This is a genomic window from Treponema sp. UBA7567 (assembly GCF_002476655.1).
In the GTDB taxonomy this organism is placed as follows: domain Bacteria; phylum Spirochaetota; class Spirochaetia; order Treponematales; family Treponemataceae; genus Treponema_D.
The window spans coordinates 1,062-46,235 of the sequence record NZ_DLLH01000013.1; the positions used below are offsets into that span (position 1 = coordinate 1,062).

Annotated in this window: 29 protein-coding genes; 8 read left to right on the plus strand and 21 right to left on the minus strand. The window is 39.6% G+C overall.

Translation table 11 applies throughout. The annotated features are described in order from the left end of the window. Window positions 1–205 precede the first annotated feature (205 nt). Window positions 206–979, minus strand: coding sequence for a transporter substrate-binding domain-containing protein (locus tag B3Y13_RS00905; protein WP_296669162.1), 774 nt, complete (start codon window positions 977–979; stop codon window positions 206–208). Between the two features lie 200 nt (window positions 980–1,179). Between B3Y13_RS00905 and B3Y13_RS00910 the strand changes: the two genes are divergently transcribed. After that, window positions 1,180–2,007 (plus strand): pyridoxamine kinase, encoded by an 828-nt coding sequence (locus B3Y13_RS00910; RefSeq protein ID WP_296692088.1) that lies wholly within the window; start codon window positions 1,180–1,182, stop codon window positions 2,005–2,007. Between the two features lie 226 nt (window positions 2,008–2,233). Here the strand turns inward: B3Y13_RS00910 and B3Y13_RS00915 are convergent, their stop codons facing one another. From B3Y13_RS00915 to B3Y13_RS00945, 7 genes are all read right to left on the minus strand, one after another. Continuing rightward, window positions 2,234–13,120, minus strand: a complete 10,887-nt coding sequence (locus B3Y13_RS00915) for a hypothetical protein (protein WP_296692092.1) — start codon at window positions 13,118–13,120, stop codon at window positions 2,234–2,236. A gap of 193 nt (window positions 13,121–13,313) precedes the next feature. Then, the gene (locus B3Y13_RS00920; RefSeq protein WP_296692097.1) at window positions 13,314–14,702 is read right to left on the minus strand and encodes a glycoside hydrolase family 28 protein; all 1,389 of its coding nucleotides are present in this window, start codon (window positions 14,700–14,702) and stop codon (window positions 13,314–13,316) included. A 153-nt stretch (window positions 14,703–14,855) separates the two neighbouring features. Further along, window positions 14,856–15,845 carry a pectinesterase family protein gene (locus B3Y13_RS00925; RefSeq protein WP_296017379.1) on the minus strand — a complete coding sequence of 330 codons (990 nt, stop codon included), beginning with the start codon at window positions 15,843–15,845 and terminating at the stop codon, window positions 14,856–14,858. A 148-nt stretch (window positions 15,846–15,993) separates the two neighbouring features. Then, complete coding sequence (locus tag B3Y13_RS00930) at window positions 15,994–16,989, minus strand: alpha/beta hydrolase (protein ID WP_296666515.1); 996 nt, start codon at window positions 16,987–16,989, stop codon at window positions 15,994–15,996. 198 nt (window positions 16,990–17,187) lie between these two features. Continuing rightward, a complete protein-coding gene (locus B3Y13_RS00935) occupies window positions 17,188–18,492 on the minus strand; it encodes a pectate lyase family protein (RefSeq protein ID WP_296692100.1) in 1,305 nt (434 codons plus the stop codon). Window positions 18,493–18,828: 336 nt separating this feature from the next. Beyond that, a complete protein-coding gene (locus tag B3Y13_RS00940; RefSeq protein ID WP_296692103.1) occupies window positions 18,829–21,003 on the minus strand; it encodes a heavy metal translocating P-type ATPase in 2,175 nt (724 codons plus the stop codon). Window positions 21,004–21,153: 150 nt separating this feature from the next. Beyond that, window positions 21,154–21,456: an ArsR/SmtB family transcription factor gene (locus tag B3Y13_RS00945; protein ID WP_296017356.1), complete on the minus strand. Its 303-nt coding sequence runs from the start codon at window positions 21,454–21,456 to the stop codon at window positions 21,154–21,156. A gap of 163 nt (window positions 21,457–21,619) precedes the next feature. On the opposite strand from B3Y13_RS00945, the gene B3Y13_RS00950 reads away from it, so the two are divergent. Then, window positions 21,620–23,650 (plus strand): ABC-F family ATP-binding cassette domain-containing protein, encoded by a 2,031-nt coding sequence (locus tag B3Y13_RS00950; RefSeq protein ID WP_296692106.1) that lies wholly within the window; start codon window positions 21,620–21,622, stop codon window positions 23,648–23,650. Window positions 23,651–23,706: 56 nt separating this feature from the next. Then, complete coding sequence (locus B3Y13_RS00955) at window positions 23,707–24,111, plus strand: acyl-CoA thioesterase (protein ID WP_296017345.1); 405 nt, start codon at window positions 23,707–23,709, stop codon at window positions 24,109–24,111. A 137-nt stretch (window positions 24,112–24,248) separates the two neighbouring features. On the opposite strand, the gene rpsU is transcribed toward B3Y13_RS00955, so the two are convergent. From rpsU to B3Y13_RS00980, 5 genes are all read right to left on the minus strand, one after another. After that, complete coding sequence (gene rpsU / locus B3Y13_RS00960) at window positions 24,249–24,455, minus strand: 30S ribosomal protein S21 (protein ID WP_078930978.1); 207 nt, start codon at window positions 24,453–24,455, stop codon at window positions 24,249–24,251. A 100-nt stretch (window positions 24,456–24,555) separates the two neighbouring features. Beyond that, on the minus strand, window positions 24,556–24,948 hold the full coding sequence (locus B3Y13_RS00965) for a flavodoxin domain-containing protein (RefSeq protein ID WP_296017330.1): 393 nt from the start codon (window positions 24,946–24,948) through the stop codon (window positions 24,556–24,558). Continuing rightward, window positions 24,945–25,523: a DUF3793 family protein gene (locus tag B3Y13_RS00970; RefSeq protein ID WP_296666524.1), complete on the minus strand. Its 579-nt coding sequence runs from the start codon at window positions 25,521–25,523 to the stop codon at window positions 24,945–24,947. Before B3Y13_RS00970 ends, B3Y13_RS00965 begins: the two co-directional genes overlap by 4 nt. Window positions 25,524–25,838: 315 nt before the next feature. Then, window positions 25,839–27,560, minus strand: coding sequence for a B12-binding domain-containing radical SAM protein (locus tag B3Y13_RS00975; RefSeq protein WP_296017321.1), 1,722 nt, complete (start codon window positions 27,558–27,560; stop codon window positions 25,839–25,841). Continuing rightward, window positions 27,560–28,288 carry an IMP cyclohydrolase gene (locus tag B3Y13_RS00980; protein ID WP_296666526.1) on the minus strand — a complete coding sequence of 243 codons (729 nt, stop codon included), beginning with the start codon at window positions 28,286–28,288 and terminating at the stop codon, window positions 27,560–27,562. The genes B3Y13_RS00975 and B3Y13_RS00980 overlap by 1 nt, the downstream gene beginning before the upstream one ends. A 539-nt stretch (window positions 28,289–28,827) precedes the next feature. On the opposite strand from B3Y13_RS00980, the gene B3Y13_RS00985 reads away from it, so the two are divergent. The 4 genes from B3Y13_RS00985 (at window position 28,828) to B3Y13_RS01000 (ending at window position 33,606) form a co-directional block, all read left to right on the plus strand. Further along, window positions 28,828–31,113 carry a methyl-accepting chemotaxis protein gene (locus B3Y13_RS00985; protein WP_296666529.1) on the plus strand — a complete coding sequence of 762 codons (2,286 nt, stop codon included), beginning with the start codon at window positions 28,828–28,830 and terminating at the stop codon, window positions 31,111–31,113. Window positions 31,114–31,169: 56 nt separating this feature from the next. Next, window positions 31,170–32,789: an NAD(P)/FAD-dependent oxidoreductase gene (locus tag B3Y13_RS00990; RefSeq protein WP_296666532.1), complete on the plus strand. Its 1,620-nt coding sequence runs from the start codon at window positions 31,170–31,172 to the stop codon at window positions 32,787–32,789. Between the two features lie 17 nt (window positions 32,790–32,806). After that, a complete protein-coding gene (locus tag B3Y13_RS00995) occupies window positions 32,807–33,133 on the plus strand; it encodes a Dabb family protein (protein ID WP_296017288.1) in 327 nt (108 codons plus the stop codon). Window positions 33,134–33,210: 77 nt separating this feature from the next. Beyond that, on the plus strand, window positions 33,211–33,606 hold the full coding sequence (locus B3Y13_RS01000) for a hypothetical protein (protein ID WP_296692109.1): 396 nt from the start codon (window positions 33,211–33,213) through the stop codon (window positions 33,604–33,606). Window positions 33,607–33,721: 115 nt separating this feature from the next. On the opposite strand, the gene B3Y13_RS01005 is transcribed toward B3Y13_RS01000, so the two are convergent. The 7 genes from B3Y13_RS01005 to glgX form a co-directional block, all read right to left on the minus strand. Then, on the minus strand, window positions 33,722–34,774 hold the full coding sequence (locus B3Y13_RS01005) for a S66 family peptidase (RefSeq protein ID WP_296692111.1): 1,053 nt from the start codon (window positions 34,772–34,774) through the stop codon (window positions 33,722–33,724). A gap of 16 nt (window positions 34,775–34,790) precedes the next feature. Beyond that, window positions 34,791–35,375 (minus strand): AAA family ATPase, encoded by a 585-nt coding sequence (locus B3Y13_RS01010; RefSeq protein WP_273066681.1) that lies wholly within the window; start codon window positions 35,373–35,375, stop codon window positions 34,791–34,793. An 87-nt stretch (window positions 35,376–35,462) separates the two neighbouring features. Beyond that, window positions 35,463–36,203: an amino acid ABC transporter ATP-binding protein gene (locus B3Y13_RS01015; protein ID WP_296017252.1), complete on the minus strand. Its 741-nt coding sequence runs from the start codon at window positions 36,201–36,203 to the stop codon at window positions 35,463–35,465. Continuing rightward, window positions 36,190–36,864 (minus strand): amino acid ABC transporter permease, encoded by a 675-nt coding sequence (locus tag B3Y13_RS01020; protein ID WP_296017223.1) that lies wholly within the window; start codon window positions 36,862–36,864, stop codon window positions 36,190–36,192. Before B3Y13_RS01020 ends, B3Y13_RS01015 begins: the two co-directional genes overlap by 14 nt. Window positions 36,865–37,209: 345 nt before the next feature. Further along, window positions 37,210–37,974: a transporter substrate-binding domain-containing protein gene (locus B3Y13_RS01025; RefSeq protein WP_296017200.1), complete on the minus strand. Its 765-nt coding sequence runs from the start codon at window positions 37,972–37,974 to the stop codon at window positions 37,210–37,212. Between the two features lie 91 nt (window positions 37,975–38,065). Continuing rightward, the gene (locus tag B3Y13_RS01030; protein ID WP_296017190.1) at window positions 38,066–40,528 is read right to left on the minus strand and encodes a glycogen/starch/alpha-glucan phosphorylase; all 2,463 of its coding nucleotides are present in this window, start codon (window positions 40,526–40,528) and stop codon (window positions 38,066–38,068) included. A gap of 117 nt (window positions 40,529–40,645) precedes the next feature. Continuing rightward, window positions 40,646–42,751 carry a glycogen debranching protein GlgX gene (gene glgX / locus B3Y13_RS01035; RefSeq protein WP_296692116.1) on the minus strand — a complete coding sequence of 702 codons (2,106 nt, stop codon included), beginning with the start codon at window positions 42,749–42,751 and terminating at the stop codon, window positions 40,646–40,648. 242 nt (window positions 42,752–42,993) lie between these two features. Between glgX and era the strand changes: the two genes are divergently transcribed. Then, on the plus strand, window positions 42,994–43,923 hold the full coding sequence (gene era / locus B3Y13_RS01040) for a GTPase Era (protein WP_296017174.1): 930 nt from the start codon (window positions 42,994–42,996) through the stop codon (window positions 43,921–43,923). Window positions 43,924–43,970: 47 nt separating this feature from the next. Here era and B3Y13_RS01045 read toward each other — a convergent pair. Next, a partial coding sequence (locus B3Y13_RS01045) for a type I 3-dehydroquinate dehydratase (protein WP_296692119.1) occupies window positions 43,971–45,174 on the minus strand: 1,204 nt, incomplete at its 5' end.

Here is a 45,174-nt window from a genome sequence, read left to right on the forward strand (position 1 = left end):
TAATTTTTATCATGCCTCCTAATAAAGTTTAACGGCAGGATTGCCATTTAAGAGCATGTTTTTACAAAATTGTTATAACAAAACAGGTGGCTGAACTTTTAACTGTCCAAACCACCGTATAAAACAGCATGGTCATTTCGACAAAAATCGCAACGACCACACATAAAATTCAATTAAAAGTAAAAATTCAAACTTTTGAAAATTTTTATTTTCTTACGATTACAACCTGTTTAGATTCGTAATATGGTTCAGAAAAATCAACATTCTGTCTTCTTTCTTCTGTTGCTGTCATTCCGGCAGCAATAAAGTCAATCGAACCAGACTGAAGAGCGGCAATCAAACCATCAAAAGCCATATCGCTGATTTCGAGAGTTTTGCCATAATCATTTGCAATGTACTGAGCCATAGCAGCGTCAAAACCAACAATCTTAGAACCTTCAACATATTCAAATGGAGGGAAAGCTGCATTTGTGCCCATTATAATTTTTCCATTGCCAGATTTTGCTTCGATAGCAGGAATTTTAATTTTTCCGTCAGCAGGCATAAAATCAGCAACGAGAGATTCGTATCTTCCGTCAGTTTTCATATCAGCGATTGTCTTGTTGATAGAATTAAGAAGCTTTGTGTTTCCTTTCTGAACAGCAATTGCGTAAACGTCAGTAACAAGGTCTAAATCAAGAATAGTAAGATCAGAATTGTTTTTGCAAACTTCTTTAGCAGGCAGTTCATCGATAATTATTGCATCGATTGCACCGTTTTTAAGAGAAAGCGAAGCGTCTATTACATTTTTGAAAGAATTGCATTTTGCGTTTGGCAAATCTTCCTGAATATAAATTTCGCCAGTTGTACCAGCCTGACATCCAATCGAAAGATTTTCCAGATCAGCCTTAGAATTGATTACAACATTTTTCTTTTCTTTACAGCCAGCCAAAGCAAAAACAGCCGAAGCCGCTAAAACCGCAAATAAAACTTTTTTCATAAAAAGTCCTCCATAATTTTTGCCATTATAACATATTACACATTTTGATAAAACATATAAAAACAGCCCGTCAAAATAAATTTTCTTCAATTTAACAGTTTCTTAACTTAAATTTTACAAGATTTTTTTAGAATACAGACAGACGGATAAATTTTGATTTTATGTAAATTAAATTAACATTATAAAAACGGAGAATTCCAATGGATCAGAGACTTCTTACAATTCAAGATATTTCGTGCGTGGGACAGTGTTCTTTAACGGTTGCGCTTCCTGTTATTTCGGCATGTGGAATTGAAACAGCGGTTCTTCCAAGTTCAGTTCTTTCAAATCATACAGCATTCAAATTCTGGACTTTTAACGATTTGACCTTTGATATGGAAAATATTTTAAGCCAGTGGAAAAAAGAAAATATAACTTTTAGCGCATTTTATACAGGTTATGTTTCAGAAGCGCAAATTCCAATTATCAAAAAAATCATAAAAGAAACTTCCAGAAAAAATGCGCTTGTTGTCGTAGACCCGGTTATGGCGGACAACGGAAAAATGTATCCAGGATTTTCGGCAGATTTTCCCAAAAAAATGGCAGAACTTTGCAACGGCGCCGATGTAATTCTTCCAAATATCACAGAAGCTTCGTTTCTTTTGGGAATTGAATACCGTTCCGAAAACTACGAAAAAGAGTATATAGAAAAAATTTGCAGAGATCTTATAAAACTCGGAGCGAAAAATGTGGTTCTTACAGGCGTAAGTTTTGAAAAAGACAAGCTTGGAGTTGCAGTTTACGACGGAAATTCTATTGAATATTATTTTACAGAAAAATTGCCGGTTCAAATGCACGGCACAGGCGACGTTTTTGCCTCGTCTTTTGCAGGTTCACTTTGCAACGGAAAAACACTGCTAGAATCAGCAAAAATTGCCGCAAATTACGTTGTTGAATCAATAAAAGCGACAATCGATGACAAAGACCACTGGTACGGCGTAAAATTCGAAAAAGCAATTCCATATCTAGTAAAAGCGCTTGGAAAATAAAGTTTTAATAAATTCCCGCATATAAAAAACTTCAGAAGCAAAATGGGCGTTGCCCCGGCCGGAAACCAAAGTTCCGTCCGGAGCCGCGCTTTCCAGTGTTCCGTGGCATACGCACCACTCCATTCAAAAGCGGGNNCGGGATTTCGCAAGCTCAACCGCCGCTTTTGAACGGCTGCGCCGCACTTCCAATCGCTAACGCAAAAAATGTCTCTCCCAAAATCCGCATTTATTCCTCGCCGCGCAAAAAGTCCACGGCGAACATATCGGAGTTGAATCCGACGGCAACAGGAGATTTTGCCGTATCTTTACCTTCGTAAACATCAGCCATAACCGAAGTTCGCTGATTGCCGACAGCCCATTCAGAAGGAGCTGTCATGACATCAAATTTAACATCATCTTTCGCTCCGTCTGATATATATGCCGCTTTCATTCCTGATTTTGTTCCTACATAGCTGGAATTTATGTATGAAACAACAGGACGGATTTCCGCAAGATTCGTTCCGCTCGGATTCGTAAGCTCAATATCAGTCCAAAGGCCGGAACCGCTGGAAGAATCAAGAAGAACACTCTTTGCAACCGAATACTCTTCTTCACTCTTTTTGAGATAGAGATAGTACAATGTTGAATTTGTCGCATTCTGAGCCGCAACATGAAGATTTCCAGAAGAATCAATCGCACAGCTTACGTACCGTCCGAAGTCCGCCTTTGAATTACCCGGTCGGATTTCTTCAGTTTTTGTCCAAGCATCCGCGCCAGAAAGCTCCGTTACCGAATCAGCCTTATAATTCTTTGACTTAGGGAATTTGCTCTTTCCACGCGCAACTTCAAGAGATTTCTTACTCTCATTGTAATAAACAATTACAGGAATCGGAGAGCCGCCTGTGGCATCAACAACAATATCGCTCCACTCGCCAGCCTTTTCTGTAAACTTAGTCGGATTGTTCTGAGTAGTGTCGTAACCTGCAACAACAGTCGCCCCGGTCTTCATGTTGCCGTCAGCAGAACGAATTTCCGCTACAAGCTCATTGTCTCCAGCATTTCCTCCGCCCCACTGATTCTCCACAGTAGTGTTTATCGTTGATATATTGCCACCGTCAACATCTCTTCCTGAACGGAATGCCGCAAATTTAAGACATTTTGCATAACTGTCATAATAGCTCACATAAACATAATCAAGCTGCTTTCTCTTATTGTTGCTGTCATAATTTGTTCTGTCAGTTTCCAGCGGAGAATCCGTATGCCAGCCTGCAATTCGTGGATTCTTGAACTGATAGAGAATACTGTCGTAACCGTCGGAAGAATTGCGTCCGGTCGCAGAGTTATTGCTTCCCTGCCGTTCTATAATCCACTTTAACGAGGATTCGCCCAATCCAGTCGTTCCCTCGTATGTACCTTTTTCGTAAGCAAATCCCTCACGGGCAATCATGAGTCCAGGTCCCCAGCAGTTTGCATTCACGTTTCCAACATAGTTTGTCTGCAAAACATAATATGGAAGTCCGCCAAGCACAACCATGTCAACCGCATCCACAGGAGCCGTGAAAAGAGAAACATCCGATGTCGGAGACATAGCTACATTCTGTGTCGTACCTTCGTACACATAAACACGCATATCATCAGATGATATGAAGCCTAAATAACCGTCGGTCATGTCAGCGGTAGGCAGAATCTGACTTCCTTTCTTTTTCAGACCAACCCTTCCGCTAGAATTTATGCTGTCCTCTTTCCGGATTTTCTTTACAAGTCCGCTGTGCGGATTAATGCTTCCGTCAAACGTCGTTCCTACTTTCCAGACGCTGATGTATCTGTCGTCGGTCCAGAAATTTGTTCCGGCTTTATTGGCTTTTGACAGACCGTTATCTATTTTCTTTGCTTCGTTCTCTGCGCCTGCGACATAGCCTTCTTCGATGTTGCAGCCGCTGTTCTCGTTCGTGTTGTTTCTTGTCGCAACTCCGCCAACTACGACTTCAACCCAACGTGAATATTCAGGTGCCTTTACGGTGATTTGTCCGACTGTTAAAATTGTTCCACTCTGACTTTCAGAAGAAATAATATTTCCGGCAACACTTTTTCCGTCCGCGTCTGTCTTTGACTTGTAGAAGTTGACCGTGAAGCTTGCGCCTTTCGCAAAGTTCATTCCCTCAATAACCATGTCTTCGCCTGCGCGTACAGGGAATTTTCCAAGTCTTGAGCGGTTAGCGCTTCCGGAAACTGCCGGATAAATGCTCTTTATGTACGGAACAAAGTCCATATTATAAACGCAAGTTGGTTTTTCTCCGGTCGTTTGCTGGCTTTCAGAAGAAATATCCTGACTATTTGCCTGAGCATCAACTACATAAGTTTTTACGCTTTTGTCAGTTGCAATTCCATAAGGCGTCATATCAATCTTGTAACGCCAAGTAATCGTGTGTCCGTCTTGACTTGGTTCTTCTTCGCTCAAAATCTCAGCGCCATCAGAAACTTTCCATTCACCGTCTTCATTCCAGATGATTTTTACATCACCATCTCCACCGGCAGTTCCATTAGGCTTTACAATATGAATCTCGCCGATTCTTGTGTCGTCAAAACTTGTTCCGTTTATGAATATTTCGCCAGAAACGCCAGGTTTTGTTTCGCCAGCTCCCGGCAAATCAATATGTCCGAGCGGCTGTCCGTCGTCATCATAGACAAAACTTGAATCTTCCTTGCTGTTCCACCAGAACGGCTTAATTGTTCCATTTGGTTCTTCTGTATCCTTAACATCGATTATTGCAGGAATATTTATCATTGCCCACAAACTGTCAGTTCCAGGATTTGTTTCGTCCGTTTTGTCCCAAAACGTAAATGCAAGATATTTTACACTACCGTCATCAAGACCAGCGACTTTTGAATCTGAACTGTCCATTTTCAAGAAAACACCGCCGTATTTTTGAGCATCATCTGTCTGAACCAAACTTTCCGCACTCTGTTTTGTTCCTTTTTTGTCTGCAAGATTCAGTTTTTCAGAAGTTCTAGCAAGTTCAATTACATCTCCGTTGACAGGCAAAGCAACTTCTTTTGAATTTTCAAGGCTGTAAGTATAGCCAAGCTCACCGTTTCCTCCGACAAATTCTGGCAAAACAAGCAGATCTTTCTTTACTTTGAAAATTCTTCCATTTAAAACAACGTTCGCCTGAGCATCGCCTTTGTTGCTTGAAGAGCCACTGTTCACCTTTAATGTTGAATAAAATACAAATTCGCCAAACTGAGTTCCGCTCGTAACGGTTTTGTCATCTGACAAATCATTGAGAATCGAAGTTTTTTCGTTATAAAAGTCAAATTTTCCGTTTCCATTCAGGTCGGTTGCAAGCATTACACGCGAAATTCTCGGACGATTGTTCTGAATGCTCGTCTTTACATAGCCGTAATTTGAATTTCCTGCCTGATCAAATGCAACAACGTGAATTTCTGCCGGACCGTCGGGAATATTGTCCGAATAAACACTTGCAGTCCATTTATATTTTGAACCGCTGCGTTTTACCATTTCGACAAGCCCATCACCATCATCGTTTGAAACTCCAGTTTCGGAAGTAGAATCAAAACCTTCCATCACTTCGTGATCAATCAAAAGCGCGTAGATGAATTCAGCCTCTGTTTCTCCAGCCGAAAGTTCGTCTTCAATAATTGCATAATCGCCTTCGATTTCTGAAATTCTGTGATAAGTTCCATTTATCTTAACAAGTCCAAATTTTGAAATTTCGGGATTCCAGTTTTTGCCGTTAATGTTAAAGTCGCTTCCAAGTCCAGCAAAAGTGATTTTTGACTTTCCGTCATTTGGTTCCAAGTTTTCAACAGTCGCTTTTTTATAAAGCGCAGGAAGATTTTCTGAGTTGATGTAAACTTTTCCGTCTGATTTTACATCAGCAACTTCGGTTTTATTATTCTGAGTTTCTGTCGTTGCAAAAAGCGGATTGAAAATTCTTTCCGTTGTGTCGAATTCTGCATTTGCCGGCTTTTTAAAATAAACCGCGACAAAATCAAGCGAGCTTCCACTTTCTTCAAGCTCGTCGCCAAAAGTATACGAGCCGTCAGAATTTTCAATTACGTTTACAAGGCCGATATTTTCACCACGGCTTGTAAGCCGCAAGTTTTCAGGATTTTCGGCAGCAAGTTTTTTATTGTCCGTGGCGTAAAGGGCAGGCGCGGTGTTGTCAATCTTAAATGCATAATTCGTCTCAACTCCAGAATGTTGTCCGTCGTTCAACGAAAGTGTTGCATAAACATTTCCTTCTTCTTTTACATCGATTGGAATCAAAACCGTATATTCTGCCGTTTTTGCACCAAAAGTAATTGTCCCGTTTGAGCGTGCAGCTTCGCTTTCAGAACTGTCAAATTCTTTCATTGCTGAAATATAACCATTTCCGCTTTGCATGCTCAAACCAACATCAATTACGCTCGAGTCATCGGTTACAACAGTTTTTAAATACCAGAATTTTGCCTTTTTGCCGCTAAAGCACATTCCGGCAGAATATGATTTTTCCCAGACAGGAACTTCATCAGCGCCCTCTGGCTTCGAATCAAATCCCACAATATACGCTTTTCCAACTTCTGGAACTCCAGAATCAACATAAATTCTAATTTGACAAATTTCTGCAGAATCTGCGTCCGGATAAGCAAATGAACTTGAAGTGCCGTTTTCGTCATAAGATTCGACAGTAAAGCGAAGAGCCTTAATTACGGCATTTTCAATTTTTATTTTTGAAACGTCAATTCCTGCTTTCCAGTTTCTTGTGCCTTCTGCAATAATTTGAGCTGGATTTTCCGAAATATTGCCTTTTACGACAATTCCAGTTCCAGACAAATCATCAATCGGCTGCCAATCCGTAGAATCCGTAATTTCGCCGTCAACCGCGTATTCAACTTTTGTAATTTTTACAGAAGAAATTTTTTCGTCATCATCGGCGCTTCCCTGCAAAATCACACTGCTTCCAGTTTTTGCAAAATCTTCGTGCGATGTAACTTCCACCGTCGGAATTCCGCCACGAACATTTACAGGAACTTTTTCTTTTACGACTTCAGCATTTCCGGTTGCATCTTCAACATAAAAATAAACCGGAACATTTACTTTGTTTTTGTCACCAGAAATTTCTTCAGCGTAGTTTAGACTTCCGTCAGCATTTTTAGCAGTCGCATAATAAATTAAACTTTCCAAATTTTCTGTTTTTTCAAACGAAGATGAATTGAATTCAATTTTCCACTGAGGTTCTTTTAACGGCTCTGAATAGTCATTGATTGTTTCGCCAGTGCTCGTTTTTAAAGGAATCCAGCCTTCAGAATTTTTGGTTACTCCAGTCTTTACCTGTTCTTTTGTCGGAATCAAGTAATTGAATATCGAAATTCCGCTCGGATCGCTGCCATTGCCGGTAATTGCGCATTTTCCAGTTATATTTTCAATTGAATTTTCATCTATTGAAACAGTTGGCGCAGCATTATCTATCGTGGCATTAAAATCTTTTGAACTTGTTCTTCCGGACTTATCAGTTGCCGTAACCGTAACTGTAGTTTTGCCTTCAACATTAAAATTTCTTGAATCAAGCGCGCTTACTGTGTAAGACAATTTTCCGTCAGAAGATAAATCTCCGGTCCGTTCAAGTTTTCCTGCCAAATCCAAAACTTTATTGCCAAGGCTCAATTTTACGTCGTCAAAAGCAGAATCGTTCATCGAGACGTTTTCTTCAATTTCAAATTGAACAAAAAGATAAGGACTGTTATTTCCAAGATTTATGCCAAAATTGTACGGGTCTTTCCAAACAGATTCTTCCGTAGGAAGTTCAGTTCCAGACGAAACCGCACATTTTATGTTCTTTAAAGACGGAGCGGTTTTATCGAGAGAAATTCTTACAGGATTTTGGTTATCCGATTTTTCACTCGAATCAAACTGAATGAACGGTCTTTCCAATTTGTTGTCATTTTTTGTATAAAATACACCGCCCTCAAGATCCTTTGCGTAGAAATAAATATCGTAATTTCCTTCGTCCGAAAGCTCAAAACTCCAGGTTTTATCCGAAGAAAGTTCAAGCTTTTTCCAACCGCTGCTTTGTTCAGGAGTTTTTTCTAAATCCGCAGAATCTGTTGAATAATACAAGCAGTCAATTCCATCATCATCGCCTACACTTCCAGATATTTTGCTGTTGCTTACAATCTGGCCAGAAGCTTCCAAAGAAATAATTTTGACTGCAGGACGGTCACTATTTTGGTCAATTTCAAGCTCGATAGGTTCTGAATAGCCAACGTTTCCGACTTTATCGACAGCCTCCGCCTTAAAGAAATATTTTCCGTCAGAAAGTCGTGCCGTATTGAATTCTGCGCTCCAGTTAGAAGCTCCATTTATTTCAAGTTTTAAATCATTCCAGTTTTCAATTGCAGAATTTTTTTCAGTTGAATAGAAAATTTTGGTCACTTTATCAAATCTGCCGTCGCCAAAATCATCTTTGTCGTCTGCGCTTCCTTTTAACGCAATCGTTTTGTTTACTTGAATTCCTTCAGCCTCTGAATCAGCATCTTTTGGAGAAATAAATGTTACCGTCGGAGATTTTTTGTCGATTACCAGGTCAAAAAGTTTTATTTCTGGTGAATTTCCTGCATTATCGAAAATTTTTGCATAAACTGTTTTATTTCCGGCAGATAATTCTGCGCTCAAAACCGTAAATTCAAATTTTTTTCCGTTAATTTCTTCAGACTCGCTCAAAACTGCATCTTTTTCAAATTTTCCATTGTCAAGAGAAACCTGAACTTTTGAAATTCCGCTCAACTCGTCAAAAACTGAACCTTTTATTACAACGTCGTTTTTGCCGTTGCTAAGTTTTTTGTCCGCATCTTCAATTATGCCGTCTACAGACAAAGAATTTTCCTTTAATTCTGGATTTTTTGAGTCCACTTTTACAATCCATTCTGCTGTCTGCTCATTTCCGGCTTTGTCACTTGCATAAAGTTTTAAGTGATTTTCTGTGCTGTTTTCAAAATCAGATACAGTTATATTGAAGAATTTGTAATTTTCTTTTTCTGAACCGTTAAGGCTCGTTCCCTGAGAGAGAATCGTTCCGTCTTTGTTTTTAAGTTCGTAACGAATACTTTTTATTCCGCTGGTTGATTCTTCAAAGCAACCGTCAAGCATTAACGAAGTAGAATTGAACCAAATTTCTGAAAAATCGTGCGCATTCATTTTTACCTGGGCGCCGCTTTTTCCAAACAGAGAGTATTTTTGATTTCCGTCAATCTCGTATTCAGCCTTGAATTCCGGTTTTGTAACATCGAAAATGTATTTTACTTCTGCCTCAGAACTAAGTCCGTAAACATTTGTCGCCGTAAAAATTCTTGTCGTTTCTCCAGAATCATTTGCCGGAGCAGGAATTGTAATTTTTAAGTCCTGCTTTTCATTATTTTTTTCAATTGCAACATTTCCGGAAATTGTCTCTCCTTCTCTCCAATCAAGAGAAGCAATCTGGTTTTCGTCTTTTACGGTCGCAGTTACAATTATATCCTTATTTGAATAAAGAAATTTATTTTTCTGTTCATTTGAGTCCGCATCCGTAACAAGAGAAATGCTTGGGGCAAAATTCTTTATTTCTATGTCGTCTGACGATTTTGTATTTCCCGCTTTATCCGTTACTTCGATTCTAAAGCGGCTTGTTCCTTCCGGAACGTCTTCTTTTTCGAGAATAAACGTATAAACTTCAAATTCTTTTTTTGCGCCTTCAGCTTCTGTGACTGTTTCTGTCGTTTTTTCCTGTGTTTTTTGAACCGTTGTTCCGTTACGCAAAAATTTTACATCTTTAATTCCGCTTCCAGAATCTCTTGCTTTTAAAACAAGCTTTGTCGGTTCTAGTTTTTCAAAAGCCTTAATTTCCGGAGCTTCCGAGTCCAAGGTGATTATTATTTTTGCGCTCGGATTTTTCTCCGCAACGGACACGTTTCCGGCATTGTCGATTGCAGCAAGATAAACCGTATAAGGAACATTTTCCTCATACGAACTTAAATCAATCGGTGCCGACCACTCAAAACCATCATTCGTTGGAGAAATTGCGCACTTTTTCCAGGCTGAAGCAACGTTTTTGTAAAAACCTTTTTGGTCTTTTTCAGGCTCATTTTCAGAAAGAATATAGAAGAAACTTTCGCCCAAACCAGAACAGTCGGTTTTGTCATCTTTTTCGGAAGGATCTGTTACAGTTCCGCGCAGAGTAAAATAATTTTTATTATTGCCGTATTTTCTTACAAATCCAGACTTATCTTTTTCTGCCTCATTAAAAGATTCGCCGTTTACGCTTTCAATTGTAAATGTCGGAGGCAAAGTATCGACAATATATGAGAATTTTTGTTTTGAACTTTGACCAAAGCAATCTTCTGCCTTAAACCAAAGAGTTTTTCCTTCGCTTCCAGTTTTTTCTTCAAAATTCCAAGAAAATCTTCCGTCTGTTCCTGCATTTTTCGATATTTTAATCGAAGCTCCTTCGCCAGAACAATTTGCGTCAGAATAGCATCGGATTTCCGCAGAAGAATCGTCTATCGAACCTGTAACCGTAAACTGAGAATTTGCAGCCTGAAAAGCGCCGCTCACGGTTGAAACCGCAAGTTGAGGTGCTCCATTGTCCACTGCAACAAGAAACGGTCCAGAACTTCCAGAACTGTAAGATGTCTGAGAAAGCTTATCTTCTGCCAAAACTTTTACAAGGTAAGCGCCTTCGTCCTTTGGAAGTTCGTCAAATTTTAAGGTAAAACTTGTTGAACCAGCGGCATCTTTTTTGATAACAATTGCTGAACTTTCATTCCACTCAATTTCCTTGCCAGATACAACCTGTTCAACATCAATTTTCTGATAGAAAATTTTGATTGTTTTTATGCCATCATCGTCTTCAACGGAACCAATTAAAGTGTGATTATTGTCTGTTCCAAGAATATTTTTCTGTCCGTTTTTTATTTCTGCGACAGTTTTTACTTTATCATCAATATTAGAGAATTTAATTTTTGGACTGTCGCTGCTTTGATTTATTTTTACAGTTTTTAATTTTATTCCTTCGTTGCCAGAAACATCAGTTGCGTAAATTTTTATTGTAAGTTCTTTGTTATCATCAAATTTCGTAGTATCAACTTTAAATCCAGAAGAACTTATATTTGAAACCAGGATGCGCCCGCTTTTTTCGCCATTTTCCTGCATCAGTGAATATTCAGTTTTGTTTATAATTCCGTTGTCAGAAATGTTTGCTTTTACGGTGATTATTCCGTTTACGGCTTCTTCATTGTCCTCTTCAAGAATCGGAGTTACAGAAATTTCTGAAATAACCGGAGCTTCATCATCAAAATTCACTTGAACCTGATCTGTTCCGCGGTTTCCGTCAAGGGACTTTATTCCGGCCTGAACAAAAACTGTAAATGCCGATTTTCCTTCAAAAACAGATTTGGGAACATTTAGAGAGAATTTTCCTGTATTTTTGTCAAAATTTATTCTTCCGTCCGCAGACGAAGCAAAAAATTCATCTTCTGTCGAATCAATGTATGCAAAAAGCTCGATTTCAAGGTCATCTTGACTTACAGTTGCAGTTCCAGAAATTTCAAATTCTTTATTTGCATAAAAACTTTTTTCGCCGTCAATTTTTACAACTGGAGCGGTGGCGGTTGCGCTTAATTTAAATGCATATTCATTTCCGGCGTTGTTTGCTTCGTTGTCGTTCTGATCATAACAATCAACTCCCAAAACATAATATTTTCCGGCTTTTAATTCTGGATGAATAACGCTGTTTACTTCGACAATCACCTTATAAGCATAAGAACCAACCGGAGTGATTTTTGATTCGCGTTCGGAACGCTGCTCTTCTGAAAGTTCATTTAGAATTTTTCTGTTTCCGTCGGAATCTTTTTGGCCTTTCCATGGAGCAAGCAATGTTATTTTTTCGGCATTTTCTATGATATTTCCGTTTTTGTCACATTCCTGCAGAAAAATTCCAATTGTGTCTTTGTCGAGAGGAATCTGGTCAAGGCCGGCAGAAATATTTACTGTTTGCTTGGTTTTATTCATCAGTTCGCACGAAGAATCGTTCAAATAGCCTTTTTCCTGATTCGAGCCAGATGCATTTTTTAAATCATCAAGTCCAGTATAACCAGAGAGTTCGTAAGAAGGGTTGTTCAGCGGATTGAGAGAAAAAACTGCTTTTTGAAGCTGTTTTTGAGAAAGCGCGGACTTTGCTTTTTCGACAATTTCTCGGTTTTCGTCCGTAACGTCATAAGTTCCATTTAAAATATAGTAGGCGTTTGTAAGTTTTACAGTTTGAATTACATCGGAAGAAATTTCATTATTCAAATAAAAATATGCGGCGCAGTTTCCTTTGTCGCCCTCTTCTTCCGGAATTTTACGTGCTGAATCATAAACTGAAATTTTGCACCAGTATTTTTTTGTTCCGGCATTTTTGTCTGTTCCATAAATGCTTTCGTAGGCTTCGCTTCCCCATTTTGCAACAGACAAATCGATTGTCGGAGGAACATTTTTTAAGACAACTGTTTTTTTGAGCTGGTCTTTATCATCACCTTCTGCGCTGTAAATTTCCACTTCGACAGAATCCACATCGCTTGAATCCATTACACTTCCGGCAATCGAAAAATCCTGCCCATAAGAATCAGCGCTGCTTCCGTCATCGCTAAATTTGGTTGAAGGCCTGGTAAGAGAAAGAAGAGGCGGAGTGTTATCGATTACAAAACCTTTAGTTGCGCCAGTTTTGTTTCCAGCAGTATCAATCGCCGTAACAGAAACTTCATAAGAACCGTCTGGAATTTTAGATTCCGAGAGCGGATTTATTTTGCAAGTCCAAATTCCTCCATCTTTTCCGCCTTCTTTTATAATTGTCGCCTTAAAAGAATCGGTTTCCGGATATTGCTTTTTAGTCGAAGTATTTTTAAGAACAACGTCTATTTCCTTTAATTCGCCGTCATCGCTCCAAGTTCCGCTCATTGTAAATTCATCACGGACAATATAATCTGCTGACGGTGAAGTTATTTCAACTGCCGGAGCTTTTGTATCAATCGAATCTCCAAGTCCAACTTCACAGGATAAAAAAAATCCACAAAAGACGGTCAAAATAACCGCAAAAACAGAAAGTACGTTTTTTTTCATACTCTCCCCCTCAAAAAAAACTTTTTAATCTAACAAAATATTATACCACTTATAAAATTTTTGTCGAGTTTTTTATATGAGTGAGAAGAAATTGCCGTATAAAAACCTTCTGCACATAAAAAAGGCCGAAAAACTTGTCGTCATCCGGCCTTTTAATCCAATTTTGAACTTTTTAATTTGCAGAAAAGAAAAATTATTCGTAAATAAAGGTTTCTTTTGGACCTTCGATTGTTACATTTTCGAATTTTGCGCCTGGAGCATTTCTTATGCGGAAACTCTTTACGCTGACTTCTGGCAATCCGTAAAACATATCGCTTTCCATTGGTGAGCGGTCAGAATTTTCGTCTGTCGTAAAATGACAGTCGCGGATTTCGAGGTTGTCAATCGGCATTTCTGGCAATCCAACGATAAATCCAGCGCTTGCCTTACAGCCAGTTCCCTTGCATCCAATAATTTTTACATTGTGGATTCTAGGAGTTTCGCTTGTTACAGGCATTTTTTCGAGGCTGAAAAGCGGAGATTTTGTGTCTGTAATTCCACATTTGTAGTACATATTCATTGCAATCGGACAAAGAGTATCGTTCATTACAAGATTTTTTAATTCAATATCGTTAATATCGCCACCACGTCCACGTCGAGATTTTATGCGAATTCCACGGTCTGTACCCGACAAATCGCAGTCGCTTGCGTGAATTCCGCTCATTCCTGCGGCAGTTTCCGAACCAAGAACAATTCCACCGTGTGCGTTTCTTACTGTACAACCTTTTACTTCAACATTTACAGTTGGACGGTTTACCCGAATTCCGTCAGGACCAGAACCAGATTTAATACAAATTCCGTCATCGCCAACGGCAACAAAGCAGTCAATTATTTTTACATTTTCGCACGAATCAACATCAATTCCGTCTGTATTTGGAGCAGAATATGGATTTTCAATGTGAATTTTTTCGAGCGTGAGATTTTTTACATAAATCGGATGGACTGTCCAGAAAGGAGAATCCACAATTTTAATTCCTTCGAGAACAACATTTTCGCAGTTAATAAATTCAATAAGAGCCGGGCGCAAGAATTGAGTTTCGCGTCCGCCGCCGCCGCCAGCCTGATTTTCGTAGCCAGGATTTAATTTTGCAAGCGCGATTTCGTACGGTTCTTCCGGTTTTGACTGCTTGCGTGCTTTTTTATCTTTTACGGTTTTCCACCATCTTTCACCATTGCCGTCAATTGTGCCCTTTCCAGTAATTTTTATGTTTTTTGAGTCGGAAGAACGAACAAGAGCATGCATTCCATAACATTCAACACCTTCCCAACGGGTAAATGCAGGAGGATACAAAGCTGGATCATCGACAAAAACTATTCTTGCACCTTCAGAAAGCTCAAGTGTTGTGTCCGATGGAATATCAATTGGACCTGTAAGCCAATTTCCAGCGTCAACAGTAAGCTTTCCTCCTCCGTTTTTCACAATTTCTTCAAACGCAGTTTTAAAAGCTTCTCCGTTATTAAAAATACCGTCCGGTTTTGCGCCGAATTTTTTTAGGTTCAAGTTTGTCATTTTGTCTGAAAATCCTCCATTTTTAATAATCACTTTTTTATTTTGACAGCATTTTATTCAATTTGAATTTTTCCGAGGCTGTTTAAATAAGATTTCTTTCATTATTGCTGACCGAAAAACTTACGGCAAGACTTTAAAAAGAAGTAATTTTGAATAAATACGCGGTTTTGTTCAATAAATCGCAGTTTAAACCGACGGCGCAAATTCGTTGCGAAGTGAATCTGCTTCCTCTTTTTTCATAAAATATCCGTGCGGATTTCTAACTGCCGTATTGTCTGCTATTTCATCGCCATTTGAATTTATGCGCTTTGTGCCAAATTCTCGCCAACCAAAATCCTTGCAGCCTTTTTCAGGATAAACCGTTTTTTTGCCGTCTTCGTCCGTCCAAATTCTATCATCGTAATTTTCGTCAATCTTGCAGTCAATCAAGGCAATGCTGTCCCAACGGTCAACACTGTCTTTTGCTCCAGTTCCCTGACTTCTTCCAATCCAAAGCTCGCTTCCTTCCGGTCTTCTGTCTGCCGTAAAAGTGCAGTCCACAAAAATAAATCCCGGTCTTGAATTTAGCGCGCGGCTCTGGACAACATAAGCAGGTCTGATTCCTGGACGGTTGTCCTCTCTTGTGTGAATTTTACAATTTACCCAAACCGAAGTGTCGCAATATCCCCAGATAAAATCAATGTCGCCTGTAATGTAGCAATCTTCAAAACGGCTAAAACCTTTTACGTGAACAGTGTCCTGACGGCTTATAAAACGCATATTCTGACACAAAAGGCTCCCGTTCTGGTTATGAAAACACAATGCTTCCGCCTGATTTCCCAAAGAAGCGTCATCGCAACTTTTTAAGTGAGTATTTTCAATCGTAAAACCGCGCAATGTAACTTCAGACGCATTCGGTCCAATCACAAAAACAGCACGGTTTTCTGTATCTTTATGAAAAGCTTCGCAATTTTCTGCAAGCAGGACAATATCTTCCGGCTTTGTTCCGGCCATTCCTTCAAGAATCAGCGGGTTTGGAAGATTATAAGAAAGTATTCCAGGATATTTTCCGGCAGCGAGCAAAATACGGACAGGCGTATCAATATCAATTGAACCGCTGGCCGTTATTTCTTTAATTTTCTTAAAAGTCTGGGCAATTATTCCCGTATTTGACGGAGCAATTTTAAATTCAACCATGATAAACATCCTTGCTTTTATAATTGTTGATTATATTAGGCATTATGCGCTAAAAGCACATATTTTGTCTTTATTTTCAAAAATTGCAAAATTCCATTTCCTCACAACAAGAATAAAAAATCGCAACTTCAAAAAAACATCTACTCTTTTAATTATATTTTTCGACAAATTTTGTCAGTTCTTTTTCGTATCTGTCCCAATCCACAATATAAGAAACTGCGTGGGGAACGTTTTCAAAAAGAACCAATTTTGTCTTTTCTGGAAAACGCTGCTTGTAAAGCATAAAATTCGTTACGGTCATTTCGTAAGGAACAGTATGGTCGTCAGTTCCTGTTATAAACAAAAACGGCAATTGTGTTTTTTCGAGGGCTTTTAAGGTTGAATATTCTTTTAATCCAAAACCGCCAATTTTTTTGCAGTACCAGCCGGCAGAATCAAGAAGAATTTTCGCAACTCCCGGCCAAATGCGCATTTCGTCCGTCATTGTCCAGCGCACAATTTCATAAGGCTCAGTAAATCCGCAGTCGGCAATAATTCCACGCACATTATACGGCAAATCCAGCCCAGAAGCCATTGTGACAGTTGCACAGCCCATGCTAATTCCGCCGACAAAAAGCGGCAAGTCGTTTCCGTAAATTTCATTGATTTTTAACATCCAGTCGCGGCAGTCATAACGTTCCCTTATTCCAAAAGTAATAAATTTTCCTTCGCTCAAACCGTGCGACCTTTGATAAGGCATAACAACGTTAAAATTCATCTTATGAAAAAATCTGGCGATTGTCGCAAATTCCCGCACAGGCCCAGAGTGAAAACCATGCATCAAAAGAACAGTTCCGCGGCAAGAAGAAGAATTTTCAGAATTCCAGACAATCGCTTTTAATTTTAAGGAATCAAAACTCGTAATTTCGATTAAAGGAAGATTTAGAGAATCAATATATTCGCTGTCGGCAAGATGACGCTTGTAATTTTCTTCGCCAGCATAAAATTTAATCTCGTGCTCAACAGTGCGTTCTTTTGCAGCCCGGCTAAAATTCGGCAGAAAAACAAAATTGTAAATGCAAATGTTAAAAACAGCGGCAAGCGCAACAATAATTCCACAAATAATTCCAGCAATTTTTGCATACTTAAAAACATTTTTTTTCATATAAGCATTATGTAACAAATTTGCATTTTATGGAAACCTCAAAAGATTTTTTTTGCCGGCCGATTAAAAAATTTCTGGAGCACAATCTGCCTTCTAACCCGTCTTGCGCCCTTCCGCTTTTGCTGCATTTTCAGGGCGGTTAAAACCACCCTGAAAACTTCGGGGCTACAGCCGGGGCTAAGTTTTACTTAAAAAGTTTTATTTTTTTACCAAAACTTTTCCATTTCCGGCACCGGATTTTACAATCTGCTCAACGTTTTCTGCGCTGTCCGCCTTGTAAGAATAATAATCAGCAGGAATCCATTCCGGTTTTTGCGAAAGTCCGGCGGTTTTTATATTTTTGCTTGCAACATCGTACATTGAGCCAAAAGTATTTGAAGTAACAGACTTTTCTTTGTCTGCAAAAAAATTTGCTTCGCTGTAAATGCGGCATTCTGCACGGCGGTCAATTCCGCGGCTTTCTGTATTTGTATAAAGATTGTTGTAAATATGTATTGTTGCAAAACGAACCATTGGAAGCCGCTGAGTACATTTGTCAAACCAGTTGTGATGAAGCGTAATTGTCTGATGGAGCCTGTCAGCAGTTTTTTTGTCGCTGTTTCCAATCAGCATGGTTTTGTCATGGTTGTAGAATTTGCACCAGCTTACCGTAACAAAATCATTTGTATTCGTAATATCGCAAAGTCCATCGTAAACCTGCCATTTTATGCTTACTCCGTCTTTTGTAAGATATTTGTCGGATTCAACTTCTTTGTGGCTAAATTTCGGGCTCAAAGAACAATGGTCTATCCAAACATATTTTGAATTTTGAATTGCAATACAGTCAAAATCTGCGTTCAAGCCGTCTGATTCTTCAATTTTTGGAAAAGGATTGTAGCAGTTTGTAAAGCTCAAATTTCTTATGATTACGTTCTGCACTTTTTTTATGCTCACGCTTCCGCCTACAATTCCAGAATTTTCATCAAGACCAATTAAGGTCGTGTTGTCCTGCAAGCGCAAAAATACAAGTTCGCGCCAGTAATTGTTGAGCTCAGTGCGAAGTTCTGCAATTTTTCCGCTCTGATCTTCATTGTAATTAAAACTTGCAGTGTATTTTTCTTTCCATTCTTTATAAGAATTTACAGGAAGAGCAGTTCCGGCTGTTTTTTCTTTTAAAAGTCTGTCCATTTGGTCAGTTGAACCGTTTACAGTTTCTGGCAAAAGAGAACCGCTGCCTGTGTCTGTCATGTCGATTATACCTTTTACATAAATAATCCGGCGCTCTCCCTGTTTTAAGGCAGAAAGCAGCTCTTCGCGGTTAGTAACAGTTAAAACAACAGAAGCGCCAGCTCCGCCATTTGTGCCATAAGCCGACGGCGGAACAACGGCATTTCCGGAAAGGTCTTTTGTACCGGAAAAAGAAGCCCAGCCGTCTGACTTGTCATTGGCAGAAATTTGAGCGGCAAAAAGCCCCGCAACAGAAAAAAACGCAGCACAAATAGCGCTAATAAATTTTTTTTTCATAAAAAACTCCAGAAACTCTCAAAATATAGACATTGTAGCAAGCAGATAAAATCTAAGACACAGCAAATCTGTAAAAAACAAGTTATTATAAAAATATTATTAACCCAAATGTCGAGTTTTGATAAGAACAGCAGTTTAAGAGTCATTTCCGCGCTTGACACGGCAATTTTTGGAAACTGTTTTACTAAAACCCGACATTCGGCCAATTAAGTCAAAACCCGGCTTAAGGATTGGAGTACCGCCGAAGGCGTTCGTAAGCAGCTTGCTGCGTCGAATGGAGCGACAGCGGAAGTACGGAAAGCCTGACGGCGGCTTGCCGCCGGAAGCTCCTTTTTTTTACTTTTTTAAAATTCGCATTGCATTTAAGACGGCAAAAAATGTTACTCCTACGTCGCCAAATACAGCGAGCCACATTCCTGTTATGCCGGCTGCGCCTAAAACCATTATTGCAGCTTTTATTCCGAGGCTCAAAACTACGTTCTGCAAAACTACCGCCATTGTGCTTCGGCTGATTTTTATCGCGTCGATTAAATGTTCAGGCTTGTCGTCCATTATGACTACATCTGCCGCTTCGATTGCAGCATCGCTTCCAAGCGCGCCCATTGCCACTCCAACGTCTGCACAGGCAAGAACCGGACTGTCGTTGATTCCGTCGCCGACGTACACAAGGCTGCCTTTTTTTTGAGTTTTTTGTTCAATAAGTTCTTTTACGCGGTTTACCTTGTCTTCCGGCAAAAGTCCTGCAAAAAGCCGGTCGATTCCAAGCTCGCCTGCAACAATTTGGGCTGTTTTCTGGTTGTCACCGGTCAGCATTGCTGTCTGACGTACGCCACATTTTTTGAGAGCGCCGATTGTTTTTTTTGCATCTTTTTTTAATTCATCGCTTATGACTATGCAGCCTTTGTAAATGCCATCTTCTGCGACATGAACAACTGTTCCGGCAAGTTTTTTTTCTTCCAGCTGAATTTTGATTTTTGGGTCAATCTGAACATTTTCTTTTTCCAGAAGTTTTTCGTTTCCTGCAAGAACTGTTTTTTGGTCAAGTTCGATTTTTATTCCGTGGCCGCTGATTTCCCTTGCATTTTTACGAATACAAAGCTCGCAGCAACTGTTGTCGAGCCCGTTTTTTAAATTCATTTTCTGGTGTGCAGTGCAAAGAGATTTTGAGATTGGATGAACCGAATAGTATTCTGCATGAGCCGCAAGCGCCAAAAGCTCATCTTCGCCAACACCTTCAACCGCAAACACTTTTGAAACCGCAAATGTGCCTTTTGTGAGCGTGCCTGTCTTGTCAAAAACAGCAGTGTCAATTTTGCTCAAGGCTTCGATATAATTGCTTCCTTTTATAAGAATTCCATGCCGGCTTGCCGCTCCAATTCCGCTAAAAAATGAAAGAGGAACCGAAATTACAAGCGCACAAGGACAGCTTACAACCAAGAACATAAGCGCGCGGTAAACCCATGTGTGCCATCCGTACTGAGCAAAAATTTCCGGCGCAAAGACGCTGAGTGCAAGCGGCGGAAGAACTGCAACGGCAAGCGCGAGAATACAAACGATTGGAGTGTAGTATTTTGCAAAACGGGTAATGAATTTTTCGCTTTTTGCCTTTGCTTCGGCAGCTTTTTCCGTCAATTCCAAAATTCTTGTGACTGCGCTTTCGCCATAAGTTTTTGCAACACGAATTCTTACAACGCCCTCGATATTTACAAATCCAGCCAAAATTGCGCTTCCTTTTTCAACTTTTCGAGGAACGCTTTCTCCTGTCAACGCACTTGTGTCCATAAATGACGAACCTTCTTCAATTTCGCCATCGAGAGCAACTCTTTCGCCTGGTTTTACTTCGATTATTTCGCCGATTTTTACATTTTCCGGTTTTTCTTCTTCGATTTTTCCGTTACGGACAACAAAAGCCTTATCCGGGCGAATATCCATCAATGCGCTGATTGAATTTCTGCTTTTATCAACGGCATAATCCTGAAAAAATTCTCCTAGATTGTAAAAAATCATTACGGCAACGGCTTCGCCAATTTCGCCTACAAAAATCGCTCCAACAGAAGCAATGCTCATCAAAAACTTTTCATCGAAAATTTCACCATGCAAAATATTTTTTACGGCAGATTTTATAACATCTTTTCCGCAAATTATATACGCCGCAAAATACAAAACAAGAAAAACAAGCCTTTGCATTCCAACCGGGCCAAATTGAATTGAACCCAACATCCGGCTAAAAACCGAAAGGTGCTCAACCACAAGCGCAGCGCCAAAAAGCACAATTGCGCAAATTATCTGTCTGAGCGAAAGCTCACCTTCTTCTTCGTGTTCTTCATTGTCTTCATCGCAATCGTGGGCATGGCAGCATGGGCAGGAATGTTTGTGATGATGTTCATACTCTTTTTTACATCCTTCGTTTTGACATATGTCAGTACCGTTTTTTTCTTTTATATCGGGTTCCTTATCATTTTTCTTTTCTTCCAAATTATTTTTTTCAAATTCTTCCACCAAATTTTCCATAAAAAATCCTCCCATAAAATTCCGCGCTAGCAGCGAGCCAGGGATGGCAAGAATCACAATTTGTAAAAACATCGCTTGAACAAACTGTGATAATAAAAATTACAAGGATGTAATTTTTATCATGCCTCAATTAAAATTCAAAATCAAAAATCACTCGCAAACGTGCTCTATTCCTTGGTTCAAAATCGAAAGAACGTGGCCGTCGTCTAAAGAATAATAAATCTGCTTTCCGTCACGTCGCCCGCGCACAAGCTTGCTGTCTTTTAAAATTTTAAGTTGATGGCTGATCGCGCTGTCCGTCATTCCAAGCAATGATGCAACTTCGCCAACAGATTTTTCTCCGTCATGCAAGCAAAAAAGAATTTTTACACGCGTCGAATCTCCAAAAATCTTAAAAAGCTCGGCAAGGTCAATCAAAACATCTTCGTCCGGCATTTTAATTTCATCTTCCATAAGCCACCTTCTTTTGAACATTTGAATAATTGTTCAATCGTTCATAATTTATTTATACTTTTCTTTTTCTCGCCTGTCAACTAAATTCCAAAAATTTGATATATTTTTTTGGCACAGTTTCCTTACTCTTCGTGCAAATTTTTCCGTGCGTCAGGAGCGTTTTATGAACATTTTATCTATCAGCAACCTTGCAAAATTCGGACGCGAAAGTCCTTTATTCACCGGAGTAACATTCGGCTTAAATGAAGGCGAAAAAGCCGCAATCATCGGACGCAACGGAACTGGAAAATCAACGCTCCTCTCTACAATCGCCGGAGTTCTCGAACCAGACGAAGGAACTGTCGTTATAAACAAAGAAAGCGGAGCAAGTTTTTTAAGCCAAAATCCGCAATTTGACGCCAACAACACAATTCAACAGCACATTTTTAAGTCAAACAGCCCAAAACTTTCAAAAATCCGCGAATACGAAGAACTTTGCCTCTTAATGGAAAAAGGCTTTAACAAGGAACAGCAAAACCGATTCGACAATCTTACGCTAGAAATGGACAAAGGCTCTCTCTGGAACTACGAATCTCAAGTCCGCTCGATTTTGAGCACTCTAGGAATTAAAGATATGACGCGCAAAATGGGAACTCTTTCCGGCGGCATGCTCAAAAAAGTTGCTCTCGCACAGGTTCTCGTCGAAGACACAAAGCTCCTTCTCCTCGATGAACCTACAAACCACCTCGACATAGAAACAATCTACTTTCTGCAAAATTATCTTCACGAAACAAAACGTACTGTTCTTATGGTAACCCACGACCGATATTTTTTGGATGCAGTTTGCAGCAGCATTTACGAGCTTGACCGCAAGCGTCTCAAACTTTACGAAGGCAACTATTCAACTTATCTCGAAAAAAAACAAATTGAACTCGAAATCGAGCAAAATACAGAACGCCGAATAGAATCAGTTCTCCGAATTGAACGCGACTGGCTCATGCGGGGTCCATGCGCCCGCGGAACAAAGGCAAAAGCTAGAATCCAGCGCGACAACGCCCTCATAAACCGCGAAAAATTCTCGCAAGACAAAGGATTTTCGTTTGAAGTGGCAGGCCGCCGTCTTGGAGGCAAAATTCTCGAACTGCACAATATTTCAAAAAATTTTCCAAAAGGCTACGTCGGCGAAAAAGAAGCCGGTGATTCAACCGCACAAAACTTTACGCCAGTGCTCAAAAATTTTTCCTACAAATTTAACAAAGGCGAAAAAATCGGCATTTTCGGAAACAACGGCTCAGGAAAATCCACGCTCTTAAACATCATCACCGGAACAATTCCGCCAGACACCGGCACAATCGAAAAAGGCGAAAATACATTCATCGGCTACTACCAGCAAAATCCGGTTTTTCCAAACCTCAACCTGACAGTCCTCGAATACATAAAAGAAGCGGCCGAAATAGTGCACCGCAACAACGGAAAAGACCTGAGCGCTTCCCAATTCTTAAACGAATTCGGTTTTGAAGGCAAAATCCAACATTCAATGCTTTCCACACTTTCCGGGGGCGAACGAAAACGCGTTTTTTTGGTACGGCTTCTAATCACAAACCCAAATTTTCTCGTTCTCGATGAACCGACCAACGATTTTGACATTTTCACAATGAACATTCTCGAGCAGTTCCTCACCGACTACCAAGGCTGTCTTTTAATCGTAAGCCACGACCGCTATTTTATGGACAAAATCGCCGACACACTTTTCATAATGGAAGAAGACGGCAGCATAAGCGGATTTGTCGGCAAATGTTCCGAATATCTGCAAACTTTGGAAGAAAAAAAGAAAGCACAGTCCAAGAATGAAAAGGGGAAAGACTTCCCCTCGCTCCCAAGCCAAGCCGCTCCACGAACCGTCCCTGCAAGCAGCGCCGATTCTCTCCGCTTTGATGGCTTGTCCGCTACCCCTTCTGCGGGCTCAAACGCCGCCCGCAACGCCTGCTCGCCAGAAAAACCTCGCCGCCGCACTTATAAAGAACAAAAAGAATTCGAAGCTCTCGAAAATGAAATTCTCGAACTCGAAGAAAAAAAATCCGTTCTCGAAGCGCAAATGGCTGATTCAGACTTTACAAAAGCGAGAAAAGCCGGAGAAGAATACACAAAAGCCGAAGAACGCCTAAACCATGCTTACGAACGCTGGAGCGAACTTGCGGAACTGTCAGAAAATTAAAACCTCGCTTTAATGCGTTTTATATTTTTTTTACTTTATGCTACACTTTTCTCATTATGAAAATTACAACGGTATTAAAAGTTCGTCCCTACGAATGCGACTCTTACAACCACGTAAACAATGCAGTTTACTTAAACTATCTGGAAACCGCCAGAATGGACTTTCTGGAAAAAATAGGTTTTAACTACGATGGAATCTTCAATGCAGGCTACTATCTTTTTGTAACCCACGTAGACATTCACTACAAAGTTTCTGCAAAAATGCACGAGGAACTTTCAATCGAAACCTGGCCAATCAAAATGGGCGCAGTTTCTGGAACGATGCACCAGATTATCAAAAAACCGGACGGTCAAATCAGCGCCGAAGCCGACGTAACCTGGGCCTGTGTAAACCACGAAGCTCATCCGTCAAGAATTCCTTCGGAATTTATGGTAGACGGCCTTAAACCAGAATCAAACTAAACAAAAAAATGACCGCTGGACAAAAGTTTCATTCGCTTAAAACCAACGGTCATTTTTATTTATCTTTTTCATTGTTTTTTTGTTTGCTATATAAATAAAAAGGGCCGCCCATTTGAGCAGCCCGTTCACTTTTAGAACTAGTAATCTTTTTTTTCTGACTTGCGTCTTTTGTTAAAAAGTTTGCGTTCCAAAGCAGTTTTCTTCTGATGATTTTCTGCAGAAGGCTTTACATAGTATTCGCGGCGTTTACATTCACGAACAATGCCCTCTTTTTCAACCATGCGCTTAAAGCGTTTAATTGCTTTTTCGAGGTTCTCTGACTCGTCTACAACGATTGTTGCCATGTAATTTCACCTCCTTTCCTCGGTGTTCCGATAAGTTTGATTAGTATATGAAAAATTCAAAATGAATTCAACATATCAACCAACCAAATTTCAAAAAAAACTAGTTTAAAAGCGCCTTTGCGTCTTCAAGAGCCTGAGAATCTGGAGCAAGCTGAGCTTTTGCAATTCCTTTTAGATTTGCTCCGGCCGCTTTTACACGTTCGCCCCAGTCGCTGAGCATTTGACCGTCGCCCCAGTCGTAAGAACCAAAAAGACCTATGGTTTTTCCAGAAATCTGGCCTTCAATTCCCGAAAAGAACTCTTCCATTGAATCTTCAAGCTGTTCGGCGCCCATTGCAGGGCTTCCCAAAAGAATTAAATCCGCAGAAAGAACTTCTGAGGGGTCTGCTACATCAGCAGTGCTAAAATATGCATCCGGCGCAGCTTCCTTAATCGCATTTGCAATCTGCTCCGTATTTCCTGTTGTTGAAGAATAAACAATTGCTGTTTTCATAAATTTTCCTCCATTTTTTTATATTTTTGCGCAGCAAGAGGAACGCTAAGTCCCTGCCTGAACCACGACATACAAATTTCTGTGCAGAGCCTGTACTTTTCCATTAAATCAAGTGCAGCCTGCTTATCTCCATAAACTTTCCAGAATCCGCTAAACACACAGTTTCTGGCATTTTGAGTTTCAAAACCTATGACATCTTCGAGCGGATAGCCCAAAAAAAGTCCAGTTTCGTGCGGAAAGGAGCTTTCGTGGGCAAGCCGAAATAAAAGTTCGCTCAAAATCGAATTAAAACCTTTTTCAACATCATATCCCTTAGTTTTTAAGTATTCCTGGTTTTTCTTTTTGGAGCAAACTTCTTCAAGCAAGCCTTTGTCGTAAACAAAAATCAAAACCCGTCCGTCGTCTTTTTTGAGAACAACAAAAAAACGCCTGTCTTTTGAAAAATTTTTACGCCAGGAAAAAAGCCGGCTTCGATTAGTTGAATAAAATTCATTTTTAAGGCTAAAAAGGCTTGCAGGTTTTATTCCGCAAAGCGCAGGAGCGCTGCAATGAATCACAGTTTCTTCAAATCCCATTAAAAATTCCAAAAAAATATGGCAGTACAACACTCCAGAGAAACAGTCAGAACTTAAGAATCGTACTGCCATGAGGTACACTTAGGTTAGCACAAGCTAACTATGTTGTTAGCATACACTAACAACATAGTTATGTCAATTGAATTTTTCTTTTTTGAAGAGTTTAAGCCAGAAAAGTTAATTTTTAAGGGAATAATATACCCCGGATTGTAACGGCGCGAATGCGTCCGCCTCGGCGGATGGAGCGAAAGCGGAACCGTGAAAAGCCGGATTGTACGCAAAATGCGGTCCAAATTTTTATGGCACATACGGTTTTTATTCAATATTGAAAACAGCGCCATCGGGAGAAGGCTGAACTTTTATTTTGCATGGGTGGAATTCGGCGTTTGCGCAAAAAAATGGCAAATCCATTGCGTATTCTGAGAGCACGTCTTCTGGCCAATAGTGCAATTTTATGGTTGATGTCTGGCAGTCGCCGTCTGCATCGCTCAAAGCGCCGTAAAGCTCTATCATATCGCTGACTATATTTATATACTTTGCAAGATGATTTTGTTCAAATTGTTTTTTTATAAAATCTTTCTGCAATTTTCTAATCTGCGGCATTTTTGGTTCGGGCGGAAGCATAATTTTTTCTTCTCGAAGATATTTTTCAAATTCTCCAAGAAAAACGCTCGGCTTTTTGTGCAGATGGTAAATTATGCAGTTAAACCAGCTTACTGCGCGACCCTGCGTATAAAAAAGATTTACCGCCCGTGCAAGCGAAGCGGCTTTTTGCAAGTCTGACTCTGGAAATTGAGGTGTTTTTAAAACGTTGTAAGGCGGTTTTTGTTCCCATATCATTCCAAATTTTTTTGCTGAATCGTGCAAATCTGTTCCTGGAAGAACCGAAAGGCAAAAAAGTTCAAGATTGTTTGGATAAAGGCTGAGCGCATAATCAATACTGTTTTTAAAACCTTTTAATGTGTCGCCCGGCAATCCGTAAATCAGGTCAAAGCCAAAAGTCACGCCTGCCTCGTTAAGATAACCAATATTTTTGCTGAACTTTTTTTTGTCGAGCGTGCGATGTACATTTTTTAAGACTTCTGGATCTGCGCTCTGCATTCCAATTTGCAGGGCACAGCGCACGCGGCTGAAGGCTTTTGCAAGTTCGCGGTCAATAAATTCGGCCCGCGCTTCAAAATAATAAAAAGTGTCCGGCGTTTTTTTTTCAATCAGCCTGAGCATCTGAATGGCGCGTTCTTTGCTCGCATTGTAGGTTGGATCAAGGACAAAAACCTGAGGAACTTTTTTTTGGGCAAAAAGCTCGATTTCTTTTTCGATCCGTTCCATCGGAAAATATGCTACTTTTTTTTCGCCTTTGGATTCATAGCAATATGAACACTTAAAAGGGCAGCCACGGGCAAGTTCCCATAAAGCTCCGCCGTATTTTGCAACGTCGAGTGTGCCGTCAAGATATGGTGAAGAAAGTTTTTCTAAGGCGCAGGGTGAAGTTCTCGCAAACTGGAAGACCTGAGGTTTGCCGTTTAAATAGAAAAGTCCTGGAATTTCGGGCAATTTTTCTGCACCGGCATTTTTAAAAATCGATTCCAAAAGCAAAACTGCGGCTTCTTCGCCAGCTCCTGCAATCGTATAATCAAATCCCTCAAAGACAAATGGATCTGCCGTAACTTCAGGACCGCCAGCAATTGTTATGATTTCCGGGTTTATTTTTTTGAGACAGCGGGCAGCATTTTCCAAAGCAACATGATTCCACACGTAAATGCTAAAAAGCACGATTTGCGGACTTTTTTTTGCCAGTTGCTCAGCAATGTAAGAGCCTGTCTGCATTTCACCGGCATTTTTTTCTGCTTCAATTTCTGCTTCGGACAAAATCTTTTTTATTTCGGGAGATTCCTTGCAAAAATCACACAATTCAACATTGTAAAAATTTTTTGTGCGGTCATCGTTTTTTACGGCAGAAGCAATACAAGCCACCCCCAAAGGCAGAGCCTGAGGGGATTTTTCGATTAAGAGCGTTGTGCAAAGAACTTTTTGCATTATTTGTTTTTATTGATGATTTTTTCTTCAAATTTTCCAGTCTGAATGTCAATAAAGCGGACAAAAAGACTTACTTTGTTTTCTTCGTTGAGACTTGACCAGATTTTGTCGGTAAATTCTTCGATATTGCCTTTGATTTCTACAACTTCCGGTTCACCCTCAAACGACGGAAGAGGATTTCCGTTGCCCATATAAGTATGAATAAATCTTCCCTGGCCTTTTACAGGATTGTCGTATGCAAATGTGAATCTTAAAGTGTTGTCTGGATTTCCAAAATCGCTTTTTAAGATTGAAATTGCGTAATCGAATTTTCCATTTTCTATATTTAAAAGTGAAGAAATTCTCGGAGTGTAATTTGGAGCATCGTGTTCATATTTACGAGAACGCAATGACTGTTCAAAAGTTTTTCCTTCTCTAAGACCTTCAAAAATCGTGTCTGTCTGATCACCGTTTGTTACGATTGTACTGTTTTTGAACTGACGAACTGCCGCATAAATTATAAGGCTTGGATCACCTGCGATTAAACTTGGATCAAATGCTTTTGTGCGAACAACTTCGCTTCCATCTTCTGTTTCGACTGTAAAAATGCGGTTACGGCTTCCAGCGCTGCGTCCCATTGTCCAGTATGCGCTGACAGCATATTTTCCGTCTTCTGAAAGACCTGCAACAATTCCGCGTCCTGGATATTCATTCTGCGACAAAAGATTTTCGAGCTGATTGATTTTCATAAGTAAATTCCTTTAGGGCAAGGGATTGGAAGGGCGCATAGCGTTGTTTTGTGCCGGCTGAGCTTATCGAAGCCAAACAAAACAATGAAACCCTGCAAAGCCCGGTGCGGGTGTCCAAATTTTATTTTTGCTGCGGTTGCGCCCGCCGAAACCGCAAAATATAGAAAATTTTGCCTTTTTGACAAGCCGATTACAACTGCGAACAAAGTTTCTGGGCAACCGCATGACCCAAAATTTATAATTTTATTTTTCAGGTTAAATATCGAAGTTCAAAAAATCCAAGCAATGATTTTCCCTATCGAATTTCCTGAGAAATTGTTTTGGCTTGACCGGAAAATTTAAACTCAAAATAAACCGCTTGTCTTTATATTATCTACAGTTTATGTTTTTTTCAACACTGGCACTTTAAGGAATTTTTGGTTATATTTTGCTAAAAAGTGTTTATTTTTCTTTATTGATATGTTTTTTTAGACGATAATAGAGATATTGGACAATTTAAAAATGGCGGGTGAGTGTTTGCTCTTTATTCGGAGGATTGTATGAACGAACCTTTTAATCCAGAACTTGAAAACAACAGAATTATTTCTACCGGAAATCCTGCTTTTAATGAACAAAATTCTTCTGACGAAAATATCGAAGTTTTAGAGGCTTTGGAAGATGCGCCATCAGAAAAAAAATCTAAACAAAAAAAGCAGAAAACCGCAAAACACTCTAAGCATAAAATTTCTATAAAAAATATACTACGTTCGATCACCTTTAAATTTGCAGTCTTTCTTTTTGTTTTTTTTGCACTTTCATTTACAACTTTATCATTTTTTCTGGTTCATTCGATTGCAAAAGACAACACAGAAACTTATACAAATTTTTCTACAACAATTGCAGAACGGACAGCCGACGGTTTAACTTACTGGCTGGATTCTTTCTCTAAAAGTTTTGGAATTTTTACAAACAGCGAGGCATTTACTTCTGGAAATTATGAACTTGCCTGCAATTATCTGACAGAAAACAAAGATTTAATCGATCCAAGTTTTGATTTTATCGGAATTGCCGGCCAAGACGGAAAAATGTACGATTCTAACGGAAATTACACCGACATTTCGCATGAAGACTTTTTTACGGCAATTTACACAAACGGAAAACAACAATATATTTCTGATCCTGTGCCATCTCCAGACGGAATCGGTTACATTTTTTATGTTTCTGCTCCAGTAACAAACACGAACAAATCGTTTTGGGGAGTTATTGTCGGCGCGCTTGCTTTGAGCAAGGTGAATTACCAAATTACACAGTCGAATTTTAGCGACAACAGTTTTACCTACGCAATCGATTCAAAAGGAAATATTATTGCTCATCCAGATTCTGAAAAAATCATGAAGAATTTTTACGTAATGAGCGATGAAGAATCCGGCTATAAAGGGTATCAGGAAATGACTCAAAAAATGATTTTGAGCCAAAAAGGAACCGGAATTATCAAAGACAGCGAACGAAATGCAACAAATTACGTTTTCTACTGCCCAATTAACCATACAAACTGGTCGCTGGCAATTTCAATAAACCAAACAGAAATCGTTTCGATGGCAAAAAAGAGCGCTTTCCAGATTTGTTTTATAAGCATTATGATTGCAATCATACTTTTGGTTGTAACTTCTATTTATCTGACAATGTTAGTTCATCCTCTCATTCAGCTTAAAAATTCAATTATCGAAATCGCTTCCGGTGCTGCAGATTTAACAAAACGAATCGAAGTAAAAACAAAAGACGAAGTTGGCGAAGTTGTTTTGGGATTCAACACTTTTACACAAAATTTGCATCATATTATTATGCGGATAAAAGAATCGAAGGATGAACTTTCAAAAGTTGACGGAGAAATGGCAGGTACAACATGCGAAACAAGTTCTTCTATCAACAAAATCATTTCAAATATAAGCACAGTAAGCAGCCAAATTGAATTGCAGGGAAAATCTGTTGAGGAAACTACAGACAAAGTAAACCAGATTACGAAAAATATCGAAGCTTTAAATGCAATGATTGAAAACCAGTCGTCTGGAGTTACTCAGGCCAGCGCAGCAGTAGAAGAAATGCTTGGAAATATTTCTTCCGTTACAAGAAGCACTGAGCATATGGTTGATTCATTTATCTCTCTCGAAAACGACACAACTACAGGAATTGAAAAACAGAACAGCGTAGACGAACAGATTCAGCAAATTCAAGCACAGAGCCAAATGCTTATGGAAGCAAACAAAGTTATTTCTAAAATTGCGAGCGAAACAAACCTTTTGGCAATGAATGCTTCTATCGAAGCTGCGCATGCAGGCGATGCAGGACGCGGGTTTAGCGTTGTTGCGGATGAAATTCACAATCTTTCCGAAAGTTCTAGCCGCCAGTCAAAACAGATCCGCGATGAACTTCAGAAAATTCAAAATTCGATTGAAACTGTCGTTGTATCTTCGGCAGAGGCTAAAAATTCGTTCCAATCAGTAACAAAGAAAATCCGAGAAACTGACCAGCTTGTTCAGCAAATAAAAGGCGCAATGGAAGAAAGTGAAATCGGCAGCCATCAGATTACAGATGCGCTCAAAATGATGAACGATTCAACTTCTGACGTTCGTGTCTCTTCCGGAAGCATGTCGGCAGGCAACCAGACAATATTGGATCAAGTTAAAAAATTACAGCTAGCAACAGAAGAAATCAAATCAAGCATGATAGAAATGACAGCTTCTGCAAACCAAATTAGCGACAACGAAAAAACTTTGAGCAATATTTCCAAAGCAATGCAGAAATCAATCTTGAAAATTGGTTCTCAGATTGATTTGTTCCATGTCTAAATAATGTTTAAGCTCTAAAAATTGCATTTTTTGGAGATGATTAATATAATATCGGCATGACTTGTGAACTTTCAATCACCCTCATGCCAGAGGACGAAAAAAATCAGAGCACAATCGATGCAAAAATTCGGCAAGCTCTTAAAGAAAAAAAAATTTTTGAAAATGGACAGAAAATCACTTCGGTTTTTATAAAAAAATCGATTGACGCACGGCATTCCCAGATTAAGCTCGTTATGCGTTACAAAATTTACATTGATGAAGAACCGGAAGATTTAGAAAACATTGCGCTCAACTGGAAACACGCCGATGGAAAACGCTCTGTAGTTATAATCGGCTGCGGACCGGCAGGACTCTATGCGGCTTTTAAACTTTTCGAAGCAGGAATTAAGCCGGTTATTATTGAACGTGGAAATCCGACAAAAGTTCGGGCAGGCGACATTGAAAACCTTACAAAAGATGGAATTTTGGACGAAAATTCAAACTTTTGTTTTGGTTCTGGAGGAGCAGGAACTTTTTCTGACGGAAAACTCTACACCCGTTCAAACAAACGTGGCGACATCTATAAAATTTACAGAATTTTTGTTGAATTTGGAGCAAATCCGAACATTCTTACCGATGCGCATCCTCACATTGGAACAGATAAACTTCCTGGCATTATTGACCGCATGGAAAAAAAAATTGTAGAACTTGGCGGTGAAATTCATTTTAATTCACTTTGTACAGATTTAATTGTAGAAAAAACTTCTCAGAACAATGAATTAAAGGCGACCGGTGTAAAAATCAAAAATCTTACCGATGGAAAAGAAAAAGAAATTTTTGCAGATTCAATAATTCTTGCAACTGGACATTCTGCGTCAAATATTTACCAAATGGTTTCGAAAATTGCACCAAATGCGCTCGAAGCAAAAACATTTGCGGTCGGAGTCCGGGTTGAACATCCGCGGGCAATTATAGATTCAATTCAATTCCACGGAAAACAAATGCCTGCCGCCGCCGAATACCGTCTTACAACTCAGGTTGACGGCCGCGGAGTCTACAGTTTTTGCATGTGTCCCGGCGGCTTTGTCGTTCCATGTGCAACAGCAAAAGATCAGATTGTCGTAAACGGAATGAGTTCTTCTGGACGAAACAGCCAGTGGTCAAATGCGGCAATTGTCGTTGAACGCAGACCGGAAGACATTCCTCAGGAATTTAAAAAACAGGCAGAAGGTGAAGGCTGTCCTGCACTTGCCGGGCTTTACTGGCGAACCTGGCTCGAAAAATTAACTTTCAAAAACGGTTCCGGTCAGCTTGCACCAGCTCAAAGGCTAACGGACTTTCTTGAAGAAAAAGAATCAAAATCGCTTCCAATTACAAGTTATAAACCCGGAGTTGTTTCAAGCAGACTGGATAAATGGCTTCCAAAAGATATTTGTAAGAAATTGCAGGCAGGATTTAAGGATTTTAACAAAAGCATGAAAGGTTTTGTTTGCCCTGACGCAATTCTAATCGCTTCGGAAACAAGAACCAGCACTCCTGTAAGAATTTTACGCAACAAAGACACTTTGGAATGTACGGCAATTAAAAATCTATATCCATGCGGAGAAGGAAGCGGATATTCTGGAGGAATTGGAAGTTCGGCAATGGACGGAGAGCGCGTTGCCGGAACAATAATAAATTCTCTCAAAGCGCAGTAAAAACGGAGGAACCAAAAATGAAACACTGTATCCTTGTAAAATTTGTTCCGGAAATTTCAAAAAAAATCGAAAATTCGTTTATTGAGCAGATTCAAGAACTGTTTAATACTGCAACAACAGAAATTAACGGAGTACATTACGTAAAAATTTACAAGTGCTGCATAAAACGCGAAAACCGCGCCGACATTATGATTGAAATGGACATGGACAAAGAAGCGCTGGAAGCCTACGATTCAAGCGACGCTCATTTAATTTGGAAACGAGAATATTCAAGATTTATTGAAGAAAAAACGATTTTTGACTTTGACGACACAAAACCTTTCAAAAAAACAATAAATCAATAAAAATTGCAAAAAATATTTTTCGTGTTAAAATTATGTTTAATTGAGTTTGCAATGCAAGCTTTTTTAGAGGAGTTGTTATGGCAAAAAAAAGTAGTTTTAACCTTTTTTATTTGATTGGAATGATTGCAGTTGTAGTCGGAAGTTTTTTACCGATTATAAGAATTTCGCTTGGTATTCTTGGAAAGATTGATTTTACAATAATTGATGCTTTTAAGGACTTGAGCAATTTAGATTCGTGGCTTGCACTTTTAATGTTTGTTGCGGCAGCCGTTGGAATTATTCTGTGCTTTGTAAAAGTTTCTAATTCAAGCATGTTAAAAACAGTTTGTCTGCTTGCTTCTATTGTGCTCGGACTTATCTTTTTTGCACGCGGAAACTTTTTTAAAGACTGGTTTAAAATTACAGGCTTTGGATTTTATATAATTCTTGCGGGATGGGTTATCGGTCTGATTAGTACTTTTGTAAAAAAATAAAACGGCTTAGGGGGTGTAGCCACGCGTAGCGTTATAAGCGGACTCGTCCGCTTATAATGAAATGGCGAAACACCCGACACCGCGCAAGCGGTGGAAGCCCCAACTTATAAAATTTTTATAAAATATTCATTTCGATTTTTATTTCGTCATTTTTTACAGAAATTTTTGAATTTGCTCCAATTATCAAGGGCATTGCCGGATCAATATGACCAATATCGGCATCCAAAACAATTGGAACTCCAAGATCGCCCAAAATTCCTGTTACTGCATTGTATTGATTTACGCCCATCATTTCCTGCCGAAAAGCCGCAAGCGGCCGTCCAAAAACAAACCCCGAGGCATTTTTAAACCAGCCGCTTTCTTTTAAATGCCAGAGCGCCCTGCGGATATCCATTGGATTGTAATCACAACTTTCCAAAACCCAAACAATTTTTTTGTGCTTTTCGCTAAACCGGCAAACGTTTTCCAGCCGAGTTCCGCTCAAACCGACAATGCAGTCAAGACAGCCGCCCAGAATAGTTCCGTCAAATTCCAATTTTTCGTCTGGCAGCAAAAGTTCTAAAGTATTTCCATTTTTAGAAGGAATATAAGACACAAGTTCTTTTCTGTCAGTCAAAATATAAGGAGAAAGAGGGTCTTCGCTCTCTACATCTGGATTTTGAAATTTCGGATAACCGCTGACCGTAAAACTCTTTCCTTCGAGAAGATTCCAGGCATCAAGCTCGCTCTGTTCCCAGGGTTTTCCGAATCCAGGAGCATTTTGACCGTAGATTGCCGGAATTGAGCAGAGGGTTACAAGCGGAAAAATGAAATTTGTATTGTCGCTGCAACCAATAAACCACTTTGGTTCGGCAGTTTTGAGTTTTTCAAAATCAACGTAACTTACGGTTTCGCACATGAGTTCACCGCCGCCACAACTAAAAACAGCATTTATTTTGGGGTCTAAATAATATTTTTGGAGTTCAGCGGCGGCGATTTTTGGGTCTGTCGAAATTCCAAGACCGTCAGACTTGTAGCAGCACTCGCCAATTTCCACGTTATAACCACGTTCTTTAAAACGGCGGACTGCCTCGTTAAAGCGAAAATTGTAAGGTTCTGTCGTTGCGCCAAAACTCGGAGCAACAATGGCAATCGTATCGCCTTTTTTTAGCGGTTTTGGAAAACGCATATTTTTAAGTCCTTTTTTAGCGGCTTAACTCAACAATAAGTTTTGCACACTCATCAAGTCCAATTTTTCCAGAATTCAAGCACAAATCGTAATATCTAGAATCGCCAAATTCGGTATTTGTGTAGTAAGTGCAATACTTGCAACGTTTGCGGTCAACTCTTACAAGATCCCGCATGATTTTTTCTTCCGAAACATCCTGCATTCTATTGTTTTTTAAGTATTCAACTCTCCACCATGGATCTGCGTGAATAAAAACATGCAAGCTGTCATCAAATTCCTGAAGAATTTGATTTGCGTTTCTGCCGACAATAACGCAATGACCGTGTTCTCCAAATTTGCGGATAACTTCTTTTTGCGCTTCAAAAATTTGATCGTTTATCGGTTTATTGTAAAAATCAAAAAGCGACTGTGTAAATCCCGTCAAAAACGGCGCTTCTTCGTCGCTTTTTAGAACTTTAGAAATATCGATATTTTTTTCACTTGCCGCCTGCAAAATTATACTTTTGTCATAATACTCATAACCAAGAATTTCTGCAACTTTTTTGCCGATTGTTGAACCGCCTGCACCAAATTCGCGGCTGATTGTAATTATTTTTTTCAATTTTATGCTCCCATAAAAAGTCAAGGTTAAAGCTTCAGTTTTAGAATTGACTTTTTAAGTTGTTTAGCAACATTTTAGCAAAATCTGCTACAAAACTTTTTCCAAAAAACTCTGAGTTCGTTTTTCTTTCGGATTTTTTAAAACTTCTTCTGGAGTTCCCTGTTCAATTATAAAACCGCAGTCCATAAAAACAACGCGGTCTGCAACTTCGCGGGCAAATCCCATTTCGTGCGTTACAACAACCATTGTCATTCCTCCGCGGGCAAGCTCCTTCATAACTTCCAAAACCTCGCCAACCATTTCAGGGTCAAGGGCGCTCGTCGGTTCGTCAAAAAGCAAAATTTGAGGATTCATTGCAAGAGAACGCGCGATCGCAACACGCTGCTTTTGACCGCCCGAAAGCTGCTGCGGATGTGCAAAAGCCTTTGACTCAAGTCCAACGCGTTTAAGAAGTTTCATTCCTTCAATTTTTGCCTTTTCCTTTGACATTTTTTTTAGCTCAACAGGAGCAAGCATAAGATTGCTGATGATATTCATATTTGAAAAAAGATTAAAATGCTGAAAAACCATTCCGATATTTTCGCGCACCTTATTCAAATTTACTTTTTTGTCGGTAATATCCGTATCGTTTACAATAATTTTTCCGCTTGTCGGCTCTTCAAGATGATTCAGACATCGCAAAAAAGTCGATTTTCCAGAACCAGACGGCCCGATTATGCAGACAACCTCGCCTTCGTGAACATCCAGCGAAATATCTTTTAAAACTTCCAAATTACCAAAATTTTTCCGAAGATTTTCAACGTGAATTTTTACTTTATCGCTCAACATTTCGCTTTAATCTCCTTTCAATAATCTTTGCAATTTTGCTCAGAGAAACAATTACGACCATGTACATAATTCCAACGATTGCCCAAGTCTGAAGCGATTTAAAAGTATTGCCGCTGATTGTCTTTCCCATGTTTGTAAGCTCAGGATAACCAATTACGGACAAAATCGATGTATCTTTTAAGGTGATTATAAACTGATTTATAATTGAAGGAATCATTACCCTAAAAGCCTGCGGCAAAATTACACGGCGCATTGTTGTTGCATAAGAAAGCCCAAGACTTCGCCCCGCTTCCATCTGCCCGACATCAATTGACTCGATTCCTGCGCGAAAAATTTCCGCCATATAAGCGCCACAGTTCATCGCCAGCGCAATCGTACCAGCCTGCAAGGCCGGAAGCCTAAAATTGTTCACCCCAGCCAGCCTAAAAGCCTGAGGCACGCCAAAATAAATAAAATACGCCAGAACAATCAACGGAACGCCACGCACTGCATCGACATAAACCGAACCAATAACATTCAAAATTTTACTGCTGCTTACATTGCACAAAGCAAAAATAAGACCAATAACCATTGCAAAAAGCAACGCCCACAGACAAAGAACCAGCGTATAGCCAAGTGAACGCAAAAGCATCAGCGAATAAACCTGAAGAATCGAAATCAAAATGCAACCTCAAAAAACTAGTGTCGGGCAAACCCCATATTTTCTACTATAGTATAACGGAAAATCCGCCATTTCTCAATCTAAAAGATGCACGATTTTGGGGCCATTTTTGCTAGCGCAAAAACCGCGCTTTCCGTACTTCCGCGTCTCCGCGCTCCATTGTTTTGCGCTGCAAAACAACACCTTCGGCGGTACTCCAATCGCTTGTCCAGCGAACAAATTTTACAAAGGCATAAAAAAAGGACTGCAAAAACAATATTCGAGCCAAAAGAACAATTTTTAAATTGCTCCTTAATCGCTTCAAACAAGTTTTTAAACAGTCCCTTTTTGCAGTAAATGCAAAAACTATTTCAAGTATTTATCAAGAATTGCCTGATAAGTTCCGTTTTCTTTAATATTTTTAAGTCCGGCATTGAACATATCGAGCAACGGCTGGTTTGCTTTGTTCATAATTGCAAAGCCGTATGGAGCGCCTTTGCTTTCCATTCCAGCAGGAATTTTGAGGGCAAGTCCTCCAGTCTTTATGTTATCTGCCATAATTGGAGTATCTTCAACACAGGCAGCGCTGTTTCCTAGGATTACATCCTGATACATTGTCGGAGAATCTTCAAAAACTGTTACCTTAAAGCCATATTTATCTTTAAGAGAATTTGCAAAGTCTGCGCCGGCAGTTCCGTTTTTAACAGCAACATTTTTTCCAGCAAGGTCAGCAAAAGATGCAATTGAACTGTCTTTTGCAACTACAAAAGTCTGAGTTGCGTCATAATATCCGTCAGAAAAAATCCAGCCACTGTCAATTCTTTCCTGTTTGATTGTTGCGCCAGCAATAAGAGCGTCAGCCTGTCCAACCTGAACAGCAGCTACACCAGCATCCCAACCAAGCGACTGAAGGTCGTAGTCAAAACCCTGATCTTTTGCAATCGCAGCAAGAATATCAACGTCAATACCAACAAATTCATTTTTTTCGTTAGTGTATTCAAACGGACGGAATACTGTATCTGTAGCAACAATCCAAACTTTTTTGCCGGCAGCCTTGTCTTTTTTAGAACAGCCAGTAAAAAGCGAAGCGGCGGCAACCACTGCCAAAACAACACTTAAAACTTTTTTCATAAAAGTCCTCCAAAATAAAAAACTTTTAAAATTATAAAGAAATTTTTTTTGTAATTCAACAAAAAGTATTTACAAAATTTTTTGCAATCGCTTATTTCACATCGCTGTCAGCAACTTCAACTTTTCTCAAATGCCAAATATCGCGGACATAATCTTCAATTGTTCGGTCTGAAGAGAATTTTCCGCTGTTGGCTATGTTGATTAAAGTTTTTCGCGCCCAAGCTTTTTTGTCGGCATAAGCTTTTGCAATTTCTTCCTGAGCTTTGCAGTAAAGCTCAAAATCTGCAAGAACGTAATAAACGTCTGGACGCTGGCCTTCAACTCCGTAAACAAGAGAATCGTGTATTTCCTTAAAAATCTGATGGCTTGGATCGTAAGTGCCGTCAACCAACTGACCGACAACTTTTGCAAGAGCCGGATTTCGTTCAAGATACTGCTGAGGATTGTAAGAGTGCTCTTTTTCCATTTTTTGAATTTCTTCAGTTGTTAAACCAAAAGGAAAACCGTTTTCTTTTCCTGCTTCTTCAAAAATTTCAATATTCGCGCCGTCCAAAGTTCCGAGCGTAAGCGCGCCATTTACCATAAACTTCATATTAGAAGTTCCAGAAGCTTCTTTTCCTGCCGTTGAAATTTGTTCAGAAACATCTGCCGCCGGAAAAATCTTTTCTGCAACACTTACACGATAATTTTCAACAAATACAACGCGAAGTTTGCCACCCACACGACGATCGTTGTTTACACGTTCTGCAACTGTGTTAATCAATTTGATTATCGCCTTTGCACGACGATAGCCAGAAGCAGCCTTTGCTCCAAAAATAAACGTACGGTTTGGAGGATTGAATGTCGGGTCTTCGATAATTTTGTTGTACAAATACATAATATGAAGGACATTCAAAAGCTGACGTTTATATTCGTGCAGACGCTTAACCTGAACATCAAAAATCGAATCTGGATCAAGAAATTCATTTTGATGATGCTTTAAATAATCAACAAGGATTTCTTTGTTATGACGCTTAATTGAAATCAATTCATCAAGAGATTTTTCATCATCTGCAAATTTTTCAAGTTCTTTGAGTTTCGAAAGATTTTTTTCCCAACCGTGACCAATTCTGTCTGTAATAAATTTTGCAAGTTCAGGATTTGCATTGCATAGCCAGCGTCGCTGAGTAATTCCATTTGTTTTGTTGTTAAATTTCTGAGGATAAAGTCCGTACCAATCCTTTAATTCAACATTTTTAAGAAGTTCGGTATGAAGCGCGGCAACTCCGTTTACGCTAAAGCCTGCGTGAATTGCAAGCCAAGCCATGTAAACTTTTCCATCATGAATAATCGACATTCTGTTCTGCTTTTGATAATCATCTGGAAATTTTGCGTGCAGTTCAATAAGAAACCGGCGGTTGATTTCTTCAATAATCTGATAAATTCGTGGCAAAAGGCTCTGAAAAATTGAAATGTCCCATTTTTCAAGCGCTTCTGCCAAAATCGTATGGTTTGTATAGGCAAAAGTTTTTGTAACGATGTCCCATGCTTCATTCCAACCCATCGAATATTCGTCCATAAGAATGCGCATCAACTCAGGAATTGCAACAACCGGATGAGTGTCATTCAGCTGAATCACATGCAGTTCCGGGAATTTTGCAAAATCCGTTCCATAATCAGCAACAAAGTGATGAACCAAATCCTGAAGCGACGCTGAACAGAAAAAATACTGCTGCTTTAAGCGGAGGGTTTTTCCTTGAGGACCGTTGTCGTTCGGATAGAGAACACGAGTAATATTTTCTGCATCGTTCTGTTTAAAAACAGCCTCGTTGTAACGCATGTCGTTAAAGAGCTGTAAATCAAAACCGTTTGGACTCGAAGCCTGCCACAGACGCAAAGTATTGACAGTGTTTGTGTCAAAACCGACAACCGGCATATCGTAAGGAGTCGCAATCACTTCTTCGGCATTTTCCAGATAAAATCTGTCCTGTCCGTCAGGAGTTTTTCCGTATTTGATTTCTCCGCCAAATTTTACAGTTACCGCCAAATCCGAGCGTTTTACTTCCCAAGGATCGCGATGTTTGAGCCAGTTGTCTGGATATTCAACCTGATAGCCGTTTTCGATGTGCTGTTCAAACATTCCATATTCGTAGCGAATTCCGTAACCGTGTCCAGGATAGTCGAGAGTTGCAAGTGAATCCAAAAAACAAGCGGCAAGACGGCCAAGTCCGCCGTTTCCAAGTCCAGCATCCGGCTCTTCATCTTCAATCACGTTAAAATTTATGTTCATTTCGTCGAGAACTTTTTTAACTTCGTCTTTTATTCCAAGATTTATCAAATTGTTGCTCAAGGCACGGCCCATCAAAAATTCGGCCGAAAGATAATAAAGCTGCTTTACCGGTTTTTTTTCGTATTCGCGGCGAGTTGCCATCCAAGAAGGCAAAATCAATTCCTGAACTGAAGCGCTCACCGCATCAAAAAGATCATGTTCATTTGCCTGAGAAATATCTTTTCCGTACTGACGCCGCAAACGAGCCGCAAGATTTTCGCGAAATTTTTCTGCATTAAACTTCATTTTTTATTCTCCATCCTTTTTTGTAAAATCAAATTTATGTTTTGATCGACTTTTCTACAATTTATGCACGCTTTTTGCCAAAAAATTCATGCATTATTATTTTATCACGATTTTTTGCTATTTGCTGATTAAAACAATGGCAGAACCTGACAAAATAACATATTTTTCCTGATTTCTTAAAAGTTCTTCTTTTCCTTCTGATAAAATACATTCTTCATTTTCTATCGAAGTATCAAGAACCCTATACCATTTTTTTCCGGCAGATGGCGGCGGCACAGTCACAGTGACGTCGTGAATGTCGGTATTAAAAGCAACATAAAAATCGTTGTCCGGTTTAGAATCCAGTTCTGTAATTCCCCCTCCAAGCCTGAACGCCAAAAACCTGTCTAGTTTTGCCCAATCTGGCATAAAACCTTCAATGTTGAACCAGTTTATATCGGCAGGACTTGTCTGTGTTGCAGTTTTTTGCCCTTTAAAAAAATCAACCCGCATAAACACGCGGTGATTACGACGCAATTCAATCAATTTCTTTACAAAATTTAACAAATCGCCGTGCTTTTTTATGTCGTTCCAGTCAAACCAAGAGATTTCGTTGTCCTGACAGTACGGATTGTTGTTTCCGCCTTGAGAACGCTGAACTTCATCTCCGCAAACGAACATTGGCGTTCCCTGGCTCAAAAACAAAGCAACAAAAAAATTTTTTATCTGGCGAATTCTGTTTTTTTCAATTTTTGGATTTAACGTCGGGCCTTCAAAACCGTTGTTGTAACTTAAATTGTTGTCAGTGCCGTCGCGGTTTTCTTCGCCGTTCTGCTCGTTGTGACGGTAATTGTACGAAACCAAGTCGTTCATTGTAAAACCGTCGTGGCTCGCAATGTAATTTATAGAATGATACGGTTTTCTTCCGCTTGAAGAATATAAATCGCTCGAACCGGAAATTCGCGTCGCGGCTTCTGTCGAAAGTTTTTCGTCTCCACGGATAAAACGCCTTATGCCGTCGCGGAATTTATCATTCCATTCGCACCATCTTCCGCCTGGAAAAGAACCAACCTGATAAGCGCCGCCACAATCCCAAGGCTCTGCAATTATTTTTACATCGCGCAAAATAGGGTCTTCGCTTATTCGTCTTGTAAGAGGCGCTTCTAAGGTCAAAAAACCATTTTCGTCACGGGAAAGGACGCTTGCAAGGTCAAAACGGAAGCCATCTACGTGCATTACTCGAACCCAATAGCGCAGACAGCCGATTATATATTCTTGAACGACAGGATGATTGCAATTGAGGGCATTTCCGCAGCCAGAAAAATTTACATAATATTCTTTATTTGTGCTTACAAGCTGATAATAAATTGAATTGTCGAATCCTCTAAAACCAAATGTAATTCCGTGCTCGTTTCCTTCGGCAGTATGGTTGAATACAATATCCAAAATAACTTCAATTCCAGCTTTGTGAAAAGCCTTTACCATGTCTTTAAATTCGGCAACACATGCTCCAGGTCTTTTATCCGAAGAATATGCTGCTTTTGGCGCAAAAAAAGCCGTCGTACTGTAGCCCCAATAATTTACAAGGCGTTTGCCGGTCTTTGGGTTTGTGTTCATATTTTCAAATGCGTCAAATTCCTGAACAGGCAAAAGCTCAACCGCGGTAATTCCAAGTTTTTTTAAATAAGGAATTTTCTCGATTGCCCCGCGATAAGTTCCAGGAAATTTTACTTCAGAAGAAGGAGAAGCCGTAAAGCCTTTTAAATGCATTTCGTAAATAATGCTTTCGTTTAAAGGCGTTTTTAGAGGCTGGTCATTTTCCCAATTATAAGAAAGTTCGTCTACAACTACGCATTTTGGCATTTTTTCGAGAGGACAGACTTTTTGGGAATTTAAATTTTTAAAAAGCGAACCGTCTGTCAGAGCTTTTGCGCGAGGGTCATAAAGAAAAATATCTTTGTTGAATCTGTGCCCGTTTTTTGGCTCAAAAGGGCCGTCAACTCTAAAAAGATAAAGTGCTCCAGGTTTTAAACCTTCAATAAAGACATGCCACAAATCGCCAGTACGATTTATTTTAGGCTCTAATTTTATAGTACATGCAGGAGCACTGTCGTCTGATTTTTTAAAAAGCTCCAAATAAACAGCCGTCGCATTACGACTGAAAACACAAAAATTTACACCGCTGCCAATATAAACCGCTCCCAAATCCCAAGGGTTGCCTGGCAGGACTTTTAACCGATCCATAAGTATTGAATATTTTAACACAGTAAAGACAGGCAGACCAATAATTTTTCATAAATGTTTTATTAAACTGTTTATTTTTGTTTTTTGAATTTTTCTTACGCCGGGGTGGAGGCGCGCGAAGCGTTGCAAAATGCGCAGCATTTTGCAATGAAGCGAAAAGCGGAACGCTGGAACACCGGTTAGAGCGTAAATGGCGTCCTGCAAAAACTTACAAAATTTTTAAAAAATGCTATACTCGAAAAATGGAAAATATAAATCTAGAATCAGAAAAAAAAGAAAGCACTGTCGGAGACAAAACAGCCATTGTTACAATTATCGGGCGGCCTTCTGCCGGAAAATCGACATTTTTGAACACGGCTTCAGGAGAAATGGTAAGCATTGTAAGTTCGATTCCGCAGACAACTAGAAACGCAATCCGTGGAATTGTAAATACTTCGCTCGGTCAGCTGGTTTTTGTGGACACTCCGGGCTACCACGAATCAAACAAAAAAATGAATCTTAAAATGCGCAATATTGTTGCAGACCAGCTTGCAAATGCGGATTCAATTCTTTATGTCGTGGATTCGACGCGTCCTTGCGGCGATGAAGAAAAACTGATTACAGAACTTTTAAAAGGGCATGAAAAAAAGACCGTTGCCGCCTTAAACAAGATTGACGAAAAAAAATCAAATCCGTCGGCTGCCAGAGTTTTTCTGTCAAAACAGCTTCCTGAGCTTTCCGAAAAAAATATTTTCGATGTTTCGGCAAAAAACGATGAAGGAGTCAACGATGTTTTGCGTGCGCTTTACGAACTTGCACCAGTTGCGCCCCATCTTTATCCGGAAGAATTTTATACTGACCAGGAAGTTGACTTTAGAATTGCGGAAGTTATCCGTGAACAGGCAATTAACCGTCTTGATCAGGAAATTCCGCATTGCGTTTATGTTCAGATTGCGGATATGGAAATGCGTTCGCCGACAAAAATGTGGTGCCGTGCGTTTTTATGCGTTGAAAAAGAAAGTCAAAAAGGCATTGTAATCGGAAAAGGCGCTCAAATGATTAAAACAATCCGTATTGAATCAATTAAACAGCTGCGCAAAATTTTTGACTACAAAATTGACTTGGATTTGCAGGTTAAGGTAGATAAAAACTGGCGGCAGAATGATTTAAGGCTGAATAAATTATTAAAATAGACAAAAAACAGGCTTCACGATTTTTTGTGAAGCCTGTTTTGTATTGTTTATACAAGCTGTTTGTACAATTCAAACTGTGCAATTCCCTGATAAAGCAACATTCCGGCGCCATTGCAAACTTTACAGCCTGAAGCATCTGCACGAGCCATAATTGGAGTTACTTCTGGAGAATAGATTACATCATAAACATATTCTTCTCCGTTAAAGTCGTAGAACCAAATCGGGTCGTTTTCTGGGTTTGAAGGATCGTTGCTGCCCATGCCCTTTGAAGTTGTCTGAACGATTACGTCAGAATATTTGTTCAATTTTTCAAGGCTTTCCGGGCCGAGCGTTGCATAGTCAAAACCGTATTTTTCGGCAATTAAACGGGCTTTTGCCAAAGTGCGGTTGAATACACATGCCTTTGCTCCAAGTTCTTTGACAACATAAGCAATTGCCCTGCTTGCTCCGCCAGCACCGATTATTGCAACTTTTTTGCCTTTTAAATCTTTTGCACCGGTAAATTCCAAAAGCGCTTTTTCAAAACCAAGCGCATCAGTATTATAACCTTTCCAATCATCACCATAACGGACGACTGTATTGCAGGCGCCGATTGATTCTGCTTTTTCATCAATATTTTTTATTAAAGGAATAACTGTTTCTTTGTGGGGAATTGTTACAGAAAATCCCTGAATATCAAGAGTTTTTGCAAAATCCAGCGAGTCTTCGATTGTTTCCGACTTGAATGGAATAAAAACTGCATCTAAATTTGCCTTTTCAAACATTCCATTTTGCAATTCCGGGCTGGAAGTGATTTTTAGAGGATAGCCTGTAATTCCAAAAATCTTTGTCTTTTCATTAATCGAATGAAAATGATATGTCTTTTCGAGGGTGATTGGATCTGTATGTCCGATTTCAAGCAAATTGCCCAAAAGTTCAGATGGACTTGTGTACGTAAGATATGAATGCAATCGTTCTGAAAGAATTCTTGTCGGAAGCCCAAGAGGTCCCATTGCGCATACAATCTGCTCTGTATTCTTCCATTTGTCTGCTTCGCTAAAAACTTTTGTAACGTCAGAAAGACGATGGGGCATAAAAGCAATTTTTGGAATTTCATAAGAATTCTGACGAAGTTCATCAAATTTTTCAACAATATTTTTAATCGGAGAACTCATATTGTGGTAAGAGCGGATAATTCTCGTTCCAAAAGCCTGAGCCGCATCTTCCAAACTTGGAATATGAAAATCTTCTTCAAAATCAACATAGGCAAAA

Coding starts and splice junctions, on each gene's coding strand:
- B3Y13_RS00995 (WP_296017288.1), top strand. CDS start 32,807: ATGAAACACTGTATCCTTGTAAAATTTGTTCCGGAAATTTCAAAAAAA.
- B3Y13_RS00980 (WP_296666526.1), bottom strand. CDS start 28,288: ATGAAAATCAATCAGCTCGAAAATCTTTTGTCGCAGAATGAATATCCA.
- B3Y13_RS00985 (WP_296666529.1), top strand. CDS start 28,828: ATGAACGAACCTTTTAATCCAGAACTTGAAAACAACAGAATTATTTCT.
- B3Y13_RS01025 (WP_296017200.1), bottom strand. CDS start 37,974: ATGAAAAAAGTTTTAAGTGTTGTTTTGGCAGTGGTTGCCGCCGCTTCG.
- glgX (WP_296692116.1), bottom strand. CDS start 42,751: ATGGATCGGTTAAAAGTCCTGCCAGGCAACCCTTGGGATTTGGGAGCG.
- B3Y13_RS00965 (WP_296017330.1), bottom strand. CDS start 24,948: ATGAAAACAGCAATTGTTTATTCTTCAACAACAGGAAATACGGAGCAG.
- B3Y13_RS00955 (WP_296017345.1), top strand. CDS start 23,707: ATGAAAATTACAACGGTATTAAAAGTTCGTCCCTACGAATGCGACTCT.
- B3Y13_RS00915 (WP_296692092.1), bottom strand. CDS start 13,120: ATGAAAAAAAACGTACTTTCTGTTTTTGCGGTTATTTTGACCGTCTTT.
- B3Y13_RS00970 (WP_296666524.1), bottom strand. CDS start 25,523: ATGGGATTTGAAGAAACTGTGATTCATTGCAGCGCTCCTGCGCTTTGC.
- B3Y13_RS01015 (WP_296017252.1), bottom strand. CDS start 36,203: ATGTTGAGCGATAAAGTAAAAATTCACGTTGAAAATCTTCGGAAAAAT.
- B3Y13_RS00935 (WP_296692100.1), bottom strand. CDS start 18,492: ATGAAAAAAAAATTTATTAGCGCTATTTGTGCTGCGTTTTTTTCTGTT.
- B3Y13_RS00905 (WP_296669162.1), bottom strand. CDS start 979: ATGAAAAAAGTTTTATTTGCGGTTTTAGCGGCTTCGGCTGTTTTTGCT.
- B3Y13_RS00990 (WP_296666532.1), top strand. CDS start 31,170: ATGACTTGTGAACTTTCAATCACCCTCATGCCAGAGGACGAAAAAAAT.
- B3Y13_RS00975 (WP_296017321.1), bottom strand. CDS start 27,560: ATGCAAAAAGTTCTTTGCACAACGCTCTTAATCGAAAAATCCCCTCAG.
- B3Y13_RS00930 (WP_296666515.1), bottom strand. CDS start 16,989: ATGAAAAAAAATGTTTTTAAGTATGCAAAAATTGCTGGAATTATTTGT.
- B3Y13_RS00945 (WP_296017356.1), bottom strand. CDS start 21,456: ATGGAAGATGAAATTAAAATGCCGGACGAAGATGTTTTGATTGACCTT.
- B3Y13_RS00910 (WP_296692088.1), top strand. CDS start 1,180: ATGGATCAGAGACTTCTTACAATTCAAGATATTTCGTGCGTGGGACAG.
- B3Y13_RS00940 (WP_296692103.1), bottom strand. CDS start 21,003: ATGGAAAATTTGGTGGAAGAATTTGAAAAAAATAATTTGGAAGAAAAG.
- B3Y13_RS00925 (WP_296017379.1), bottom strand. CDS start 15,845: ATGGTTGAATTTAAAATTGCTCCGTCAAATACGGGAATAATTGCCCAG.
- B3Y13_RS01030 (WP_296017190.1), bottom strand. CDS start 40,528: ATGAAGTTTAATGCAGAAAAATTTCGCGAAAATCTTGCGGCTCGTTTG.
- B3Y13_RS01000 (WP_296692109.1), top strand. CDS start 33,211: ATGGCAAAAAAAAGTAGTTTTAACCTTTTTTATTTGATTGGAATGATT.
- B3Y13_RS00950 (WP_296692106.1), top strand. CDS start 21,620: ATGAACATTTTATCTATCAGCAACCTTGCAAAATTCGGACGCGAAAGT.
- B3Y13_RS01005 (WP_296692111.1), bottom strand. CDS start 34,774: ATGCGTTTTCCAAAACCGCTAAAAAAAGGCGATACGATTGCCATTGTT.
- rpsU (WP_078930978.1), bottom strand. CDS start 24,455: ATGGCAACAATCGTTGTAGACGAGTCAGAGAACCTCGAAAAAGCAATT.
- era (WP_296017174.1), top strand. CDS start 42,994: ATGGAAAATATAAATCTAGAATCAGAAAAAAAAGAAAGCACTGTCGGA.